Origin of the sequence: Pelosinus propionicus DSM 13327 (assembly GCF_900114615.1) — a bacterium.
Classification (GTDB): domain Bacteria; phylum Bacillota; class Negativicutes; order DSM-13327; family DSM-13327; genus Pelosinus; species Pelosinus propionicus.
The window spans coordinates 57,672-115,342 of sequence record NZ_FOTS01000003.1 but is presented as its reverse complement, the minus strand read 5'-3'; the positions used below and the strand labels follow the sequence as shown (position 1 = coordinate 115,342).

At 34.9% G+C, this 57,671-nt stretch carries 60 protein-coding genes, 1 pseudogene and 2 riboswitches (2 of these 63 cut by a window edge); of the genes and pseudogenes, 19 read left to right on the top strand and 42 right to left on the bottom strand.

Translation table 11 applies throughout. The annotated features are described in order from the left end of the window. The 5 genes from mutL to BMZ99_RS02390 all read left to right on the top strand — a co-directional run. Nucleotides 1-1,276, top strand: partial view of a DNA mismatch repair endonuclease MutL gene (mutL, locus tag BMZ99_RS02410; protein WP_090932584.1) — the 3' portion only. The gene continues 545 nt to the left of window position 1, outside the view; 1,276 of the gene's 1,821 nt are visible here — the last part of the coding sequence; its start codon lies beyond the left edge, outside the window; its stop codon occupies nucleotides 1,274-1,276. Between the two features lie 83 nt (nucleotides 1,277-1,359). Then, nucleotides 1,360-2,145 carry a class I SAM-dependent methyltransferase gene (locus BMZ99_RS02405; RefSeq protein ID WP_090932583.1) on the top strand — a complete coding sequence of 262 codons (786 nt, stop codon included), beginning with the start codon at nucleotides 1,360-1,362 and terminating at the stop codon, nucleotides 2,143-2,145. Between the two features lie 3 nt (nucleotides 2,146-2,148). Further along, the gene (gene miaA, locus BMZ99_RS02400; RefSeq protein ID WP_090932582.1) at nucleotides 2,149-3,102 is read left to right on the top strand and encodes a tRNA (adenosine(37)-N6)-dimethylallyltransferase MiaA; all 954 of its coding nucleotides are present in this window, start codon (nucleotides 2,149-2,151) and stop codon (nucleotides 3,100-3,102) included. 25 nt (nucleotides 3,103-3,127) lie between these two features. Further along, on the top strand, nucleotides 3,128-3,394 hold the full coding sequence (hfq, locus tag BMZ99_RS02395; protein WP_090932580.1) for an RNA chaperone Hfq: 267 nt from the start codon (nucleotides 3,128-3,130) through the stop codon (nucleotides 3,392-3,394). Between the two features lie 96 nt (nucleotides 3,395-3,490). After that, a complete protein-coding gene (locus tag BMZ99_RS02390) occupies nucleotides 3,491-4,087 on the top strand; it encodes an AAA family ATPase (RefSeq protein WP_090932578.1) in 597 nt (198 codons plus the stop codon). Between the two features lie 10 nt (nucleotides 4,088-4,097). On the opposite strand, the gene BMZ99_RS02385 is transcribed toward BMZ99_RS02390, so the two are convergent. Then, entirely contained in the window at nucleotides 4,098-5,627 is a 1,530-nt protein-coding gene (locus BMZ99_RS02385; protein ID WP_090932576.1) for a recombinase family protein, read from the bottom strand. 853 nt (nucleotides 5,628-6,480) lie between these two features. Between BMZ99_RS02385 and BMZ99_RS26175 the strand changes: the two genes are divergently transcribed. The 11 genes from BMZ99_RS26175 (at nucleotide 6,481) to BMZ99_RS02335 (ending at nucleotide 17,018) form a co-directional block, all read left to right on the top strand. Continuing rightward, nucleotides 6,481-6,654, top strand: coding sequence for a hypothetical protein (locus tag BMZ99_RS26175; RefSeq protein WP_175490456.1), 174 nt, complete (start codon nucleotides 6,481-6,483; stop codon nucleotides 6,652-6,654). A 534-nt stretch (nucleotides 6,655-7,188) separates the two neighbouring features. Further along, nucleotides 7,189-7,518 carry a hypothetical protein gene (locus BMZ99_RS02380; protein ID WP_139214733.1) on the top strand — a complete coding sequence of 110 codons (330 nt, stop codon included), beginning with the start codon at nucleotides 7,189-7,191 and terminating at the stop codon, nucleotides 7,516-7,518. A gap of 529 nt (nucleotides 7,519-8,047) precedes the next feature. Then, a complete protein-coding gene (locus tag BMZ99_RS02375; RefSeq protein ID WP_090932572.1) occupies nucleotides 8,048-8,437 on the top strand; it encodes an AAA family ATPase in 390 nt (129 codons plus the stop codon). Then, a complete protein-coding gene (locus BMZ99_RS02370) occupies nucleotides 8,434-9,039 on the top strand; it encodes a GTPase domain-containing protein (RefSeq protein ID WP_090932569.1) in 606 nt (201 codons plus the stop codon). The genes BMZ99_RS02375 and BMZ99_RS02370 overlap by 4 nt, the downstream gene beginning before the upstream one ends. Then, nucleotides 9,020-9,601, top strand: coding sequence for a hypothetical protein (locus tag BMZ99_RS02365; RefSeq protein ID WP_090932568.1), 582 nt, complete (start codon nucleotides 9,020-9,022; stop codon nucleotides 9,599-9,601). The genes BMZ99_RS02370 and BMZ99_RS02365 overlap by 20 nt, the downstream gene beginning before the upstream one ends. Next, on the top strand, nucleotides 9,601-9,819 hold the full coding sequence (locus BMZ99_RS02360) for a hypothetical protein (RefSeq protein WP_090932566.1): 219 nt from the start codon (nucleotides 9,601-9,603) through the stop codon (nucleotides 9,817-9,819). Before BMZ99_RS02365 ends, BMZ99_RS02360 begins: the two co-directional genes overlap by 1 nt. Nucleotides 9,820-9,955: 136 nt before the next feature. Then, nucleotides 9,956-11,065, top strand: a complete 1,110-nt coding sequence (locus tag BMZ99_RS02355) for a tetratricopeptide repeat protein (RefSeq protein WP_090932564.1) — start codon at nucleotides 9,956-9,958, stop codon at nucleotides 11,063-11,065. 84 nt (nucleotides 11,066-11,149) lie between these two features. Next, a riboswitch (cyclic di-GMP riboswitch) is annotated at nucleotides 11,150-11,235 on the top strand. Between the two features lie 248 nt (nucleotides 11,236-11,483). Continuing rightward, nucleotides 11,484-12,257 carry a PRC-barrel domain-containing protein gene (locus BMZ99_RS02350; protein WP_090932562.1) on the top strand — a complete coding sequence of 258 codons (774 nt, stop codon included), beginning with the start codon at nucleotides 11,484-11,486 and terminating at the stop codon, nucleotides 12,255-12,257. A 124-nt stretch (nucleotides 12,258-12,381) separates the two neighbouring features. Next, on the top strand, nucleotides 12,382-13,758 hold the full coding sequence (locus tag BMZ99_RS02345; RefSeq protein WP_175490454.1) for a VanW family protein: 1,377 nt from the start codon (nucleotides 12,382-12,384) through the stop codon (nucleotides 13,756-13,758). Between the two features lie 216 nt (nucleotides 13,759-13,974). Then, a complete protein-coding gene (hflX, locus tag BMZ99_RS02340) occupies nucleotides 13,975-15,774 on the top strand; it encodes a GTPase HflX (RefSeq protein ID WP_090932560.1) in 1,800 nt (599 codons plus the stop codon). After that, nucleotides 15,771-17,018 carry a methionine gamma-lyase family protein gene (locus BMZ99_RS02335; protein WP_090932558.1) on the top strand — a complete coding sequence of 416 codons (1,248 nt, stop codon included), beginning with the start codon at nucleotides 15,771-15,773 and terminating at the stop codon, nucleotides 17,016-17,018. The genes hflX and BMZ99_RS02335 overlap by 4 nt, the downstream gene beginning before the upstream one ends. A 76-nt stretch (nucleotides 17,019-17,094) precedes the next feature. On the opposite strand, the gene lexA is transcribed toward BMZ99_RS02335, so the two are convergent. Continuing rightward, a complete protein-coding gene (lexA, locus tag BMZ99_RS02330; RefSeq protein WP_090932700.1) occupies nucleotides 17,095-17,715 on the bottom strand; it encodes a transcriptional repressor LexA in 621 nt (206 codons plus the stop codon). Nucleotides 17,716-17,906: 191 nt separating this feature from the next. On the opposite strand from lexA, the gene BMZ99_RS02325 reads away from it, so the two are divergent. Further along, complete coding sequence (locus BMZ99_RS02325; protein ID WP_090932557.1) at nucleotides 17,907-18,215, top strand: LysM peptidoglycan-binding domain-containing protein; 309 nt, start codon at nucleotides 17,907-17,909, stop codon at nucleotides 18,213-18,215. Nucleotides 18,216-18,304: 89 nt separating this feature from the next. Here BMZ99_RS02325 and BMZ99_RS26170 read toward each other — a convergent pair whose 3' ends face one another. The 3 genes from BMZ99_RS26170 to BMZ99_RS02315 all read right to left on the bottom strand — a co-directional run bounded on the left by BMZ99_RS26170 (nucleotide 18,305) and on the right by BMZ99_RS02315 (nucleotide 19,290). After that, entirely contained in the window at nucleotides 18,305-18,478 is a 174-nt protein-coding gene (locus BMZ99_RS26170; protein ID WP_175490453.1) for a hypothetical protein, read from the bottom strand. A 156-nt stretch (nucleotides 18,479-18,634) separates the two neighbouring features. Continuing rightward, nucleotides 18,635-19,015, bottom strand: coding sequence for a PIN domain-containing protein (locus BMZ99_RS02320; RefSeq protein ID WP_090932556.1), 381 nt, complete (start codon nucleotides 19,013-19,015; stop codon nucleotides 18,635-18,637). A gap of 35 nt (nucleotides 19,016-19,050) precedes the next feature. Next, the gene (locus tag BMZ99_RS02315) at nucleotides 19,051-19,290 is read right to left on the bottom strand and encodes an AbrB/MazE/SpoVT family DNA-binding domain-containing protein (RefSeq protein WP_090932554.1); all 240 of its coding nucleotides are present in this window, start codon (nucleotides 19,288-19,290) and stop codon (nucleotides 19,051-19,053) included. 192 nt (nucleotides 19,291-19,482) lie between these two features. On the opposite strand from BMZ99_RS02315, the gene BMZ99_RS02310 reads away from it, so the two are divergent. Both BMZ99_RS02310 and BMZ99_RS02305 read left to right on the top strand, forming a co-directional pair. Then, on the top strand, nucleotides 19,483-20,454 hold the full coding sequence (locus BMZ99_RS02310; RefSeq protein WP_090932552.1) for a site-specific integrase: 972 nt from the start codon (nucleotides 19,483-19,485) through the stop codon (nucleotides 20,452-20,454). 113 nt (nucleotides 20,455-20,567) lie between these two features. After that, a complete protein-coding gene (locus BMZ99_RS02305; protein WP_090932550.1) occupies nucleotides 20,568-20,981 on the top strand; it encodes a DUF6173 family protein in 414 nt (137 codons plus the stop codon). 12 nt (nucleotides 20,982-20,993) lie between these two features. Here the strand turns inward: BMZ99_RS02305 and BMZ99_RS02300 are convergent, their stop codons facing one another. The 37 genes and pseudogenes from BMZ99_RS02300 to BMZ99_RS02130 form a co-directional block, all read right to left on the bottom strand. Continuing rightward, nucleotides 20,994-21,818, bottom strand: a complete 825-nt coding sequence (locus BMZ99_RS02300) for an Asp23/Gls24 family envelope stress response protein (protein WP_090932548.1) — start codon at nucleotides 21,816-21,818, stop codon at nucleotides 20,994-20,996. Nucleotides 21,819-22,021: 203 nt separating this feature from the next. After that, entirely contained in the window at nucleotides 22,022-22,858 is an 837-nt protein-coding gene (locus BMZ99_RS02295; protein ID WP_090932545.1) for a PHP domain-containing protein, read from the bottom strand. Further along, a complete protein-coding gene (locus BMZ99_RS02290) occupies nucleotides 22,855-24,357 on the bottom strand; it encodes a leucyl aminopeptidase (protein ID WP_090932543.1) in 1,503 nt (500 codons plus the stop codon). The genes BMZ99_RS02295 and BMZ99_RS02290 overlap by 4 nt, the downstream gene beginning before the upstream one ends. Before the next feature lie 111 nt (nucleotides 24,358-24,468). Further along, complete coding sequence (locus BMZ99_RS02285; protein WP_007934279.1) at nucleotides 24,469-24,729, bottom strand: stage V sporulation protein S; 261 nt, start codon at nucleotides 24,727-24,729, stop codon at nucleotides 24,469-24,471. 108 nt (nucleotides 24,730-24,837) lie between these two features. Further along, on the bottom strand, nucleotides 24,838-25,623 hold the full coding sequence (locus tag BMZ99_RS02280) for a TIGR00282 family metallophosphoesterase (protein ID WP_090932541.1): 786 nt from the start codon (nucleotides 25,621-25,623) through the stop codon (nucleotides 24,838-24,840). A gap of 40 nt (nucleotides 25,624-25,663) precedes the next feature. Further along, entirely contained in the window at nucleotides 25,664-26,200 is a 537-nt protein-coding gene (locus BMZ99_RS02275; RefSeq protein WP_245754770.1) for a hypothetical protein, read from the bottom strand. A 121-nt stretch (nucleotides 26,201-26,321) separates the two neighbouring features. Beyond that, entirely contained in the window at nucleotides 26,322-27,884 is a 1,563-nt protein-coding gene (gene rny / locus BMZ99_RS02270) for a ribonuclease Y (RefSeq protein WP_090932537.1), read from the bottom strand. A 277-nt stretch (nucleotides 27,885-28,161) separates the two neighbouring features. After that, entirely contained in the window at nucleotides 28,162-28,617 is a 456-nt protein-coding gene (locus BMZ99_RS02265) for a regulatory protein RecX (protein ID WP_245754769.1), read from the bottom strand. Beyond that, the gene (gene recA / locus BMZ99_RS02260) at nucleotides 28,610-29,662 is read right to left on the bottom strand and encodes a recombinase RecA (protein ID WP_090932532.1); all 1,053 of its coding nucleotides are present in this window, start codon (nucleotides 29,660-29,662) and stop codon (nucleotides 28,610-28,612) included. Before recA ends, BMZ99_RS02265 begins: the two co-directional genes overlap by 8 nt. Nucleotides 29,663-29,881: 219 nt before the next feature. Continuing rightward, nucleotides 29,882-31,462: a DEAD/DEAH box helicase gene (locus BMZ99_RS02255; protein ID WP_090932530.1), complete on the bottom strand. Its 1,581-nt coding sequence runs from the start codon at nucleotides 31,460-31,462 to the stop codon at nucleotides 29,882-29,884. Between the two features lie 36 nt (nucleotides 31,463-31,498). After that, nucleotides 31,499-32,740 carry a competence/damage-inducible protein A gene (locus BMZ99_RS02250; RefSeq protein WP_090932528.1) on the bottom strand — a complete coding sequence of 414 codons (1,242 nt, stop codon included), beginning with the start codon at nucleotides 32,738-32,740 and terminating at the stop codon, nucleotides 31,499-31,501. Between the two features lie 85 nt (nucleotides 32,741-32,825). Continuing rightward, nucleotides 32,826-34,160 (bottom strand): 30S ribosomal protein S12 methylthiotransferase RimO, encoded by a 1,335-nt coding sequence (gene rimO / locus BMZ99_RS02245; RefSeq protein ID WP_090932526.1) that lies wholly within the window; start codon nucleotides 34,158-34,160, stop codon nucleotides 32,826-32,828. 30 nt (nucleotides 34,161-34,190) lie between these two features. Next, a complete protein-coding gene (locus tag BMZ99_RS02240) occupies nucleotides 34,191-35,228 on the bottom strand; it encodes an extracellular solute-binding protein (protein WP_090932523.1) in 1,038 nt (345 codons plus the stop codon). Between the two features lie 227 nt (nucleotides 35,229-35,455). Beyond that, the gene (locus BMZ99_RS02235; RefSeq protein WP_090932521.1) at nucleotides 35,456-37,369 is read right to left on the bottom strand and encodes a YgiQ family radical SAM protein; all 1,914 of its coding nucleotides are present in this window, start codon (nucleotides 37,367-37,369) and stop codon (nucleotides 35,456-35,458) included. 192 nt (nucleotides 37,370-37,561) lie between these two features. After that, nucleotides 37,562-38,296 carry a helix-turn-helix domain-containing protein gene (locus BMZ99_RS02230; RefSeq protein ID WP_090932519.1) on the bottom strand — a complete coding sequence of 245 codons (735 nt, stop codon included), beginning with the start codon at nucleotides 38,294-38,296 and terminating at the stop codon, nucleotides 37,562-37,564. A 335-nt stretch (nucleotides 38,297-38,631) separates the two neighbouring features. After that, nucleotides 38,632-38,856, bottom strand: a complete 225-nt coding sequence (locus BMZ99_RS02225; RefSeq protein WP_090932517.1) for a YlzJ-like family protein — start codon at nucleotides 38,854-38,856, stop codon at nucleotides 38,632-38,634. Continuing rightward, on the bottom strand, nucleotides 38,853-39,626 hold the full coding sequence (locus BMZ99_RS02220) for a ClpP family protease (protein ID WP_090932515.1): 774 nt from the start codon (nucleotides 39,624-39,626) through the stop codon (nucleotides 38,853-38,855). Before BMZ99_RS02220 ends, BMZ99_RS02225 begins: the two co-directional genes overlap by 4 nt. A gap of 139 nt (nucleotides 39,627-39,765) precedes the next feature. Next, nucleotides 39,766-41,430 carry a ribonuclease J gene (locus BMZ99_RS02215; RefSeq protein WP_090932513.1) on the bottom strand — a complete coding sequence of 555 codons (1,665 nt, stop codon included), beginning with the start codon at nucleotides 41,428-41,430 and terminating at the stop codon, nucleotides 39,766-39,768. Nucleotides 41,431-41,662: 232 nt separating this feature from the next. Then, on the bottom strand, nucleotides 41,663-42,544 hold the full coding sequence (dapA, locus tag BMZ99_RS02210) for a 4-hydroxy-tetrahydrodipicolinate synthase (RefSeq protein ID WP_217645035.1): 882 nt from the start codon (nucleotides 42,542-42,544) through the stop codon (nucleotides 41,663-41,665). 19 nt (nucleotides 42,545-42,563) lie between these two features. After that, entirely contained in the window at nucleotides 42,564-43,784 is a 1,221-nt protein-coding gene (gene dapG, locus BMZ99_RS02205) for an aspartate kinase (RefSeq protein WP_090932509.1), read from the bottom strand. A 10-nt stretch (nucleotides 43,785-43,794) separates the two neighbouring features. Next, the gene (locus BMZ99_RS02200; protein WP_090932506.1) at nucleotides 43,795-44,826 is read right to left on the bottom strand and encodes an aspartate-semialdehyde dehydrogenase; all 1,032 of its coding nucleotides are present in this window, start codon (nucleotides 44,824-44,826) and stop codon (nucleotides 43,795-43,797) included. A 181-nt stretch (nucleotides 44,827-45,007) separates the two neighbouring features. Further along, a complete protein-coding gene (gene dapB, locus BMZ99_RS02195) occupies nucleotides 45,008-45,802 on the bottom strand; it encodes a 4-hydroxy-tetrahydrodipicolinate reductase (RefSeq protein WP_090932504.1) in 795 nt (264 codons plus the stop codon). Between the two features lie 160 nt (nucleotides 45,803-45,962). Beyond that, nucleotides 45,963-46,139, bottom strand: a riboswitch (Lysine riboswitch). 105 nt (nucleotides 46,140-46,244) lie between these two features. Further along, the gene (locus BMZ99_RS02190; protein ID WP_090932502.1) at nucleotides 46,245-46,853 is read right to left on the bottom strand and encodes a general stress protein; all 609 of its coding nucleotides are present in this window, start codon (nucleotides 46,851-46,853) and stop codon (nucleotides 46,245-46,247) included. Nucleotides 46,854-46,918: 65 nt separating this feature from the next. Continuing rightward, nucleotides 46,919-47,200 (bottom strand): YlmC/YmxH family sporulation protein, encoded by a 282-nt coding sequence (locus tag BMZ99_RS02185; protein WP_090932500.1) that lies wholly within the window; start codon nucleotides 47,198-47,200, stop codon nucleotides 46,919-46,921. A 4-nt stretch (nucleotides 47,201-47,204) separates the two neighbouring features. Continuing rightward, nucleotides 47,205-47,525, bottom strand: coding sequence for a hypothetical protein (locus BMZ99_RS02180; protein ID WP_090932498.1), 321 nt, complete (start codon nucleotides 47,523-47,525; stop codon nucleotides 47,205-47,207). A 109-nt stretch (nucleotides 47,526-47,634) separates the two neighbouring features. Continuing rightward, nucleotides 47,635-48,087: a dCTP deaminase/dUTPase family protein gene (locus BMZ99_RS02175; protein WP_090932496.1), complete on the bottom strand. Its 453-nt coding sequence runs from the start codon at nucleotides 48,085-48,087 to the stop codon at nucleotides 47,635-47,637. Then, nucleotides 48,068-48,559 carry a M16 family metallopeptidase gene (locus BMZ99_RS27305; protein ID WP_281246731.1) on the bottom strand — a complete coding sequence of 164 codons (492 nt, stop codon included), beginning with the start codon at nucleotides 48,557-48,559 and terminating at the stop codon, nucleotides 48,068-48,070. The genes BMZ99_RS02175 and BMZ99_RS27305 overlap by 20 nt, the downstream gene beginning before the upstream one ends. Continuing rightward, nucleotides 48,498-48,812 (bottom strand): insulinase family protein, encoded by a 315-nt coding sequence (locus BMZ99_RS27300; RefSeq protein ID WP_281246733.1) that lies wholly within the window; start codon nucleotides 48,810-48,812, stop codon nucleotides 48,498-48,500. Before BMZ99_RS27300 ends, BMZ99_RS27305 begins: the two co-directional genes overlap by 62 nt. A gap of 90 nt (nucleotides 48,813-48,902) precedes the next feature. After that, a pseudogene (locus BMZ99_RS27295) lies at nucleotides 48,903-49,162 on the bottom strand (M16 family metallopeptidase); the annotation flags it as partial. Nucleotides 49,163-49,528: 366 nt separating this feature from the next. Further along, on the bottom strand, nucleotides 49,529-50,395 hold the full coding sequence (locus BMZ99_RS02165) for an N-acetylmuramoyl-L-alanine amidase family protein (protein ID WP_090932494.1): 867 nt from the start codon (nucleotides 50,393-50,395) through the stop codon (nucleotides 49,529-49,531). Between the two features lie 21 nt (nucleotides 50,396-50,416). Further along, a complete protein-coding gene (locus tag BMZ99_RS02160; protein WP_090932492.1) occupies nucleotides 50,417-51,652 on the bottom strand; it encodes a glycosyl hydrolase family 18 protein in 1,236 nt (411 codons plus the stop codon). Between the two features lie 113 nt (nucleotides 51,653-51,765). After that, complete coding sequence (locus tag BMZ99_RS02155) at nucleotides 51,766-52,482, bottom strand: polysaccharide deacetylase family protein (RefSeq protein ID WP_090932490.1); 717 nt, start codon at nucleotides 52,480-52,482, stop codon at nucleotides 51,766-51,768. 115 nt (nucleotides 52,483-52,597) lie between these two features. Next, the gene (locus tag BMZ99_RS02150) at nucleotides 52,598-54,691 is read right to left on the bottom strand and encodes a polyribonucleotide nucleotidyltransferase (RefSeq protein WP_090932488.1); all 2,094 of its coding nucleotides are present in this window, start codon (nucleotides 54,689-54,691) and stop codon (nucleotides 52,598-52,600) included. A gap of 156 nt (nucleotides 54,692-54,847) precedes the next feature. Continuing rightward, a complete protein-coding gene (gene rpsO / locus BMZ99_RS02145) occupies nucleotides 54,848-55,114 on the bottom strand; it encodes a 30S ribosomal protein S15 (RefSeq protein ID WP_007934234.1) in 267 nt (88 codons plus the stop codon). A 170-nt stretch (nucleotides 55,115-55,284) separates the two neighbouring features. Further along, nucleotides 55,285-56,208 carry a bifunctional riboflavin kinase/FAD synthetase gene (locus BMZ99_RS02140; RefSeq protein ID WP_090932486.1) on the bottom strand — a complete coding sequence of 308 codons (924 nt, stop codon included), beginning with the start codon at nucleotides 56,206-56,208 and terminating at the stop codon, nucleotides 55,285-55,287. Between the two features lie 85 nt (nucleotides 56,209-56,293). Then, nucleotides 56,294-57,172, bottom strand: coding sequence for a tRNA pseudouridine(55) synthase TruB (gene truB / locus BMZ99_RS02135; protein WP_090932484.1), 879 nt, complete (start codon nucleotides 57,170-57,172; stop codon nucleotides 56,294-56,296). Beyond that, nucleotides 57,169-57,671, bottom strand: partial view of a DHH family phosphoesterase gene (locus BMZ99_RS02130; RefSeq protein WP_090932482.1) — the 3' portion only. The gene runs 457 nt beyond the window's last position; 503 of the gene's 960 nt are visible here — the last part of the coding sequence; its start codon lies beyond the right edge, outside the window; it ends in the stop codon at nucleotides 57,169-57,171. The genes truB and BMZ99_RS02130 overlap by 4 nt, the downstream gene beginning before the upstream one ends.

Here is a 57,671-nt window from a genome sequence, read left to right as displayed (position 1 = left end):
CAATCCTAACATTGCCTTTAAGTTGATTAATAATAATCGATTGGTTCTTTCTACTCCTGGTAATAATCAGTTACAGGACACATTAACTAATATATATGGACAAAAAATTGCTCCTGATTTGCTGCCGGTTCATTATGAAAATACAATTGATAACATAAAAATATCTGGTTATTTATCCAAACCGACCTTGCTAAAAAGTAGTCGTCAGTGGCAAACTGTTATTGTCAATGCGAGAGTGATCAATAGTCGTTCAATAGCGAAAGCTCTGGATAATGCGTATCATTCTTTATTACCTAAGAGCGGATATCCTTTGGCAGTTTTAGATCTTAGCGTTCCCACAGATACGATTGATGTCAATGTTCATCCGCAGAAAAGTGAAGTTAAATTCAGTGATGAACAAAAAATTTTTAGAGCTGTATATAAGGCTGTCATAGAGGTTTTGTCGGCACCACATGCTCCTGATCAACTCGCAGCTACGGTTGAATTTAAACCTACTCCCAACTCGTATTCTCAATCTGTTTTGAATCCATATACGAATAATGACTATAAAAAAGCTTCTTATCATGCTGCTTCTATTCCTGTAGTAAGTTCTTGGCAAGAGACTCCGCTTCCCCTAAATGTAGTGCGAGATACATTAGAGAAGGAAGAAATGATGTCATTCGATGCACCATCTCCTAATCTGATATCAACAATTACAGAGGATTCTCAGTTTACGTTATATCCTCTAGGACAAGTCGATGACTGCTTTATTATCAGTAAAGGTCCTGATGGTTTGTACATTATTGATCAACATGCAGCTCATGAACGTATCCTTTATGATAAAATGAGTCAACATACAGAGCGTATTCCTTCGCAGCAATTACTAGTACCTTTATTTTTGGATTTTGATACTACTGAAATCAATATTATTTCAGAATATCATGATACTTTCTATAAATTAGGATTCACGTTAGAATTAGCCGGACCGAATACCATGCGTTTATCTGAATTACCTAGTGATATTCCATTGGCAGAAACCGAGGCGTCGATTAGGCAGATATTAGAATATATTCAAAACATGCATGATCCGAATCCCCAGGAATTACGTCATCACTGCCTGCAAATAGCATCCTGCCGTGCTGCGATTAAGGCTGGAGAAACACTGAATATGCGGCAAATGCAGGCTTTAATTGGAGAATTATGTAATACCAATTTACCCTATACTTGTCCTCATGGGCGGCCTGCAATGATACGTTTTACTCCAAAAGACTTATATAAAATGTTTAAACGTACATAAATTCTAAGCAACTTGACTATACATTAAAGATACTTTGTTATAAATTAAGATCAAAATATTTGTATTAGATAATAGGTGATGTAATGGACTTACTAGTAACAACAATACAATCTCCTCCCTGCGAAATAGAAGAATTAGCACAAGAAATAGCAAAAAAATTACAAGCTCCTTTAATCTCTCGGGATCGTCATTCAATTACCGCACTAAGAAACAACTATCAAGTTGAAAATATAGTTGTCATTACGAAAAACGGCCCGATTGTCCATACAATAGGCGGTGAGTATTTTTTTCATTTAAATATGGCTGAATTGCGAATAGAAAATCTGAAAAATGGTAAAAATGACCATATGATAACTGCTATGTCATTATCTGCAGGTATGTCCGTGTTAGATTGCACATTAGGATTAGCTACGGATGCAGTTGTTGCCAGTTTTACAGTTGGTCAGACAGGGAAGGTCATTGGTATTGAAGCTTCACCTCTTCTTGCCGTTGTCGCAAGTTACGGTTTACAACATTTTACCCATGAAAAAGAAGATGTTAATCAGGCATTACGTCGTATTCAAGTGAAAAGTAAACATTGTCATGACATTCTTATTAATTTGCCTGATAATAGCTTTGATGTTGTATTCTTTGATCCTATGTTCCGTCAGCCAATTTATAGTAGTTCAAACTTAAAACCTTTGCGTTATTTGGCTGATAATAGTCCCATAGCAGAAAGTACTTTTGCACAAGCCTGCCGAGTAGCAAGAAAAAGGGTAGTTATTAAAGAATCGTCCAACAATAATGAGTTTGATCGTTTAGGCATTAGTACTATTTACGGTGGAAAATATAGTAGCATTCAATATGGTGTTATTAAGGTGGAGAACTAAATTATGGAAAAGCTGATTGCTGTCATAGGACCAACTGCTGTAGGTAAAACAAAAGTGAGCATTGAGCTTGCAAAAAAGTTGAATACTGAGATTATCTCTGGTGATTCGATGTTGGTTTATAAAGATATGAATATTGGAACTGCTAAGCCTTCTAGTGACGAACGATCTAATATAACTCATCATTTAATCGACATTTTGGAACCCCAGGCAGATTTTAGTGTAGTTGATTTTACAGCGCTTGCTAGCCAACATATTACGAATATAAATCAAAAAGGAGTAATACCTATTTTAGCAGGTGGTACTGGGTTATATGTAAAAGCCTTATTGGAAGGCTATCAATTTAATCCCACGCCTAGTGATGAGAAATTACGTATACAATTAGATGATTTAGCGAAAAAACATGGTAATCAATATCTTCATGATCGATTAGCAGCAGTATCACCCGATACAGCTGCACGTTTGCATCCTAATGATTTACGTCGTATCATTCGTGCTTTAGAGATCTATTATCTTAGTGGTGAAACCGTATCCCAAAATAAGCTAATGGAGCAGCATATACTTTTATATGATGCTGTTGTTATTGGGCTTACAATGGAGCGAAAGTTATTATATGAAAGGATTAATCAACGAGTCGATTTGATGATGTCTCAAGGCTTGGTATATGAAGTAGAAAAATTGTTGAACAGTGGTATACCAGCTAACTGCCAGGCGATGCAAGGTATTGGTTATAAAGAAATCGTTAAGTACTTGCAAAAAGAAATCGATTTAGCTACGGCGATTAGCAGCATTAAACAAGCTACAAGGAATTTTGCCAAACGTCAATTAACTTGGTATCGGAAAATGCCATATATTATCTGGTTTGATGTAAAAAATTTCGATACAACAAATGAGATGATGGAAACAATTTACAAAGAAATTGCAGGAAAACGTAACCTTAGAATCGAATCATTAAGATAAAAATAAAAATCGGAGGGGTTTAACTATGCTAAATAAAGCTATTAACTTACAAGATAGTTTTCTAAACCAAATCCGCAAAGAAAACAATCTGCCTGTAATTATTTATCTTATTAACGGTTTCCAATTGAGAGGTGTCGTTAAGGGGTTTGATAATTTTACTGTAATTATAGAAAATGATGGTAAACAGCAGTTGGTATATAAACATGCCATATCAACGATTACGCCTCTGAGACCTCTATCATCAACATCTCATGAAAAAAAAGAAGATAATAAATCTGATAAATTATTATAAAAAATTCTAGGCATTTGCCTAGAATTTTTTTATCACCGTTTCTTGCATTCTGAGTATAATGTATATCATCTATAACCATAGGGTGGGGTGATTTAAATGACCTATGTTTATCCACAAGATGTTTTTACAGCTGTTGGAAATGGTGAAATATCACCAACTCAGGCGTTTAAGTCTTTGCGCAAATTAGATAATATAACTACTTGTCATACTAAAATCGATAATCGGCAAAAGCGAATAGAAGAAATTTTATATGAATTAGACCATTTAATCGGATTATCAGAAGTGAAAAACTTGGTAAGAGAGATTTATGCATTTATTGAAATTCAGCGTCGCCGTGTACAAGAAAAATTAAATACCGAACCATTAGTGCTGCATATGATCTTTAAAGGAAATCCAGGTACAGGGAAAACCACTGTGGCGAGGCTACTTGGGCAAATCTTTCGTGAGATTGGAATCTTACAACGTGGTCATCTTATTGAGGTTGAGAGAGCTGATTTGGTTGGAGAATATATAGGGCATACAGCCCAGAAGACTCGTGAACAATTAAAGAAAGCATATGGTGGCATCTTATTTATTGACGAAGCATACTCTTTGGCTCGGGGCGGTGAAAAAGATTTTGGGAAAGAATCCATTGATGTATTGGTAGTAACCAGTATACAAGGACCTAAAAAAATACATACATACATAGTATAAAACTGAAGATTTATAAAAATTTTAAATCAATCGTTAATTCAGGCTTGCTATTTTTGGCATAGGTAGTGTCAATTCGTTCAACAATTACCTTTTCGAGCACTGTGCGCACTGCTCCCTTTCGCTCGTCATTTGAGTAGTATTGAGAATCTTTAAAATGATTTTTAAGTTTCTTTATAGTATTTACTGGACTAATTTGAAGTGTAAGAAGATTCAACTCATCATTTAAACGTTTTTTTGTAACCTCGATATTAATAAGTTGCTTGTTGATATCATCTAAATGTTTTTCAGCATCGCTGCCACTAATGATTTGTCGTCGAAACCATCGCATAACAGTGTCCTTTTGGGTTTTTATTTTTTTCTCAGTTTCTTTTAGCTTTATTAAAGTGTTTTTAACTTTAGCTGCTGCGCTAGGATTGCCAATATCTTGTGCATATTGATCTATTAGTTCAAGGTTTTCTGCTAATTCATTTAACTTATCCCATACCAATTCATCTAGTATGACAGCAGGAATACGCCTAACTGTGCATTTTTCATTTTCTAAATACATATAGGATGTGCTAACTTGCGTTAAGCAAACGTAATAGCTGATAGGGCTATCACCATTGCCAGAATGTTTGATGGTCATTTTTCTGTTGCAGAGTTTACAGTAGACTAAACCATTTAAAAGATAGTCAAATTTTAAGTTTCTTTTAGATAAATCCTTATTTAGTTGCAATTGTTTTTGCGCAAAGTGCCAAGTGATTTCATCAACAATAGCAGGTACTTGGATGGGAATCCACTCGGATTCAGGGCGAGTCTCAATTTTACGAGTATTAAAACCTGTTTTAGTGGATTTGTGCTTCATGCTGTAAATAATACCTCGATAAGCTGTATTCGTGAGTATTCGATGGATGCTTGAAACTATCCAGTGATTACCACGAGGAGCAGGAATCCCTTCACGATTCAATTCTTTGCTAATGAGGGCGGTACCTAATTTATCTTTGATGCATAAATTAAAGATTTGACGCACAATAACAGCTTGATCTTCATTTATAATATACATACTATTAGCTTTATCATACTCATATCCAAAACAGTGACCGTTATTTACTAGCTTACCTTGGCGAGCCTTTCCCTTCTTACCACGAGTTGTACGTTCTTTAATTTTCTCTTTTTCATAGGCGGATATGGCACCACGCATAGAATAAAATAATTTTCCTTCGGGCGATGATTCAAAGGTGACCGAGACGAAGAACAATTTCCCCCCAGACTTTTCTATTTCATCTGTAATGATAAGCTGGTGCGCTAGATTTCTGGCTAATCGATCGGGGTCGTATATAACAACTATGTCAAATTCTTTTCTTTCTAATCCATCCCGCAGTTGAGTGAGGGCAGGGCGATCAATATATTCACCACTATAGCCATCATCAATAAACTCTACGAAATTTGTTGCTCCCAATTCACTTGCTTTCTTACGGTTTTCTGTTAACTGAGTTTCAAGAGAATATCCCTTTTCTGCTTGATCAGCTGTAGATACACGTATGTAAAGTGCTGCAATCATATATATGAACCTCCTAAAACATGTATTTCATAATATCATCTATTATTATTGGAATAGTGTTATGTGTTTTTGTCTATTAGTTTAACTTGAAAAAAAATGATTGTAAATTAACTTTATTGTTGCGCAGTATAGTATCTTATGCATAGCATAAAATAAAGAGAATTTATTGAGTAATAAGTTTTTTAAAACTATTCCAATATTAAAGATATGCAAAGATAAACATCAAAATTACTTAATAACTAAGAATTGCAAAGGGCAAACGCTAGCAGTATTTTTTATAATTTAATTAATATAACAGAATTCGAGTTTTAAATCTAAAAGTTCCCTAATGATTTTAGTTACAGCCAATAAATCATTGTCTAGTTATATTGACACAAGCATAGAAAACGATTTTTTTACAGAAAGTATCACATGAGGTTGATACGCATCAGTTACTCCTAATTGATAGGTTCTAAAACTAGTAGTGGTGCTATTACTAATGAGAAAAGTGTAAATAAATGCTAAATATATAGCCTACCTATTATTGAATTGTATCTTCTTGAATTGGACGTTTTATAAAATAACCAATTCAAGAAGGTACAATTCAGTTTATAGAGAGTAAAAATATGTTTGTTTATGTTTTTAAAATTCTAGTTTTCATTGTGAGCAAGAATTGTTTGCTCAACTACGTTTTAAAAGAACTACGCTAGACGTGTCTTTACTTTGTTTTTAGTGTAAAGAAACATTTGTTAATGCTCTATCTTCTTTAAGTAAGGTTCTGCTACCTAAGGATATAAAGTAAAAAAACTGTAAAACGGACAATCTTATCCAGCATAAACTGTAATGAGCACAATTTGAATCGGAGGCGAAGATTTTGGAAGGTACCAAAAATACTAATCGAACTAAAATATCGCCAGAAAAACTAAAAGAAATAAAAGTACATTGGAAAATGCTAAATCAGCCCGGAAAAGAAGCGGTAAATAACTACAACCGGCACTTAGCAAGGGCTCAACTCAGGATTTACTACGAAGTATTTGGACGTCAGTAGCTGGTGCTCCAGCTAAAAAAGTAGACAGGTTTTGATATGTTGAAAATACCAGTTATTATGAAATATAGATACTCTGGCAGGCTTTGTAATTCATATGTTGTTGATAGCGAAGTCTCCTCTGTAGGTTTATTGGTTAAAAAGTTTTAATAAACATTGTTGTAATGAGATGGTACTGCTATTGTGAAAAAGTACTTTGACACCAGCTAAACAAGTATATATATGGTGAAAAAAATAAATGGCTACCCATGAAAGGAAGCTGATACTATCGAGTATTACTAATATGAGTGCCGGTATTTTTATTTTATTAAAGGGGATGTATAAAGAATAAATACATGAAAAATACGAGAACTACCGTAAAAGTAAGTTTCATGATGATAGTGCAAGTAAATATGTAAAAGGTAAGGTACACGTTGTAGTGGACGTTTATTTTAATAATTGGCACTCATTTCGCTCAATTTACATAGTATATATTAAATACTGTGGAAAGAGGTGAGATAATGAGTAGCTTTGAGTCCCAGCGTGATTGCAAATGTCATGTTGAAATACACCATCAGTGTCCAAAGTGTCATAATGAGTGGGAGAAAGATTGGCATAAATGCCCTCAATGCGATCATGATATCCATGATGAATGCAAATGTCCAAAGTGCCATCATGATTGTAAGAAAGATTGGCATAAATGTCCTAAATGCGGTCATGATGCGCATGATCAATGTGAGTGTCCTAAATGTCATAATAAATGCCACAAAGATTGTCATAAGTGCCCATGGTGTAGTTATGACTTTGATCAGGAATGTAAGTGTAATAAATGTAATCATGATTGGTATTAATATCATCGTTGCCAAGCGCCCCGTAGGGCGCTTTTAACAATGTAAAAAAATGAACCACGTTTTGGTGGAAACGTGGTTGCAGAGGAAATGGTTTGGCGGATTAGCTTGAAGAATTTAACAGCTTGGAGAACAATCGTTATCACAGCAGAAAAATAATAAAATAATAATTATGATAATAATACAGCCGGAACCGCCGAAGCCATTACGACCGCCTCCAAAACCTAGACCCATAAGTACTCCTCCTTTATCGTCGGTTAATACATTATATGATAGTTGAATAAAAGGGTGAGTATCATGAAGGATAAATACTTATTAATTTATAAAAGAACCTTTGGGATACCTTTAGCAAACTTTTGGATAATAATAAAAAAAGACTGTTCTTGTTTCTGTATGAGTATTTGATAAGTATTCAACACGATATAGTAAAAATACAATAAGAAAATTAATAAAAGTACATCAAAGAATATAAGCTCAAAACTATATATTTAAAACGTCATTTTTTTATACATATATGATGGAATTTATCTATATTTATAGGTCTTTAATAATTCGTTTTCGTAAAATCAATGGAAGATCATAAAGAGGAATTAATCTTAATTCTAGCTGGTTATCAAAAGGAAATGGAATTCTTCTTACAAACCAATCCGGGTTTACGATCGCGATTTCCATTACATATTGATTTTCCAGACTATAATCAAGAAGAGCTTTTACATATAGCAGAACAACTATGTGTCAAGCGACAATATACCTTATCGGCAGACGCTAAAACATTGTTATTAAAGTTATTACTACAGCACAGCAGTAATAACGACAACTTTGGTAATGCTAGGACTGTTCGCAATATGATTGAAAAAGCAATTCGTCATCAGGCTGTTAGATTAATGTCAAAAACGAGTATAACTCGGCAAGAGCTAATATTAATTGAACCTATTGATTTGAAGGAGGTAAAAGTGTGAGAGAACTTACTGTGGTTGGTAGACCCAATTCAGGTAAAACTATGTTTACTCTCAATTTTGCTTCTTATATTGGCATAAAAACAGTAGACGTGACCTTTCGTACATATGATGATTTAATCACATGTCGACATTTTTCTATTGAAGATGCAAAGAAAGAGCTCTGTGGCAGTGCAATACATAAAACAAAAACTTTGCAATCACTATTGCTTAAAATTACTCTTGGAAAAACAACAGTAAATTTCAAACTTACAGATACTTGTGGGATAGGTGAAAAAATACATCAGGAAGAGAAAATTCGTCGTGGTATGGCTCAAACAATCAGTTTAATGCGCTGTGCAGATTTTATATTTCATGTTGTTGATTTATCTTATATCACTAACGAATATGTAAATAATCCTAGTACTGTAGATCGTGAAATATACAATTATGGTTTATTTCGCAATTCATATGCAATTTTAGCAAATAAGATTGATGTACCTTTTGCTAAAGAGAATCTCGTACAGTTGACTTCGACTTTTCCAAAAGCTACGATTATTCCGATATCAGCATTGCTAAGTCAGGGTTTAAAAGAGGTGAAGTCCTGTGTTGCACGTAATGTGTGAATTTATTAGTATAATGTTTTCTGTAATATTTTCTGGCATTGCAATTAAAATAGCTGATGATTATTTGGATCAAGATATGGATAAGTCTGAAAAAAATCTCGCAAGAAATTTAGGAAGCGGTAGTATGTTATATGCGATGGTATCAATTGCTTTGGCAGCAAGTTTAAATACTTCAATCAGTATTTCCCTGTTTTTAGCTAGTTATATAATTGGTATGTTCCATGATTTAAGAAGTTATTTTCCCAGTCGGCTTAATGGGTTTCAAGAGTCTAGTATAATATTTATCGCGGGTGCTTTTCTTTTAGGATGGAAGATGATGTTATTTTCATTTTTTTTTGTTATTTCAATACAATTAATAGATGATTATATCGATGATTATAAAGATGAGTTAGTTGGGCAACGTAATTGGGCTCATCGTATCGGCAAGGTAGAATGCTTTTTATTATTTGTTTTAACTTTATTAATTTCTTGGCTAATTAACGAAGAAGTATTTCCTGCAGTATTTGTAGGTGCTGTTGTTTTATATACTACAATATTGTATTATCAGAAAGGGAGATTATAATGTTATGGACTGGAATAATTGTGATTATGGCATTGTTAAGTGGGTACATATGGGGAAAGCGTGATGGGATAATATCTGTTAGTCAACAAAACCTATTAAGTACTCCTTTATTATTAAGACAAGAATCTTTTGAAAAAGGTTATTGTATATTATGTCATAAGCCTAGAAAGAAACGTATTATTTATAAGATAAAGGGACAGCAAGGTGGCCGTATTTGAATTTCCTAGTATTTATTAATAGCAAAAAGAGGAATTTATTAGATGAGTATATAATATAAGCAGATATCCTAATATTCTACAAAATATTCATAATTAGAATGTTAAATTCAAATAATTTTATTTATGGTGGGGTTTGATGCAATATATCGTAATTACGTCATTATCCATTATCTTTTCTGCATGTCTTTTATACTTCTTAATGAATAAGCTACTGAATGTTCAGCTAAATCTAAAACCTCTTATTTTATGTGTATGTTGTGCACTTCTAGTCAATATCGTTATACCACGTATTATTATTGGATTTGTTGGTGTAGTAGGAACTGTAGGCACGTTAGCGTTCGTCGCAATTGGCTTCGCATATAGCATTGCACAATATAATGAAAAATTTAAAATGTATTCTAAAGAGAGTAGAGGAGAGTCTGAGACTAAAAGTATAATAAATGAAGTTGAACCCAAAGATTATAGAGAGTTGTGTGAAAAAATAAAAATTGTAGAAATTACAACTGTACCAATATCCATTGTAGCTTCTACAAGTAGTGCGGAAAATGAGATTGACATTGAGTTTGATTTAAAAGAGCAGATAATGATACCAGAAGAAAATGATACTAATCAAGTATTACTGTTAGAAAATAAGGTGTCATCGGATAGAGCAGCTACTGACGTATCAATATTAGACCCGTTAGCTTCTGACTTTGAATCAGAGAAACAAATTGTCAAACCAGTGTACAAGAAGGGAGAAATAGAAAGGCTTTATGAGCTGAATGATGAAGATCGGAAGTTTGCATTAGGGGAGAAAAATAAGATGGTACAAGTAGAAGATGAATTACAGTTATCCATTACTGCGGTTGATTCGTCTTGCAAGGATTTAGATAGCTTAATCGATTCTGCATTTACATATAAAGAACAGCGTAATTTTATTCAAGCGCTTATTGTTTTTCGCCAAGCTTTGGGCTTATACTCGAATAGTGAAGTGGCACCATTCTTGGTAATGGAAATTGGCACTATTCTAAAAAACAGTGGACAATACAATGAGGCAATTAATATTTTTTGCGAAGCCAGAAAGCTGCCAGGAGTACAAAAAAACACTATGTTTGATTTGGAATTTATTAAAACAATTGCCTATTTACGTATTGTAAAAAATATTTTACTTCAGCATCGCTTAGGGGATATTTCTTTTAATAATATTCCGGGATCTGTACTAAAAGAAATTGATTCTGAATTTCGTGAATGGCGAAACCTGACATAATATTACCATATATTTTAAGTAGCACGATTAGAAAAAATACAAAAATAATGATAAACTTCTTTTGATATTTGACATATTTTAAAAATGAATATTTAGCAAACTCATCCAAAGGTGGGGACGCAAAGCTATGGGTCTAAGGGGGATAATCCTATGATTGCCAGGTTGCCGATTCAATTGAGAATTGTAATTAGCACAGTGCATTATGGGTAGGTGCTATTTTTTATATGATTTTATAACTTAAATTAGTAAATTTATATTTAAAGAAGAGATACTATATTGGAAGAATTAAAGTAATTAATAAAAATATAGAGGTAACAAAGCTCTTTGCGAAGTGGAGTGATAAAAGGTTAAGAAATCGACTAACCGCTTCGATGAATGATAAGAGGATATTAAATGATAAATAAGGAGAGCGCTATTTATGAAGAAAAGTGTTGAAATTATTGGATTGCCAGTTATTAGCATCGTGGAAGGTACTGAGCTTGGGACGGTTAAAAGCCTTCTTATTAATCCTGCAGATGGTTCTGTAACGATATTAATTGATGATTCTAAATGGTATTGGGGGGCTAAATTTTTACCTTTAGCAGCTGCTACTGGATTAGGCGAATACGCAATAACTATAGAAAATAGCGATGCAATATTAACGTTAGCAGATGCACCAGAAGTTGAGAAGCTCATTGTGGCTGATCTAAAAATTATTGGAACTAAAGTACTGACTAAAAACGGTCGAATTCAAGGGAAGGTGACGGAATTTTTTGTTGATAATTCAGGGAAAATTGTGTCTTGTGAAATCGAAGACCTTAATGGAGGTACTACGAGCATTGAGGCTAAGCAAATTTTAACTTTTGGTAAAGACGTGCTTTTTGTTTCAGATGATCATGAAACGGTAGTAGAAAGATCAACAACAGCTACTATTGCAATATCTTCCGAAAGTACTTCTGTTAATTTAGAAGCGAAACCATCTGCTACTCAAGTTAAAGAAGCAGATGAGGTAAAGAGCGTTGCTAATGATGATTCTGCTAGAAAATTTGACGAAAAAAATCGTAAATACTTACTTGGTAAAAAAGCTAGTCGCCGTATTGAAACAGACAATGGTTTGTTAATCGTAGAGGAAGGTGGTGAAATTACTGAGGAAGTGTTGCAAAAAGCAAAACTAACGGGTAGTTTTGTAGAATTGACAATGAATATTCAATAAAATTAAAATAGATATCTCTCCAATTATAGTGGTTTTTATTATCAAATTATGAACAAATCCCCTCTATTGGCGGGGATTTGTTCTCTTGTTAGCTAATTGAATAATTGGAATGGAGTTACTAACTATGAGTATTACAATAAATCAACGTATTAAAAATATAATACTGTTCCTTAGTATTATTATACTATTTAGTTTAACTGGATTCATTGCCACCACTACAGCGTTTGATGTCAGTGATAGTATCTATGAAGGAGTTTTTATAGGTGATATTCCTGTGGGAGGACTGTCAATTGATGAAGCAAAAAGTAAAGTAATTATAAATATCAAAAATCAAACAGCTAATTCACCCAATTTTTTAACATATAAGGCGCAAAAATGGTCGATTAATGCAAATGATATTGATCTAGAAATCAAAGCAGATGATCTTGTGCAGCAAGCTTATAATATAGGTCGCCTCGGCAATATAGTTAAACGTTTACAAGAAAAATTCATAGCAGTAAATTATGGATATACAATTCCATTATCTTTAAATTATAATCATGATAAGTTAGAAGCAATTCTTAATAGAATTGCAGATACTATCAATAGCAGCCCAGAAGATGCTTCATTAATATATCAAAATTCAAATGTCAATATTCAGCCTGAAAAGAATGGTCATAAAGTTGATTTAGAAAAGACCTGGCTTGATTTGAATGTTATTATACATACTCGTATTCCTTTTAGTCTTGAATTAACGGTCTATGAAATAGCTCCTAAAATTTCATCGAAGGATTTAGCTGAAGTGGATAGTTTACTTTCCATATACACAACAGAGTTTGATCCTTATAATGAAAATCGTTCTAAAAATATTAGCCTTGCTGCTAAGAATGTGAATCACATTTTAGTTCGTCCAGATGAAGTTTTTTCTTTCAATAAAAATGTAGGAGAGCGCCTATCTGAAAATGGTTACAAGGAAGCTCCTGTTCTTGTTGATGGTAAGCTAGTTTTAGATTGGGGTGGAGGTGTATGTCAAGTAAGTAGTACTTTATATAACGCGGCGTTATTAGCGAATATGAGTATTGAAGAACGAACATCGCATTTTCGCCCGCCAGCCTATGTTCCTTTAGGGCAAGATGCCGCTGTTGCAGATAACCTTTTGGATTTTAAATTTAAAAATACAACAGGTTCTAATATTTATATTACGACAGAGATTCTAGAAAAGGAGATTATCGTCCAATTTTTTGGGAAAAATAATCCTACTCTTTCAGATATACGGATTATCGGTACAAATAAAAAAGTATTAGAACCTAATACGATTATTAAGCAAGATCCTGCTCTTGAATTAGGAAGCCAAGTAGTAGAGTACGCAGGAGAAAAAGGTTTTCAGATTACAACCTATAGGCTTGTGTTTGCTAATGGACAGGAAGTTAAACGAGAGCATTTGGCTTATGATGAATTTAAGGCGGAAGATAAAATAGTGCGTATTGGTACTAAAATGTTATCAAATCAGTTAACCAAGTAATGAATAAAAGTAATACCTTCTGCAAATAGAAGGTATTACTTTTTTATTTGTGCATAACAACAAAAGGAGCTATTCATAATAAGAAAGTTAGGAGAGATACCTTTTCCTATTTGTCTGTGGTAATATGTAGTATAATCAATAGTGTCCTCAAAAAAGTGAATTACTGGACTTATTCATCTAGTAAAATGGAATAGGTCCGAAGGAGTGTGAAATAAATTGGCGACTATATATGGAGAGGTCAATGGTATACGAAAAAGTACTATTAATAGACTTGAAGAATTATATGAATTTACTATTCCCTTTGGGCAAGTCATAACAAGTGAATTAGCTCAAAAATTAATCGATCTGACAGATGACCTGAATCGAGAACTGGTTGTATATATTACCAGAAAAGGACAAGTTACTTGTGTAGCAGTTGGCGATGTATATACCGTAACATTGCCAGAAATTGATGGGCGGCGTTCTGTCAATCGATTAAGTGGTATTCGATGTATTCATACTCATCCTAGCGGGGAGACGGAACTTAGTGGGGTAGACGTAGCTTCATTAAAGGAAATGCGCTTTGATCTAATGGCTACACTGGGACGCAAAGAGGGGAAGATACAAGCAAGTTTTGGTATTATTACCAATATTGAAAATGATCAATTTAATACTCAAATGATTGGCCCTTTGTCCATGGAAGACTTCATAGAGCTGGACATTACATATTTAACTGCGCAAATTGAGCGTCAACTCGATTTAAATAATAAAACGAGTGCTATTGCAGAAACTGAAAGGGCTCTATTGGTTGGTCTAGAGAGGCAAGGAAAGTGGCAAATTACTGATTCATTAAAGGAATTGGCACAATTAGCAGAGACGGCTGGTGCAGAAGTTTTAGGTATGACTTGGCAAAAGAGGGATCGCCCAGATTCAGCATTATTTATTGGACGTGGAAAAGTGGAGGAGCTTAGCTTGCTGAGTCAGGAAAAGAATGCAAATCTCATTGTTTTTGATGATGAGTTATCACCTGCGCAGCAGCGCAATCTTGAGAAAGCTTTGGGGGTTAAAGTTTTAGACCGTACGGCGCTAATTTTAGATATTTTTGCGCAGCGTGCTCGATCTCATGAAGGGAAATTGCAGGTTGAATTAGCCCAGCTTCGCTATAATTTACCCAGATTAGGTGGACAAGGATTAGTATTATCTCGTTTAGGCGGTGGTATTGGTACTAGAGGTCCTGGCGAAACCAAACTTGAAGTAGATAGACGTCGAATTAGAGACCGCGTAAATGATATCACAAGACAAATTGAATATATAAAAAAACAGCGTAATTTGCATCGTAAACGTAGAGAAATTACTCGCATTCCTACGATCGCTTTAGTTGGCTATACAAATGCAGGGAAATCGACTTTGCTTAACCTGCTTACGGCATCGGAAGTATTGGCCGAGGATAAATTATTTGCAACGCTTGATCCAACAACTAGGAACATTACGTTAACAAATGGCCAGCAAGCCTTAATTACTGATACAGTTGGCTTTATACAAAAGTTGCCACACCAATTAATTGCTGCATTTCGTGCTACCTTAGAGGAGGTTGTACAAGCTGATATTCTCCTGCATGTTGTTGATGTTAGTCATCCTCAATATCAAGAACAAAGTCATGCTGTTTTTCAGGTTTTACACGAATTGAATGTAGATATAAAACAATTAATTACAATTTTTAATAAGGCAGATAAAATAGGAGATCCGAATAGCGTAAGTGCTCTTTTAAAAACAGAAAATAGTGTCATGATTTCTGCTTTGCGTGGTCATGGTGTTGAAGGACTGTTATTATTAATTGAAGACGCTATAAAGCAGAAAACCATTGAGATGCATTTGCTGATACCATATGACGAAAGTAATGTGATATCTAAGCTATATGACATATCAAATGTTCATTCTACGGAGTATCGCGAAGATGGTATCTATGTAATTATTTCACTGTCTCCGGACCAAACTAATTATTTTAATCGATATACTATAGGAGTAGAGCAAGAATGACTAAATTTAGTGAAGAAATACTAGAAATACGTAAACAAGCATTACAGCAGGCAACTTCTTCATTTACTCGAGTAGATGAAATATCCGAAAAAAACACTACTAGAGTTCTAGAAATATTTCGTAAACACAGAGTATCTGATTATCACTTTCGTACCACCTCAGGTTATGCCTATAATGACGCTGGACGAGAAAAGATAGAAGAGGTTTGGGCTGACATTTGTGGAGCAGAAAAAGCATTGGTGCGTACTCAATTTGTATCTGGAACCCATGCATTAGCTACTGTGCTTTTTGGTTTACTACGTCCTGGACAGGAACTATTATCCCTTACAGGAGCGCCTTACGACACCATGCAAACTGTTATTGGGCATACTTGTTCCTCGCCTGGTTCTTTAAAAGAATTTGGTATCGGTTATTCAGAACTTCCTATGATTGATAGCGGAGTAGATATAAAAAATATTGCTAGAGCTATGAAACCTAATACTAAAATGGTTTTGATTCAAAGGTCTCGAGGGTATAGTATGCGAGCACCTTTAACGATTGATGACATAAAGGAATTATGCGCTAACGTAAAGAAGATTGATCCTGAATGTATATGTTTTGTTGACAATTGTTATGGTGAGTTTGTTGATGTCTTAGAACCAACTGCTGTTGGTGCTGATATTATGGCAGGTTCATTGATTAAGAATCCTGGAGGTGGTATTGCTCCAACAGGTGGATATATAGTCGGAAAAAAAGAATTGGTTGAACAAACTGCTTATCGAATGACTGCGCCAGGTATTGGAAGTGAGTTAGGTGCGTCACTTGTTGATAATCGCCTTCTATTTCAAGGAATGTTTATGGCGCCACATACTACAGCCCAAGCTGTTAAGGGGGCTATATTTGCTTCTGTATTTTTTTCTTTATTAGGTTATAAGACATTACCTCTTCCTATTGAAGAACGTAGTGATATTATTCAAGCGATCCAACTTGACTCACCAGAAAAATTAATAGCATTTTGTCAGGGGATTCAAAAATATTCTCCGGTAGATGCTCATGTACGGCCGGAGCCTAGTGCAATGCCAGGGTACCAGGATGCGATTATTATGGCTGCAGGTACCTTTGTGCAAGGTGCATCGATTGAATTAAGTGCTGATGGTCCTTTGCGTCCGCCGTACATCGTTTACTTACAAGGTGGATTAACCTTAGAACATGCTATAGTTGGAACGATGGGAGCTGCTGCTGAAATATTAAAAATTAATAATTGAATAAGAATAAGTCAAAGGCAGCTACCTATATTAATAAGTAGTTGCCTTTGACTATTCTTTATCGGAACCTATATTGTTACATACTGCGGAATATACCAACTACTTTACCTAGTATTGATACATTGCGAGAATAAATGGGAGACATACTGTCATTTTCGGGCTGTAATCGTATAAACTCTTTCTCTTTAAAAAAGCGTTTTACAGTAGCTTCTTCATTATCAAGTAAAGCAACTACAATATCATTATTATTAGCGGTCTTCTGTTTATTAACTAAAACATAGTCTCCATCTAAAATACCTGCATTGATCATGCTATTTCCTTGGACTGTAAGCATAAAGATATTTTCGTTATTACCAATTAAATTTTTGGGAAGCGCATATGTTTCTTCGATGTTTTCAATAGCTAAAATAGGTTGCCCTGCGGTAACACGACCAACTAATGGTACTGAAACAAATGTTTCCTGCTTCCATGGTGTTTCTCCCAAGATTTCAATCGTTCGAGGTTTAGTAGGATCACGGCGTATAAAACCCATTTCTTCGATTTTTGCTAAATGACTATGTACAGTGGAACTAGAACTTAAACCAACAGCTTTACCAATCTCTCTTACTGAGGGGGGATAACCCTTTGCGCGTAATGTGTTTTTAATATAGGTTAAAATCTGGCTTTGCCTAGATGTTAATAAATCTTCTTTATTCACAACTTCATCTCCTAAATCAAAATAAACATTGGTTATAATGAGTATAATTTCAATATTATTATCATTATAACAATAATTAATTAAAATCGCAAACGTTTGTTCGTTTTTATTAATCATTACTCTTGACCGAACATATGTACTGTGTTAAAATGAGATTACAAAAAACAAACATACGTTCGGAGGATTGTATAGTGCATAAAATAGATACCGTTTGGCTTATAATATTGTTAATTGCGTCTATATTTTTATATGATACTAGTTTTGAGTTTTCTAACAAATATTTGTCATGTGCCACATATCAAATTATTGATGTTAATAAAGGAGATTCATTGTGGACTATTTCTGCAAGATATGTTACAGATAAAGATGATATTCGTAGTTTGATTGCAGCGATTAAGCAAGTGAATCGATTAGACAATAATACACAAATATATCCCGGGCAACTTTTGAAAATACCTGTTGCATCAGATAACATTAGATTAGCAAGAGAAACGAACTAAGTGTAGTCAGAACTTAGTTCGTTTCTCTTGCTAAAATTATTATACACAAGTTATGTTAAATTGCTAATTTGTTTTAATGATAAGAACCGTTATCTATTTATCGTAATGGGAACTATAATTTCTGAGTTCGCTCCGTGGACTCCGCATTCTGGACAAAGCCACGATTGTATTCGTAGTTTCTTCGTTTCACTTTCAAAATGATATTCTACAGTGATATACTTTGCAATTTTTTCTACATGCTCACACCATATTTGTTTATACATAAATAAATGCCCTCCTGAAATTCAGAATTATAAGATTATTCATTGATGTATTTTATTATTCTTCCTCAGGTATTATGCAAAACTTATTTAAGATTATAAAAAGGTTTTTAACTTTCTAAATCAAGAGTAATAACCATCGTTACATATATGTTACTACTACTCCGGTATATTAAAAATAATTAACCCTGGGAAAATTCTATATGCATTGACATCAAAGGTAATAAGAGGAAAGCCATTTTCTAAAGCGGTAGCAGCAACAATTGCATGTTCGGTAGTTGTTTCAGGATATTGTATTTTTAGGTTTCCTGCTTTTTGGGCAATGGAAGAAGATAAAGGGAAAATTCTCGTAGTAGTGAGAAGCTTGGTAATTACTGCAGGGTCGAGTTGAGGAATTGTATGAAGCTCCATTTCTGTAATTGCGGAGATGGCAGGCAAAGGAGCATTACTTTGCGCCACTGTGCGTAAAAAATCAATAGTGGCTTTACACCCATTTAGATGAGATTTCAAAATAGATACATCCATGAGAATTTGATTCATATTAAATAACCTCCATATCTTTTAAGAATTCAAGCTCATTGAGCTTCAGTGATCTTCTCCCTCTTTTTCATGACAGAAAATGTTTCTTCCAGAACTCGTAGTAAACTGTTTGTATCTTTATCAAAATTAACGCTTTTTCCACCTTTTAACACAATAGCTCCTTCATCGGTCTTTTCTGCGAGCAATACGTCATCTTCTTGAATTGATAATAGTTTTCTAATTTGCGACGGAATGGTTATTTGTCCTTTGGAGTTAACTTTACAAGAATAATTCACTGTATATCACTTCTTTCTTATTTGTAGTAAAATTAGGATTTTATAATTTTACTACAAATAAGAAGAAATCTCAAGCAAATTGCTAAAAAGAAATTGACGACTCCTCTTTATTGGGATAAAATAAAATAAAAACTCAATATACGATAATTTAAGATTATCGTATATTGATAAATACGAAAAAGGAGATTAAATGTGAAAAATAGTATAATGGATACTAAAAAGGAAATTTCAGTTGAATTATATAATTCATACATAGAACAAGGAAAAAGATTAATTATTAATTCTAAAGCGGAAAATACTAGAAAAGCATATTTTTCCGATTGGAAGGAATTTTCTGATTGGTGTAAGAAGAATAAAGTATCTTCATTGCCAGCGGAATCGGAGACAGTCGTGGCGTATTTGTCGTACTTATTTGCAGGAAATAAGAGGCCTAGCACTATAGCTCGTAAAAAGAGCACAATTAGCCAAGCGCATGCAACAGCAGGTTATGATTCTCCGACGTCGGCTAAAATTGTAATGGATACAATGAAAGGCATTAAGCGTGAATTAGGTATTATGCGTAATAAAAAAAATCCTATTTTAGCTGAAGACATACAGCATTTTTGTGAGAAAAAAGATGACATAAGAGATCTTCGCGATTGTGCGTTATTATTAATCGGATTTTCTGGAGCATTTCGTCGGTCTGAGTTAATTTCCTTAAATATTGAGGATGTTCGCTTTACAAGAGAAGGAATTAGGGTTCTTCTTCGTAAATCGAAAACAGATCAGGAAGGTGCAGGGATGGAAAAAGGGATTGCCTATGGTTCCAATCCAGATACTTGTCCAGTTCGAATTTTACAAGATTGGATCGAAGCGGCTCAAATTAAAGAGGGAGCGCTTTTTCGCCAAATCAATAAATATGGTCAAGTCTCGAAAAAGAGATTAGCATCTTCCCATTCTGTAGCCAGGATTGTAAAGGAGTATGTTCAGAAAATTGGACTACCAGCAGGGGAATATTCCGGGCATAGTCTGCGTGCTGGTTTTGCTACCGAAGCATCTGCTAATGGAGCATCTTTAGATGATATCATGAGGCAAACAGGTCATCGGAGTGTTGAGATGGTACGAGAATATATTAGAAAGCAGAATCTTTTTAAAAATAATGCTTCAGCAAAGTTAGGGCTATAAGTATAAATATAAAAAATAAGAGTGCTTTTCAAGCACTCTTATTTTTTATATTTATTTATAGCATGTTGATCTTATGTGATCCATATAATGTGATTAAGGGGGGGAACAATAAAATGAATTCTTCAGAAAGTAATATTAGTGAAAATGTAATATTAGACGGAGAAAACTTAGAACTTGCCAGTGATTTTTTTAGACAACTAAGTCACTATATGGATGAGTTTGATAAAGGACTTAATCAGGAACATGAAGTTGGCATTAAGTTAGTAAACTTTGGTCAAACTGTACAATTTACAGTACATAATATTGGTTATTTTAATCCAAAACTGATTTGTTTTTATGGTGAAACTCCAGAGGGATCTGCCATTCAATTAGTTCAACATGTCAATCAAATTAGTTTCCTGCTCACTGCCGTACAACGTAAAAATCCAGAAGAGCCAAAGAATCCAATCGGTTTTTGTCCAGAATTATTCCGCAATCAAGAAAGTTATCCAGCTTACTTTTTTCCAAAAATAAAAAATAAAAAGTGAGAAGAAAATAAGTTATTCTAAACTAAGTCGTTTGACAGAAATGTTTACTTCTTTTACTAATAGTCCAGTCATATGTTCTACCATACTTTTAATACGTTTTTGAGCTTCGTGTGCAATGATCTTGAGGGAATTACCGTAACGAACAGTTATATCAAGTTGAATCGAAATTCCAGTTTCTTTGTCGTGAGAATTTTTGATATTGATTTGACCTGTGGTGGGAATTTCCGGATCAATTGTGGCCACATACCCGACAATTGTGGCTATTGCGGCATCTGAGATAAGTAGCTTTCCGTAATAGCTAAAGGTTGGGCGTACAATTGATTTTTCACCAATTTTATGCCTTCGTTTCTTAGGCTTTTTAAAAAAGATTTCTAATGGATCAATCAAATAACCTGAAAAATGTGGTTTTAGCTCAATTGTTGGTACAGGAATTATATGCTTGCCTTCTTTTAATCTACTTTCTCTAGCTTTTGCAATTTCTGCGGCTGTAGCGATATCTTCGATCATAATAATTTGTTGTATTTCTGGTAGTTCTAATACATGAACAATTTTTTCTACCATATTTACTGAAGTGCCTAATACTAAAATACGGGTTGGCTTTACCTTCTGAATAGCTTCTCTCACTTCTTGAGCATGGTCGGCTTCCATGAAAATTGCTCGTTTTACGGCCATTATTTTACTAGCTTCTTTTTTCGCAGAATGACCAGCAATAATTTTACTATCCTTAATTAGTAAACCATCATCAATAATTGTATCAATATGATGTTCATGTGCTACAATTAATGCTCGGTGACTTTTTCCAGTCCCGCTTGGCCCCACTAATGCGATGATATCCATCGGGTAGCCTCCTACTTTTTATATTATATTTTTTATATATTGATACAAGGGTTCATAAATAAAAATAAACATCTTTCGAGATGTTGTCAAGAAAAAAATAATTGCAATGTTATTTTGAAGAAATATCGTAAGAAGCAAGGATGAAGTCAATATGGATATTCCTAGTCACCCGATTCAGTGGCTAGGAATATTTTTATAATTCGTTAGTATGAACGATTGTTTAATTTATATTTATTTATTTCCTTAGCTAATATTGCGGGGATTGTGAATAAACCTAGTTCTTCAGGGAATCGATTAGGAACAGCATGAAAATCTGACCCACCTGTTACTAATAACTGAAACTGTTTTGCCATATCTAAATATTTCTGTGTTTGCATTTGATCATGGGTAGGATGATAAACTTCTAGGCCCAAAAGACCATGATGAATTAAATCTGGAATAATAGTATCATTACCAACTAAACCAGGGTGGGCCAATATTGGGATGCCACCAGCATTTTTTATTAAAGTAATAACTTGTAATGGCGTTAGCATATAGTGGGGTACATACGCAGCTCCGTCTTTATTTAGTAAGGTGGTAAAGACTTCAGATACTGTAGAAAAATACCCCTTTTCTACTAATGCTCTAGCAATATGTGGTCTGCCGATAGAGGTAGCGTGTTGTGCTAATTCGATTACACGTAAGTAATCAATTGTATAACCCAATTGTTTGAGTCTTTTAATAATTTTTTTTGTGCGTTCATGGCGATGGGTTACTAAAATATCTAATTGTTTGCGTAGCTCTTCATTATAGATATCAATATGGTATCCTAGAATATGAACTTCATTTTTGGGCAAATCTGTAGTGAATTCAATGCCGGGGATTAGACAAATGGAATCAATCCTATTGTTGTCTTCATATAGCTCTAGTAAACCATTTACAGTATCGTGATCCGTAATGGCAATATAAGATAGTTTTGCATCAATAGCGTGTTTTAAAATTTCTTCAGGGGTAAATCGTCCATCAGAAGCTGTAGTATGAATATGTAGATCTGCTGTCATATTTGGCTCATATTCTGTGCTAATTGAATTAAAGTTCTTGTTCCAACCCCAGTACCACCTTTAAGAATATATCCGTCATCTTTCTCAACATTTGCAGTGCCAGCAATATCGATATGTACCCATGATGCATTCTCAACAAATTCTTCAATAAATGAACCTGCGGTAATAGCTCCAGCCATGCGGCCACCAGAATTTTTTAGATCAGCAATATTGCTTTGTATATCCTTTTTATATTCACTGAAATTAGGAAGTTCCCACATCTTTTCTCCTGTTTCAGCCGCTGCTTGCAGAACTTGTCGACAAAGTGTAGCATCATTTGTCATGATACCGGAGGCCACATTTCCTAAAGCAACCACGCAAGCACCAGTTAATGTCGCTATATCAATAATGTGAGTAGCTCCTAACTTATTCGCATAGGTAATAGCATCAGCAAGAATTAACCTTCCTTCAGCATCTGTAGTAATAATTTCTATGGTTTTGCCGCTCATAGAATAAATTACGTCTCCAGGTTTATAAGCCTTACCTGAAGGCATATTTTCGACACAAGGAATAACACCTATTATATTGACTTTCGGTTTTAATTGCCCAATAGCAGCCATTGCGCCTAAGACTGCAGCTCCTCCAGCCATATCATCTTTCATTTCACTCATGTTTAAACTGGGTTTTATGGAGATTCCGCCACTATCAAAAGTGACGCCTTTTCCTACAAATGCTGTAAGATACTTATTAGCCGGATCTCCTATATATTTTAGGATAATCATTTTAGGAGGCTGGATACTACCTTGAGAGACTGAAAGTAAGGCATGCATTTTTTCACAGATCATATCTTCCTTCTCTAATATTAATAATTCCAAGTTATATTTTTTTGATATTTCTTGCGCGTGTGCTGCCATTTTAGATGGTGTCATATATTGAGATGGATGATTTACTAAATCACGAGCAAAGTTTACGCTCGGACCTATTATAGATCCAATATGGATCCCTTTTTGTATCGCTGTAATATTATTTGAATTGCTTTCAATCAAAAACAAAGAGTTAAGGGGCATAGGAGTCATATTCTTTGTTTTATAATGGTCGAATTGATAGGCGCCTAGTAATGCTCCTTCAACGATAGCTTGTGTAACCATCTGGAAATCATTTGTACGTGTAAGTAGATCAGAAGGGCGAAATGCAATTGATGAAGAATGAATCTTTTTTGCTGCACGTATAGCAATTGCTGCTGCTGAGCGAATTTTATCAGTTGTTAACTCTTCTTTATTCCCAATGCCCACGAGTATGATATGTTTAGCCTCTATTGCTCCTAAAGTATAAATAATAGTAGTTTCTCCAAAATCACTACAATTAGGTTGAGCCAGTATAATTGAACTGATGTAGTTTGATAATGCCTGGTCAAGTATATCGACAATTGGAGTTGTATCTTTGATATTTTTGTATACGTTAATTATTAAAGTATCACATGATATTTTAATAATTGACTTATCTATTGTAGCTATTTTCATTGTCAGACTCCTTATTTCATATTTAAGTATAAGTGTGTATCACATATATTATATTATTATTATACCCAAAAAAATAGCTAAAACCTGCTCTAAAGAACAGGTTTTAATCATTTATCTTGGTTGGACTATTAGTTTCATCGCGGTTCGTTCTTCACCATCAATTAGAATATCTGTAAAGGCAGGGATGCAAATAAGATCAACACCATGTGGTGCTACAAATCCTCTTGCAATTGCTACTGCTTTTACTGCCTGGTTAAGTGCTCCTGCACCGATGGCTTGCATTTCAGCACCACCACGTTCTCTTAGCACTCCGGCCAATGCACCTGCTACAGAATTCGGGTTAGATTTTGCTGATACTTTCAAGACTTCCATGTTTTTTAGTACCCTCCTTTAAGTTAGAAAAGCAAATGATAAAGTCCTTATTATATCAGTATTCGTTGCTAACCCAAAAAATTCCTTTTTTATCTAAAATAAATAAATTTAAAATTTAAAATTTTCTTGTATTCGGATAATTTTACTGATCTTATTAGTGGAATTATCTATTTTAATAACTATGCCACAGAAGATTGTCTCGTTACCAGATGCTACAGTAAATTTAGTTGGCAATCCTGTTATAAATTTTTTAATAACAGGTTCTTTATCGACACCTAAAATTGAGTTCCAGCTTCCCACCATACCAATATCTGAAATAAAAGCGGTTCCTTCTGGTAAAATGCGCTCATCTGCAGTTTGAATATGTGTGTGTGTTCCTACTATGCAAGAAACTTTGCCATCTAAATAATATCCTAAAGCTAATTTTTCAGAAGTAGCCTCAGCATGAAAATCAATAATAATAATTTCGCATTGATCTTTCACTTCGGATAAAATTTGATCAGCGGTACGAAATGGACAGTCGACAGGAGGCATAAACACTCTACCTAAAAGATTAATGACAGCAATATTGCAATTGTGTATAGAGATAATATTATAGCCTTTGCCAGGTGCACCTGGTGGATAATTTGCAGGACGAAGTAATCGCTTTTCAGTATCGATAAAATCAAAAACTTCCTTTTTATCCCAAATATGATTCCCGGTTGTAATGCAATCAATACCAAGATCCAATAATTCTGCTAAGACATTTGCTGTAATTCCTACACCTCCAGCTGAATTCTCACCATTAGCAATAATTAAATCAAGGTTATATTTCTCTTTTACTAAAGGAATATAATGAGCTGCTGTACGCCTGCCTGGTTGCCCACAAATATCACCGATTATCATTACATTCAATTGTTTACCCTCCATATGAGAAATAGATTATATTGTTATATTATTTGTTAAAGACCAAAACTCTACCATCTTCACGAATACCGATTAATCTATTTTCTGTATGATGCTTTTTAATATTTATTAGCATATCTTCAATAACTTCTTCTTGAATTAGTAGGTCTTCTTCTAATAAAGAGTCATTGAAATCCGTGATGAGGTGGTTTTTAAACTTACCTCTCAATAATGCAATTAGCAGAGTAATTTCACCTTTAGAGATAGTATGTACATCTCTATAGATGCTTAGCATAGCAACTTGATCATAGGTATCTAATTGTACATCAAAAGTACTTAAGGATACATCTTCTAATGTGGTATAAGCAACTAGACTATTTAATAATAAGTTCTTAACATTGCCGAATTCAATGTTTGATGGCAAAGTAGATAACAAAAATGTCAATTTCAAAGAATTACTTTGCGGGTCAAAACCAATTCTTCCGATTTCAGGATAACGAACAAGAATAGAAATCAATAAATTGACACCATCAGAAACTTGGTCATCGTATTGCTTGTATTTGGGCATAAAAAAATCACCGTCCAATAGTATAATAAAATTTAAATATGATCTATGTTATTCTCTAAGCAGCATAAGAACTCCTTTTTAAAATATATGGAAGAATATAAAAACGACCTTAACAAGGTCGTTTTTATATTCTTTCTATTTACTTTGCGTAATCAACAGCACGTGTTTCACGAATTACAGTTACTTTAATTTGTCCTGGATATTCAAGATCATTTTCAATTTTTTTGACAATATCTCTTGATAATCTAACAGATGCTAGATCATCAATTTTATCTGGTTTAACCATAATACGAATTTCACGACCAGCTTGAATCGCAAAGGATTTTTCTACGCCTTCGAAAGATTCTGCTATTTCTTCTAAGCGGGTTAAACGTTTTAGATAACTTTCAAGACTTTCACGGCGAGCACCAGGCCTAGCAGCAGAAATAGCATCGGCAGCAGCAACCAAGACTGCCTGTACTGTAATCGGTTCTTCATCACCATGATGAGCACCAATTGCATTCACCACTTCAGGTGATTCACGATATTTTTTTGCTAAAGTCATGCCTAATTCTACATGAGATCCTTCCATCTCATGATTGACTGCTTTACCAAGATCGTGTAAAAGACCAGCACGTTTTGCCAGCATTACATCTACACCTAATTCAGCGGCCATGACACCTGCTAAGTGAGCGACTTCGATAGAATGTTTAAGTACATTTTGCCCATAGCTAGTGCGATACTTTAAGCGGCCTAGAAGCTTAATTATTTCTGGATGAAGTCCATGAACACCAGTCTCAAAGGTTGCCTGCTCACCAGCTTCTTTAATTCGCTGCTCAACTTCTTTCTGTGCCTTCTCAACCATTTCTTCAATACGCGCAGGATGAATTCTTCCGTCAGCAATTAATTTTTCCAGTGCAATTCTAGCGACTTCTCTACGTATCGGATCAAAGCCAGACAAGATAACGGCCTCGGGAGTATCATCAATAATAAGATCAATGCCAGTAAGAGTTTCTAAAGTCCTAATATTACGTCCTTCGCGTCCGATAATGCGACCCTTCATTTCATCATTAGGTAATGCTACAACTGAAACAGTAGTTTCAGCAACATGATCTGCGGCACATCGCTGAATTGCTAAAGAGATGATGTTACGCGCCTTTTTATCAGCCTCTTCTTTTGCTTGCTGTTCTAATTCTTTAATCATCATTGCTGTTTCAAGTTTAATTTCTTCTCGAGCATTCGCTAATAATAAATTACGAGCTTCTTCAGAGGTTAACCCCGAAAGTCTTTCTAACTCAGCTAATTGTTTGGCATATAAAGTATTAATTATTTCTTGACTTTTATCTAATTCAGCTTCTTTATGGCTGATAATCTCCTCTTTTTTCTCAAGAGAGTCAACTTTCCTGTCAAGATTTTCTTCTTTTTGCATTAGGCGTCTTTCTAAACGTTGGAGCTCAGAACGACGTTCTTTAGTTTCTCGTTCTAATTCATTCCTAAGTTTATGAATATCTTCTTTGGCTTCCACCAATGCTTCTTTTTTCTTAGCCTCACTTGAACGCTCTGCCTCAACAATTATTTTCTTCGCAGCTTCTTCAGCTGAGATTATTTTTGCTTCAGCAGTTTTTTTGCGTATCCAATAGCCTATGCCAAAGCTGAAGAACGCAACAAGTGCAGTAGTTAAAATAAATTCAAATATAATCCTTACACCTCCTTTTATTTCCATTTTTTAAGGGTAAAGCTGAAATCGTAAATCAGCTTTTAAAGCATTTCGCAATTACTCCCCTAAAGTAACTGATTTTATTGGATAAGTATAACAATTGTCTACACAATTGATTAATTCAATTGTAAATGTTTTTCAAAGTAGTGTCAAGTTATCCCTTATGTCTCGTAGTTGAGTTTAAAGGAAAAGAAAATAACTTTGGGAATAGTTTATATCACACGATAAATTGTAATAAACATAAAATGACTTGGCTAATGCCAAATCATTTTATGTTTACAACTTATTTATCACTGTAGTAAAAAGTTTGTAAGGCTTTATGAATGTTAGTCGCTGAAAAACCTCTAGAGGATAAATAGCGATATATCTTTTCTTTACTAGTCGTATCCAAGCTTTTAAAACGAGCCGTAATTATTTTAAGGGCAGATTTCCATTCTTCAACATCGTCAAAATCCTTTGCTATTTCAAGTAAAACTCTATCTTGTAAACCACGCAACTTTAATTTGTAAAAAATTTGCTTGGTACTATATTTATGTGTTTCTACATATTTATAAAATAAATGATTTGCAAGTTTTATGTCATCTATGTAACCATATTCTTTTAAACGTCTAAGAGCTTTTTCGATGGCGTCACAACTATAACCTTTGCATTCTAATTTTTGCTGTAGTTCTTTTTCGCTGTGGGAACGTCTAGTTACTAAGTGTAATGAGTATTGCCAGATATCATTATGACTATTCAAGAGATGAATCATCCAATGAGTCAACCACAGCCGCTTGAACTTTCCCCACCAAGAGCAATTCTCGAATTTTATTGTCAATTTCATTTGCGATGTCAGGATTTTGTTTAAAGAATTCCTTAACATTTTCTCGTCCCTGTCCAAGACGAGTATCTTTATAGGAATACCATGCTCCACTTTTATTGATAACTTCAAAGGAAGTTCCAATATCGACTAAACATCCTTCGTGGGAGATTCCTTCACCATACATAATATCAAATTCAGCTTGCTTAAACGGTGGAGCAACTTTATTTTTAACAACTTTTATTTTAGTACGGTTACCAATAATATCATTACCTTGCTTCAGACTCTCGGCTCTTCTTACCTCTAACCTTATTGTAGAATAGAACTTTAGAGCGCGTCCACCAGTAGTGGTTTCTGGATTACCAAACATAACGCCTACTTTTTCACGAATTTGATTAATAAATACAACTATTGTACGTGATTTGCTAATGATACCAGTCAATTTGCGTAATGCTTGTGACATCAGTCTCGCATGTAAACCCACATGAGAATCACCCATTTCGCCATCTATTTCTGCTTTGGGTACTAAAGCGGCAACCGAATCAATTATGATCATGTCAATCGCATTACTTCTTACCAGAGCTTCACAGATTTCTAAAGCTTGTTCACCATTATCTGGTTGCGAGATGAGCAAATTATCAATATCAACACCAAGATTTTTAGCATATCCAGGGTCTAAGGCATGCTCTGCATCGATAAATGCCGCTAAGCCACCTGACTTTTGGGTTTCGGCTATCATATGCAATGCAACGGTTGTTTTACCAGATGATTCAGGACCGTATACTTCTATCATTCTACCTCTAGGCACGCCACCAATGCCAAGGGCAATATCAAGTGGTAAGGCACCTGTTGGAATAACTTCGACATTCATTCTGGTAGCAGCTTCACCCAATTTCATAATAGAGCCTTTACCAAAATCTTTCTCAATTTTGCGTACAGCACTTTCTAATGCTTGTAGTTTATCTGATGTTGTTGATTTCTCCATGTGTTTATCATCCCCCTTATAAATATTATTGTACAAACATTTGTTCGCAATGTCAATAGTCATCAATTATCATGATTCTCCTTATAAATAAGAGATTTATGGTAATTTAATTGTCTGCAGATCAATAAAAGCAGCTGAATATTTAAAGAAATGCATAATAAAAAGGACTACTTAGTCCCTTTTATTATGCATTTAAAGCTATTTTGAAATGAAGATTACTTATCTGCTTTTAGCAGGTTCAACATTAATCTTATATCCTTTAATCGAGCTTTTATGTAGTACAGCAATTACACGTTCTGCAACATCCATTGGAACTTCTACAAAAGTAAATTTTTCATAAATGTTGATTACACCAATTGTACTCCCGGAAATGTCAGCCCCCTCTGCTATTGTGCGTACAATATCTTCAGGGCGGATTTTCTGTGCTCTACCAGCATTAATAAATAAACGTACCATTCCTGCTTCAGCGCCAGTATTAGCAAAGTCAGGTTTTTCTTCTTCAACTGTAAACTTTTCTTTAAATCCTTCTTGTGCAAGTTTTAAAGCAGCAGCTGCGATTTCTATTGGATCATAATCAGCGGCTAAATCCACAATAATATCCTGATAGACTTCAAATTTTCCTTGTTCGATTGTTTGCACTAAGCGATTTTTAATAATTTCGCGTTGACGATCTAAAATATCAGCAGCGGAAGGTAATTGCTTACGTATAATGCGTGATTTAGTCAATTTTTCAATAAGCTTAAGTTGGCGATATTCGCGAGGGTTAATAAATGTAATTGCTACACCTTTTTTACCAGCACGTCCTGTACGTCCAATACGGTGCACGTACGCTTCGTTATCTTGAGGGATATCATAATTGAAAACATGGGTGATATCGTCAATATCTATACCGCGAGCAGCAACATCTGTGGCGATTAGTAATTCAAGTTTTCCATCTCGGAATTTTTTCATAACTCTATCACGCTGTGCTTGACTTAGATCACCATGTAATCCATCAGCCATATAACCGCGTCCTTGTAGTGACACAACCAAATCATCTACACCTCTTTTAGTACGGCAGAAGATAATTGATTTACCTGTTGTCTCCACATCTAAAACACGGCATAATGCTTCTAGTTTTTCTCGCGTTTCATAATAAATCTGGTCAATAAGAGGTACTGTAAGCTGTTCTCTATTGATAGATATTGTTTTTGGATTATTCATATATTTTCTTGCCAAAGTAGCAATCGGACCAGGCATAGTAGCAGAAAATAAGAGTGTTTGTCTTCCTTCAACAGGGACTTCTTGCATAATGGTTTCAATATCTTCCACAAAGCCCATATCAAGCATTTCATCAGCTTCATCAAGGATAAGTGTTTTTACAGCATCAAGTTTTATTGTCTTGCGGCGAATGTGATCTAAAAGTCTGCCAGGAGTACCAATTACAACATGTACGCCCATACGAAGAGCTTTAATTTGTCGGTCAATCGGTTGTCCACCATAAATAGGTAAAGTCTTTATTCTCTTAAACTTACCTATTTTGGCTAACTCTTCAGATACTTGAATCGCAAGTTCACGGGTTGGAGTAAGTACCAGTACTTGTATTTGACGGCTTTCAGCAATTTTTTCTATGGCAGGTATTCCAAATGCAGCAGTTTTGCCAGTACCCGTTTGTGCCTGTCCAATAACGTCGTTCCCTTCAAGCACCAAAGGAATGGTTTGGTTTTGAATTGGTGAGGGTTCTTCAAAACCCATTTCGGCAATTGCTGAAAGTAGTTTTTTGCTTAATGGAATAGTACCAAATAATTGAGTATCGTTCAATGTATAGCCCCCTAGTTTAATTTAGTTTAATTTATATTATAACGATAATGTATACTGCCTTAGCATATGTAAAGCGGCTTGCGATATACGATATTTAATGTCAGTACGCTGACCATTAAATACATGATGTTGGTATTGTATACCAGCAGGACCATCAATTGCAATAAATACCGTACCAACAGGTTTTGTTGGAGTAGCGCCAGTTGGGCCAGCTATGCCAGTAATTCCTAATCCAATACTAGCAGCAAATTTCTTACGAATACCAGTAGCCATAAGGCATGCTGTCTCTTGGCTTACTGCACCAAGTTCAGTAATGATTTGCGGTGTTACATCAACAAAGTCAGTCTTTATTCGGTTGGTGTAACAAACTATAGAACCTATAAGGTAATCTGAGCTACCAGAAATGTCGGTAATGCGACTAGTAATCAGTCCACCTGTACATGATTCGGCTAATGCAACAGTTAACTGTTTCTTAGTTAAAATTCTCCCAATATTTGCTTCGAGAGTATCATTATCTTGACCCCAAATGTAATCGGCAATATTATGCCTAAGTTTATTTTCTAAGTTATCAATTAAGGCTTGCGCCTCATTTTTACTTGTGGCTTTAGCAGTAAGACGAACAATGATTTCGCCTTGTCGTGCCAACAATGCAATTGTTGGATTGGACTGGGATAAAATAAATTCTTTGATTTTTTCTTCTAGTGAGGATTCACCTATCCCATATGTATGTAATATTCTAGATACAATTGCTCCTTGCGAATTAAAATGACTTTTAAGATATGGAACTACTGCATGTTCAAACATAGCTTTTAATTCGTGAGGCGGTCCAGGTAAATGAATAATTATTTTTTTATCATGCTCTACAATAACACCGGGGGCTGTACCATTTTCATTTGCTAAGACTTGAGCCCCTTCAGGAATCATCGCTTGCCGTAAGTTGCTGTCAGTCATAGAAAGGTTACGCCTTGCAAGAAGGTTTGTCATGTGAGTTACACTTTCTTCATGCAAAAATAGAGGCCGATTTAATAGTTTTGCAGTTACTTCTTTGGTAATATCACCTTGAGTTGGTCCTAAGCCACCAGAAGTTATAATGATATCTGATCGTTCTAACGCAGTATTGAAAACTTGTGTCATGCGTACTCTATTATCACCAACTGTAGAATGATATAAAACATCAAATCCTAATTCATTAAGTTGTTCTGATAAAAAAGGTGCATTGGTATTCAGAATTTCACCCAAGAGTAGTTCAGTCCCAGTAGTCACTATTTCGACGATCATATAAACTCACTCCCTAGACATTGAATAATGTATAGTCATTATTTTAAACAAATATTTCTAAATTATTATTCTTTCAATAATACCTCTATAATTTTTCTGCAACGACATCATAGGTAAATCCTTGGACAATCCTTGCTTTAATAACATCCCCAGGTTTAGAGCCCAATGCTTTTTCAACATAGATTTGTCCATCTACATCAGGTGCTTCACGATAAGAGCGCCCAGAAATAACAATTTCTGACTCGTTGGTATTAATTTGCTCAATTAATACATCTAAAACGGAGCCTTCTAATTCCTGATTAAGTTGTTCAGATATTTGGCATTGCAATGCCATAAGACTATGATAGCGCTCTTGCTTAATCTCATCAGAGATCTGATGAGGAAGATTTGCTGCTATAGTATCATCTTCTTGTGAATAGGTGAAGACTCCAACTCGGTCAAATTTCTGCTCTGTTATAAACTGTTTTAAATCTTCAAAATGTTCTTCTGTTTCACCAGGGAATCCCACAATGAAAGAAGTGCGAATTGCAATACCAGGAATTCTGTCTCGTAAAGTAGCCAAAAGATTCTCTATATCCTTACGGTCATCTTGCCGTAGCATCGCTTTTAAAATATCATCATGTGCATGTTGTAAAGGCAAATCAATGTAATTACAAATTTTTGATTCAGTAGCGATTAGCTCAATTAGTTCATTAGAAAAATATTTAGGGTAGCAATATAACAATCGCACCCAAATAAGCTCATCAATTTGGACTAACTCTTTTAATAGAGTAGTTAATTTTGGAGAACCATATAAATCACGTCCATAGCTAGTTGTATCTTGTGCAATTAAATTGATTTCTTTGACACCATTGGCTACAAGATTTTTCACCTCAGCTATAATTGATTCCATTGTTCTGCTGCGAAAAGTGCCTCTTACTTTAGGTATAACACAATAAGAGCAACAGTTATTACATCCTTCAGCAATCTTAACATAAGCGCTATAAAATGGTGTTGTACTTATGCGTGGCATTGTTTCATCATAAAGCGTATCTGTTTCTCCAACTAATAGTACACGTTTATGATCAACAAGAGTATCGTTGATCGCTTCAATAATACGATGCCAAGCCCCTGTACCAACAATAGCATCAACCTCTGGTAATTCATCTAATAGCTCTTGTTGGTAGCGTTGTCCAAGACACCCGGCTACAATTAAACATTTGCAATTCCCATGTTTTTTGTAATCGGCCATTTGGAGAATCGTGGATATCGATTCTTCTTTTGCCGAATCAATAAAACTACAAGTATTGATAATAAGAATGTCAGCTTCATGGGGATTATCGGTAATTTTAATATTATTGGTGGCTAATAGTCCTAGCATAACTTCTGTGTCTACCAGATTTTTAGCACATCCCAGGCTTATAAACCCGGCTTTTAACATGAGTGTTCCTCCTAGATATAGATAAGATTTTTATTTTGGAGCAAGCCGCACTGTTGTTACCCATTTATCAAGTAACTGATTTTTTTGTTCAATAGAAAAAGTTTCTTTCTTATCCAAAAGCTTGATATTTTTCGTATCATAATATTTATAAATGAGCGTTTCTGGATTTGTGGGAATCAAATAAAAACTGCTTGTATACAATATGCTGTGGGCAGCATCTTGCAGCAACCAATCCATAAATTGCTTAGCTTCTGTTTCATTTTTTGCGCCCGTAACTAATGCAGATCCAGTTAATACAAAAGAGGTACCATCTTCCGGATATAATAATGTTATAGGAAATTTGTCATTCATATAGCGTATTGTTTCACTCTGGGTCGCAATGGCAATATCTACCTCTCCCATTCCAGCCATGCGTACAGGGGTAGCTAAAAATTTAGCATATTGAACAATTTGGGGATGAAGCTTTTTCAGATAAGAAAATGCTTCGGACTCTCCATTCGTAGATACTAAAGTATAAAATAAATTAGCAGAGGCTTCTGCTGCTAAGAAATCAGTTATACCAATACGATATTTACTATCTTGAGTAAGATCATTCCATTTACTCGGTACCTTAGGAAGAGTTTTTAAAAAATCGCGATTCGCTGCAAAAACCATAGGATCATACCAGATACCTGTCCAATAATTGTTTTCTTCTTTAAATCGTTCTGGTATGATATCTGTTTGCTCAGAAGCATATGGCTTTAATACATTCATTTTTTTTATTTGCTCTAAAAGTGCACTGTTTGCAATAATAATGTCGGCATTAGGCGCAGCCATTTCTGTTCTAATCTTTGTTAGTAAATTTGCTTCTGAAAGAGGTACAAGGTTCACACGTACCTTTTGCGTTCTTTCATATTCCTGAGCTAATATTAATAGTTGTTCTATTGGCAACGTAGTATAAACATTAATGCTTTTAATGTTTTTCTCAGGGTTTTGTTTATCAGCATAGCCTTGGAGGGATGTACTTCCAGTGATGATAGTAACTAGTACAAAGAAGGAGATTAATAAAATTGGCAGATAACGACGCATATTCTACCTCCAGTACAAATTAGACCAATAATACTATACCTCTTATTGGTTCGGTATGCAAGTCAAATTTCTATAAAGTATAGACAAAACACAATTGTAATGCTGTTTTAAGTCATTTAGGTTTCTTATGTCTTAGTATTATCTGAAAATAATGGACTTATGTGAGCCGGGATGAACGAAAGAAAAGTAGAAGCAGCTATAGCAAATTATAGTTGCTTCTACTCACATTAGGAGCGACTCCTAGAATATTTTTTAGTATTCTTCTTAAGCTGTGTAGTGGATTTTTTTTGTATGTTTCTGCTTTTAATATTATTAGTTTTAGTATGTTGCTTACAATTTGCATTATGCGGTGGACGAATGAGGCACTTAGGTCCATATCCAATAAGGTCCTGACGATTCGCCTTTATTAGTGCTTCGTATACTAAATTATAATTTTTAGGATCACGGTATTGCATTAACCCTCGTTGCATTTTCTTTTCGTGTATATCTTTAGCTACATATACTTTTTCATTTGTAAATGGGTTGATACCAGTATGATAAATACAAGTGGATAAACTGCCTGGAGTTGGAATAAAATCTTGTACTTGTTCTGGTCGATAATTCAGATCTCGGATGAACTCTGCTAATTCTATGGCTTCTTTAATCCCAGATCCAGGATGACTAGACATAAAGTACGGAACTAGGTATTGTTCTTTTCCTATTCTTTCATTTGCCCGCTTATAGGCTTGCATAAAGTTTAAGTAAACGCCTTTTCCTGATTTTCCCATTAGATTAGTAACTTTAGGTGAAATGTGTTCGGGTGCTACTTTTAGTTGACCGCTAATGTGATGCTCACATAATTCACGTAAAAATTCTTCGTTGTGCGGATCTGCCATTAAATAATCGTAACGCAGTCCAGATCGAATAAAAACTTTTTTTACACCTGGTAAAGCTCGTAACGACCGCAATAATGTTAAGTAATCAGTATGATTTGTCATTAATTCCTTGCATGGTGTTGGAGCTAAACACTGCTTTGCTTTACAAGTACCGCGCTCAGATTGTTTTTGACAGGATTGTATACGAAAATTAGCAGTTGGACCACCGATATCGTGAATATAACCTTTAAAATCAGGCATAGCAATGATTAACTTAGCTTCATTTAAGATAGATTCGTGACTCCTGCTTTGAATAATACGCCCTTGATGTGAAACAATTGCACAAAATGAACATCCTCCAAAGCAGCCACGATGGCTGACTAAACTAAATTTTACTTCTTGAATTGCTGGCACTCCACCAGATTTTTCATAAATTGGATGATAAGTCCGTTGATAAGGAAGATCATAAATTTCATCCATTTCTTCTGTGGTTAGTGGAAAAGCTGGTGCATTTTGTACGACGAAGTATTCACCGTGCTTCTGTACAATCGTTTTACCGCGGATAGCATCCTGTTCTTGGTATTGAAGTTTAAATGCTTGACTAAAAGCTTGTTTACTAGTATTAACATCATCATATCCAGGAGCTTCAATATAGTTCCATAAATGTTCAATGGAATCAGCTTTATAACAAGTACCTTGTATGTTACGAATATCGGAGATTTTGAATCCTTGCTGTAATTGTTCAGCAATTTCTTTTAATTGTTTTTCCCCCATGCCATATATTAAAATATCAGCTCTGCTATCAATTAAAATAGAGCGTCGGATACTATTTGACCAGTAATCATAATGAGCAAATCTTCTAAGACTTGCTTCAATTCCTCCAATAATAATCGGTATGTCTTTCCAGGCTTCGCGAATTCGATTGCAATAAACAATTGTAGCCCTATCAGGACGACAGCCTGCTTTTCCACCAGGAGAATAATTATCTGTACTACGAAACTTTTTTGCAGCAGTAAATTTATTCAACATAGAATCCAAATTTCCAGCGGATACTAATACGCCTAAACGTGGTTTTCCCATTTTTTTAAAATCTAATGTTGAACGCCAGTCTGGTTGAGATATCATACCTACTCGATAGCCATATTTTTCTAATAAACGGCAAAGAATAGCAGGTCCGAAACTGGGATGATCTACATATGCATCACCGCTAACAAACAAAAAATCGAGTCTATCCCATCCTCGTTGGATCATATCTTCTTTAGAAATTGGTAAAAAGTCATTTTTCATAATTATATTTCCCCTATGCAATCGTAGCACACTCCATTGAAAAAATAAGAGTGTATAATTGTAGACTATTCTTGTATTATTTCGAAAACAGAAAAATTAATGCATTATCTAAAATAAGAAAAGACTTGGCTCATGCCAAGCTTTTTAAATTAAACAACAACGCTAGTCTTTTCTTCGATATTTGTAAAACATTTATCTTTTGGCAGTAAATGTTTTGACAAGTACCTCACCTTTTGTTCCCAACTTACCTAACGATTGTCCATTATATATTATATCAATTCCACCAGCATTACCAGCTTTTATTGTAATATTTTGCTCCGCTTCCCAGGTAAGTGTTTCACCAGCTTGTGGAGTTCCTTCATAAATTATTTTATTATCAGCAGTGACTAATGTCCAGCATTGATCGGTATATTTTGCATTAAGAACTACTGGTTTTCCTGGAATTGGAGTAGAAGGAATTGATACTTGCTCTTTTATTTCTTGACTTGGCATTACTGGAGAAGGTTGTTGGACTTGCTTGTCTATCTTAGAATCTGGAATTGATTTTGAACTTTGAAACCACCATACACCACCAGCTATACATATTACTGCTATACCAATGGCTAACCATTTACTAGAATGAGTCGTATTCAAATTCTTCATGGGTTTTTCTTTTTGAGGTGCATCCATTTTAATTTCATCAGCTACTATTGCAGGATTTTGAGATTGGCGATATAATTCAATAATTTGTTGACTATCCAACCCTAAAAAATTTGCATAATTACGGATAAATCCTTTTAAATATACCTCACCAGGTATAATACCATAATTACCTTCTTCAATAGCTGTTATATATACAGTCCTTATACTGGTGGCATTTTCAATCTCTTTAACGGAGAGTCCTTTTTTTTCTCGCTCACTACGCAAAATTTCACCAATTGTTTGCACTCAAGATACCTCCTCCAACTTCTCTATTTGGTAATAAAGTTTGTTTTAAATTAGCTTATAGACTCACAATATTTAGGATAGTAATATCAGTTCCAAATTTCCCCACATTAACAATAGATATATTTTACCATTTATATGAGTATTTTTCAAAGTTTCTTTTTATTTTGCGTATATAGTCATAAATAAAAAGCGTTTTAAATACTAAATAGTAGAATTTTGTATTTTAATACCGATAAAAGATAACTTTTTGGCATTGCATATAGAGCAGAAAAGACCGCCAAGGTTAAAACTTCTTGCAACGGTCTAATAATACTATGTTATATATAGTAACTTTATTATATTGGCTTGTATGTTAAAATATTTCCTGGCTGTATATCTGGAAGTAGGTAATCTTGGGGGTTTGTTGTTAATAAGCGACTAATCTTACATTGAGTAGGACCCATTTTCTCGACTAGTAACTTTATGTTATTACATTGAATTTCTTCATAAAGAGGCGAACTATCTAGTAGGTTATTTGTACTAAAAACGTATTCTTCTGGTAATATACTCCAGAAAATCATTGTTTCAACCCCTTAGTTTCTTTTTGTATTTTAATTAATTGGTTTAGTTTGGTTTGTGCGTGGGATAATCCACCTATTTCATTGATGATTCCATAAGATACAGCATCTCTGCCTATGACAGATGTACCAATATCACGAGAAAGCTCTCCGGTTTTAAATAACAGCTCCTTCCACTTTCTTTCAGAAACACTAGAATGATCTACAACAAACTTATTAACCCGATCTTGCATTTTTTCTAGATAATCAAATGAACTAGGAGCACCGATAACCAATCCTGTAAGCCGTATGGGATGGATTGTCATGGTAGCACTTTCTACAATATAAGAATAAGTTGCAGATACGGCAATTGGTACGCCAATACTATGCCCGCCACCAAGTACTATAGAAACAGAAGGCTTAGACATACTAGCGATCATTTCTGCAATTGCTAATCCTGCTTCGACATCACCACCAACTGTATTTAAAAGCAATAGTAAACCTTCAATATCAGGATTTTGTTCAATGGCTACTAGCTGAGGCATAATATGTTCATATTTAGTAGTTTTGTTTTGTGGTGGCAATATCATGTGTCCCTCCACCTGGCCTATAATTGTCATCACATGTATGTTGGTTTTAGCCGTAGGAACTTCAGTTGTACCTAACTCTTGAATATTATCTACGGTATCAGCTTTTCGAGCTGTCACCGTTTTCTTTGTATGTTCAATTGGTGGTTTAGGGGGCTCCGGATTTATTCCAGGTGGCTCTATAGTAGGATTATCATTTTCTAACATTGTATTACCTCCAATATAGTACTTTTTATTCTTTATAGTATTAGCTATGTATAAACTTTCATACAGCTTTATATAAAAAAATGGTTTATGCTATTAGAAAATCAGCATAAACCATTTTAAAAAACAAAAGTTTGTGTTTTTAAACTTCCATAATAATTGGTAGTATCATGGGCCGGCGACGTGTTTTTTCATACAAATATTTACCTAAAGTATCACGAACACTTGATTTAATCATAGCCCATTCGGTGACATTGTTCAATTCACATTTATCAAGCGTTTGCCTTACTTTGTTCTTAGCTTCATCCATTAATTGTTCTGATTCTCTTACATAAACAAAACCACGAGAAACAATATCGGGACCAGCGACAACACAACCACCTTGCTTGTCCATCGTAATAACAACAATTAAAATCCCTTCTTGAGAAAGCTGTCTACGATCTCGTAGCACAATATTCCCTACATCGCCGACGCCTAATCCGTCAATTAAGACAATGCCAGAAGCCACTTTTCCTGTAATACTACCTTTGTCAGGAGTAAATTCAAGTACCTGTCCATTCTCAGCAATAAAAATATGATCTTTAGCCATGCCAAGCTCTTGAGCCAATTTTGAATGTTTAACCAAATGACGATATTCACCATGGACTGGAATAAAAAATTTAGGACGAATTAAGTTGTGCATCATTTTTAATTCTTCCTGGCTAGCGTGTCCTGACACGTGAATACCAGAGGTTCTCTCATAAAGTACTTCTGCACCCTGACGTAATAAATAGTCAATAGTACGAGATACTAACTTTTCATTACCTGGAATTGGCGTGGCAGAAATAATAATAGTATCACCAGGAATAATGTCAACTTTACGATGGTCAGACATTGCCATCCTAGTTAATGCTGACATAGGTTCACCTTGACTACCGGTTGTGATAATAACCACGCCTGATGCTGGATAATTGTTAATTTGATCAATATCAATAAGCACACCGTCTGGAATATTTAGATAGCCTAATTCAGATGAAATCGTAACTACATTAATCATGCTACGCCCTAAAACTGCTACCTTGCGCTTATATTTACAGGCAGTGTCAATAGCTTGTTGCACACGATGTACATTAGAAGAAAAACTAGCAATAATGATTCGTCCGCTAGCATTATAGAACATCTCATCAAATGTAACACCAACGGATTTTTCACTCATAGTATATCCTGGATGTTCGGCATTCGTACTGTCGGCGAGCATTACGAGCACTCCTTGATCACCTAATTCTGCCAATTTATGAAAATCGGTAACTTTACCATCAACTGGTGTTTGGTCAAACTTAAAATCACCAGTATGTACAATTGTACCAGCAGGGGTTTTAATGGAGAGGGCCACTGCATCTGCAATGCTGTGACTAATACGAATAAAACCAACCTTAAAAGATCCAACTTCAATTTCGTCACTTGCTTTGACAGAAATCAAGCTAGTTAACGGAACATTGTTTTCTTTTAACCTGCCTTCAAGTATTCCCAATGTAAGCCTTGTACCGTATACGGGCACATTAAGCTGTTTCAAAACATATGGTAATGCACCGATATGATCTTCATGACCATGAGTAAGTATTATCCCCCGTACTAAATCACGATTTTCTAGTAGATACGATATATCTGGAATCACTAAATCAATTCCGAGCATATCATCCTCTGGAAACATTAAACCAGCATCAATAACAATAATATCGTCTCCATAACGAACTACTGTCATATTCTTGCCAATTTCCCCTAATCCGCCTAAAGGGATAATTTGAATTTTTTGTTGTGTTTTTACCAAAAAAAATCACACCTCCACTTATTTTGTAAAGCAAGAAAAACAAACCATTATTTCTAGAAAATTGCCGTTCATTAGAAATGAGCTAAAAACCGGCCCGTTCATTTACTTATTGTAATTATAGCTTATTTTAAAGTGCATTTGCAATATATGATGCTTCTTTTAAAGGGATTATATGTAAGATTCTCTTGATAAAGATAGAACCTCATCCAAATTATGAATGAGGCTCTTATCCTTATATGCGATTCATTTTATGCAAATAGTTTTTTATTTGTTCTAATTCATTAATTGTCGGTGGTATTAAAGGTAGCCTAAATGTACCACCTTGCTGCCCAATTAGATTTACAGCTGTTTTTACTGGTATAGGATTGGTTGTGATAAACATCATTCTAAAAAATGGTATTAACTCAGATTGTATATTTTGTGCTCGAGCAATATCACTATTAAGAAAAGCTGCTATCATTTCTTGCATGCGATTTCCTACAATATGAGCTGCTACACTAATAACGCCAACACCACCGACAGATAAGATTGGCAATGTAAGACTATCATCACCACTGTATATCATAAAATCATTAGGAGTTGTTCGAGCAATTTCAGCAACTTGTTCCAGGTTTCCGCTAGCTTCTTTAATAGCAACAATATTTTTAAATTCTGCTAAACGAGCAATTGTTCCAGGTAAAATATTAGAACTAGTGCGCCCAGGTACATTGTATATGATTAATGGTAAATTAGTACCATTAGCAATGGATTTGAAATGTTGATAAAATCCTTCTTGCGGTGGTTTATTGTAGTAGGGGGCCACGAGCATAGCACCATGTACGCCTAATTTCTCTGCTTCTTGCGTTAGTTTTATAGAAGCCATAGTATCGTTTGAACCAGTACCAGCGATAACGGTAGCTTTATCGCCAACAGCATCAAGTACTGTGGCAAATAGTTTGAGCTTTTCTTCTTTATCTAAAGTTGCTGATTCCCCAGTACTACCAGCAACAACTAAACCATCTGAACCATTTGCAACTAAATATTTTGCAAGATTACCCGCTGCATCATAATTGACACTAAAATCATCATTAAACGGGGTCACCATGGCTGTTAAAATCCGTCCAAAAGTCTTCATAGTAATCTTTTTCTCCTTATTAACATGATAAATTAAACTTTTCATGTAATGCTGTAACGGCTGATTGTACAAATGATTTCTTTATTAAAACGGAGATTGATGTATGAGAGTCTACTGTCTGTAATATTGGGATGTCATTTATAGACAGGGCTTCGATAAAACTGGCCATTACTCCTGGGACGCCATTAATTCCTCCACCCACAACTGAAACTTTAGCACAGTCAAGAGTGGTGTGCACATCGCAACCAAATTCTTGAAGTTGGGCAGTTGCTTTATCCGCAAGGTCTTCTGCTATAGTAAACATAATTTGCCCAGGATGAACATTAATCAAATCTACGCTGATTCCATTGTCCGCCATCGATTTAAAGATATTAAAACTTGCAATATTATTTAAAGAATCATGTAAATTAATTTTAATCTGGGCAATATTAGATATAAAAGTTACACCGGTTGCGACACGATCAGCAACGTATGTGTCTGTTGTATCTTCTTTAGTAATACTAGTTATAAGTGTACCAGGTTCATTAGAAAACGTTGACTTTACAACTAGAGGAATATTTTTTTGCATAGCAATTTCTACAGCGCGAGGATGGATAACTTTAGCTCCTTGATGGGCTAATTGACATACTTCTCCATAAGTAATACAGTCGAGGATTTTAGCTGTACTAACGATTCTAGGATCGGCAGTCATAATACCGTCTACATCTGTATAGATCTCTATCATTTCAGCATCGAGAGCAGATCCCAAAGCGGCTGCAGTAGTATCACTACCTCCACGGCCTAATGTAGTAAATTCATCATCAATAGTAATACCTTGAAAACCACATACTACAGGAATCTTACCCATTTTTATTAAGTTACATAAGCGAGATGGGTCTACTTTTAAAATACGAGCATTATTAAAATTGTTATCAGTTATGATGCCAGCTTGACCGCCTGTAAGCATAATAGCATCAAGTCCAGCGGCTTGTAGTGTGCCAGTCATAATAACAGCGGAGATCATCTCGCCGCAGTATAAGATCTGATCAAGTTCACGACTTGCTATGTCCCTATATGCTTTTCGTGCTAATTCGATAAAAGTGTCAGTTGCATAGCATTCTCCTTTGCGCCCCATAGCAGAGACGACTATGACAGGCTTCAAATTGTTATTAACTGCAATTTTTATTTTTTCTACTACTAATTCTCTAGCCTCAGAAGTTGCAACAGATGTTCCACCAAATTTTTGAACTATTATTCCCATTATTTACACCTCAAATTAAGTTATGCTCAATCATATGCTCAGCAATTTGTAAAGCATTCAAAGCAGCACCTTTACGTATCTGATCGCCCACAACCCATAAATTAAGCGCATTTTGAACGGAATTATCTTTTCTAATACGTCCAACAAAAACTTCATTTTGATTTGAAGTGAATAATGGCATTGGATACAACATTTCTGCAGGATTATCTTGCAAAATAACTCCAGGGAATGCTGCCAACAGTTCTTTTGCCTTGTCAACAGAGACTTCCTCTACAAATTCTATATTTATAGATTCTGAATGGCTACGATAAATAGGCACTCTAACAGTAGTTGCTGTAATTCCTATTGTATAATCATTGAAGATTTTATGTGTTTCATGTACCATTTTCATTTCTTCTTTTGTGTAATTGTCTTCTACAAACACATCAATATGTGGAATCACATTAAAGGCGATCTGGTAATGCTTTGGCAAGCTAGCACTTGGTAAAATATTAGCCTCTACAGGGCGATTTTCAACAATGGCTTGAACTTGGCTATCTAATTCATCAATCGCTTCCTTACCGGCACCTGAAACTGCTTGATATGTGGATACCACTATTCGCTTAATTTTTGCCTGATTATATAGTGGCTTTAAAGCCATGGCCATTATAATGGTAGAACAATTAGGATTAGCAATGATTCCTTTATGCTGTTGTATAGCTTCTGGATTTACTTCTGGCACGACTAATGGAACTGAAGGGTCCATTCTAAAAGCACTGGAATTATCAATGACTACTGCACCATATTTTACAGCTGCAGGTGCAAATTTTGTACTGGCAGACCCACCAGCGAATAGAGCGATGTCTATATTTTTAAAAGAGTCGTCAGTAGCTTCTTCTACAGTAAAGTCTTTTCCCATAAAACTAATAATTTTACCAGCTGACCGTTTAGATGCAAGTAATTTTAAATTGTCATATGGAAAGTTACGTTCTTCAATTAAGTTCAAAAATTCCTGACCAACTGCTCCAGTAGCTCCGAGTATTGCTATATTATATTTTCTCATATATATCGCTCCCTTTTGTTTTCTCATAAGATTCTATATGCTTTATTATATTCATATTTTTTACTATAATTCTTGCTTAGAATGCTTAATTTAGTGCAAAAGATGCTATTAAGCTAGTAATGATAATATTATTCTTTAGCAGATCTCATTTTAATAACCTGCATTTAAGAGCATCAAAAGATTAATTTAGAATTTCTTCAAGCCCTAAAACAAGACCATTTGCATTAAGTACGTGTTTGCAAGCTAGTAAAACTCCGGGCATAAACGATTCTCGTGATATAGAATCATGACGAATTGTTAAGGTTTGACCAAGTCCACCAAAGATAACTTCTTGGTGTGCTACATAGCCAGGAAGACGAACACTATGCATTCTAATCCCTGAGAAGTCGCCACCGCGGGCACCAGCGAGCTTTTCAATCTCATCTGGATGTCCTTGGTGTAGAAAACCGCGCTTTTTAGCTATTAGTTCTGCAGTCTGCAAGGCAGTCCCAGATGGTGCGTCAAGTTTTTGATCATGATGTAATTCAATAATTTCCACATGCGGAAAAAATTTGGCGGCATCTTGAGACAATTTCATCATCAAAATAGCACCAATTGAAAAATTTGGAGAAATTAATGCATTTACTTTAGTATCTATGCATAATAGTCTAATCTCTTTTAGGTTTTCTTCAGATAAGCCAGTAGTTCCCACGACAGGACAGACTCCATTATTAATGGCAATATGAATATTATTCAGCACTACTTCCGGTCGCGTGAAATCAACCATTACTTGCGGTTTTGTTTCATTAATAACAGTTTGTAAATCATTACCTATGACAACTCCCGTTTTTCCTACACCGATTAAATCACCAATATCAGCAAAATCTGATTTAGTATCCACAGCACCTACGATACTTAATTGAGTATCGTTATGTATGGCTTTGAGCACTTCACGACCCATTTTACCGTAAGCTCCGCAAACTATAACTCTAATCATCTGTGCACCTCCTAATAGTAGCAATGTATTCATTCAAACTGTTGAATGTTAATAATGAAACAAAAATAATAGCCGATGAGTAAATCTCATCGGCTGTCAATAGTAGGTAAGACAGTATAAGGATGGTGAGAAAACAAAATAAAGTGTTTTCCCACGCCTTAGATAAGATAGCACTCCACTAGAAGGTAATTCTAGTGACAGTCTTACATCTATTAAATGAAAGACCAGCACAAAAGATTTGGCGTCTTTTGCACTTCGGCAAACAACCCTTTTCTTTCAGATCATAAAGACCAATCTCCCTGAAAGTACTCTTGTTGTTTGCACCTCTATTCCATCCTGCGCAGGATGAAGTCTATTGAATTACATACATTGTATACTAGTGTCCATTAAGGTGTCAATATTTGAATAGAGAAAAAATGAAATTTTATTTTATTCAATTATTTTACTTACTATGATTCTGCACATCTTTAGCACCATTTTGCCGTAGGATTTCTGCTGCAGAATTGACCTTAGTTGTGTCTGTCCGGATAATTGCTAGGATGCTTCCACCAGCAACTTCTTGCTCATAACGGTGGCTCGCTTCAGCAGGAATGCCCCAATCAATCAATCCCCCTGCAATGCCACCTGCGATTGCTCCACCTACAGCAGCGGTAATTGGACCTACTGCAATGATCGGGCCAATTCCTGGAAGCATTAAGGCCCCTGCTCCCATAAGCAAGCCACCAATTCCACCTAAAGTACCCCCTGTTAAAGTACCATCAGTAATGTCATCATCATAGGTTTTGTCTTGATCTTGATGGTTTTGTTTTTTAGAGACAATATTAATTTCTTCAGTAGTAAAACCTTGTTTGCGTAATGTATTCACAGCATTTTCAGCTCTAGCTCTTGATTCAAATACACCAATAACAGTTTGATTAGCGTGTTGTGTATTTGCGGTATTGTTATTAGCTGGCGGTGCCATAGCAGTAGTACTCGCATTTTCTGGACTATAACTGCTTAGTGAATTTTCATTTTCTACATTTGATGCTTGATCATTCGTTTGATTTTTCATGAGTAAAACCTCCTAACATTAAATGCATATCATGCAATTTAACGTTAGTGTCTCCATGATAATCATTAATATGTATTTTCATGACGTTCTCGATTAAAATTAGTATAAGCATTGTTTATATCGACAATAATTACTTCATCGCCAATTCGTTTTATAGTTTGCCAAGGAATGGTAGAAGACTTTATATCATTAAAAAAATTAAATAGTCCGTGTCTCTTTGGAAGTACAATTGTGAGTATTTTTCCAGACTTATGGTCAAATGTTAACTCACATTCTTCAATAATTCCTAAACGAGCCCCATCACTTAAATTTATAACTTCCTTTCCAGATAAATTGCTTAAACGCATTTTATCACCCCTTATTGTTTTTGCAAAAAAATCTTATAAAAAAAGGTTGAATAATGGATAATAGAATGGCTATACAAGCTATTGGATCTATCCATATTTGAAAAAGTTGTATCTTATTAGGGACATCTAATTTTAAAAAAGAAATTAACATCACTAATGATAAGTATATACCGCCAGCAATTGCAATTAACTCTTGAATTGCTAATGATAATGGCGAATTTTTTACTTCACCAGCATCATATGATTGACGGAAGTATTTTACCCTTTCCAGTAATGATAAGATTAGTAATAAAGAGAAGACAATCAAAATACTCCAGGAACACATGGTAAACCTCCAGATATCTTCTACTTTAATAGTATGAAGTTAAAGTCAATAATATGTTAAAAAGTTCTATGAAGAGTTATGTATACTCTCTATAGAACTTTTTAACATATTATTTTCCTGTACTACCAAAACCACCTGATCTAGTGATAAAAATATTTTTTTCATCATGATCTGCCAATAAATATTTATAAAAAATTCCTTGGGCTATTCTAGTTCCTTTAGCTATAGGAATGCTCTGAGAGCTATGATTAAAAATGGCAATAAAAATATGTCCTTCATTGTCGCTATTATTGAAATAGTCAGCATCAATAATACCTTGCCCATTTACTAAACTTAATTTGTTTTTAATTGATAAGCCTGAGCGAATATGTATGCCAAGATATTCATCAGATTGCATATATGCTTTGATTCCTGTTGGTACTAGCGTAGCATTAGAAGATGTTAATATTACATCTTCAGCAGCAGCTATATCATATCCTGCACTATATTGGGTTTTTCTAGTAGGTAGTAATATGTCGTTATTTTCATAACTAGAAATTAATTTAAAACCTCTTAATTGCATTATGTATCTCCTCATTTATTGGTCCTAATACTGTAGAAGCAAATTTATCCGGAATCAATAATGTGTGTAGGATGTCATGTAATTTTTCTAAAGTTACTTTATCAATTTTAGAAACTACTTCATCAATAGTAATATAATTTCCAAATGAAAGTTCCATTGTACCAATTCTAAACATACGGTTACTAGAGCTTTCAAGGCTTAACAATAAACTTCCCTTTAACTGTTCTTTGGTTTTTGCAAATTCATAGGCACTAATACCTGTAGCTCTTAAGGTATTGATATTTTTGGTTATCAGTTCCATTACTTGAGAAGCATTGCTAGGTCTTGTACCAGCATAAATAGTAAATAACCCAGCATTGCTATAATTTGTTTGATAAGAATATATTGAATAGGTCAGTCTGTGTTCTTCTCTAATTGATTGAAATAGACGTGAGCTTATACCACCACCTATTATGGTATTTAATATATTCACCGTAAATATCCGGTGATGCTTGAGGTACACTGCTAGTTCCAAGACAAATATGTACTTGCTCAATATTTTTCGATTGTATAATTTGGGCAGGAACTAGATTTGGTGGACCTGAACTTAAAACTGCTTTTTTCCCACACATATTGCCAAAATAGTACTCTACTAATGCTTCTAGTCTTTTATGATTTAAATTTCCGAATCCAGCAATAACAATATTATCAGGAGTATAAAAATTTTGATAGTATTCCACAATCATATTCTTATTAAAATTTTCAACAGTTGGAGCAGTTCCAATAATATTATGCCCTAAAGGATGCTCAGCCCAAACATTATTATAATGTAGATCATGAACCAATTCATCAGGCGTATCTTCATACATGCAAATTTCTAATACTATTTCTTTCTCATGCTTTATATCTTCTTCGGCAAAAATGGAAGACCGCAGCATATTGCTGAGGATAGCAAGAGCTAATTCTAGATGTTTATATAATAGCAAGTATGTTCTTTGGTAGTAAAAGCATTAATTTGCCCTCCTACCCCATCAACTGTCTCTGCGATATCCTTAGCAGAGCGCTTTTCAGTACCTTTAAAGACCATATGTTCAATGAAGTGAGAGATGCCATGATTGTATTTTTGTTCAAAACGTGATCCCGTACCTATCTATATTCCTAGAGTAACGGATTTGATGTAAGGATTAGCTTCTGATACTACTCGAATACCATTTGGCAATAATGATTTACAATACATATAATACTCCTTTAACTTAATATATACTTAACTTTCGGCTATAATCTACGAATTCCTGCATGATTATTAGGTTTTGTGAGAGAAGAGACTAAGATTCAGGTAAAGTTTAAACCTTACCTGAATCTTAATCGTAATTACGGTAAAATGCCGTTACTATCATATTGAATACTAAGATGCATTCCTAAGAAAATAGTTTATTGGTAAGAATCAAAGAATTGTTCATTCTTAGTTGTTATTGAAATAATTTACAATCCCCGTGAAAATTCCTTGTGCCAATTTATTACGATAAGAATCACTGTTTAGTTGAGCTGCTTCTTCTTGATTGGATACGAATCCCATTTCAACTAAAGTACTTGGCATAGAAGTATTGCGTAGAACGTGGAAATTGGCAGCAGATGTTCCTTTATCAATTGCTCCAGTTTGCACGACCACAGCATTTTCCACAGCAGATGCCAATGCAGATGATTTTCCTGTAGGATAGAATGTCATGGCACCTTTAATATTAGGATCAGAATTAGAATTGGAATGGATGCTGACAAATACATCTGCTTGGTTAGAGTTAGCCAGAGAAACTCGAGCCTCCAGCTCTTTACTCAAAGAGCTGCCTTCAGGTGCAACTGTTCGATCCGTTTCACGAGTCATTATTACTTTCGCGCCAGCTTGTACTAATTTATCGCGTAATTTTAAGGCTACGGCTAAATTGTTATCAGCTTCTTTTGTATTATTGGCGACTGCTCCAGGATTACTTCCGCCATGTCCAGGATCGACAACAATAATTTTATTTTTTAAAGTCGTACCACTTGTTGGTGGTAAGGGCTTTACGGTAACAGGATTATTTTTCGATGGACTGGATGTACTACTACTGCCACCAAAGATATTGAATACTGGTCCTAGAATCTTATTAAACACTAAATCGAATATTTGTTGGAAAAATCCACTACCTGTTTGCGCGTTGCTTGTCTCTAAGGTATTAGCTGCTAGAGTATTTACCACAGAATCAAAGGAGGCAGCATGTGTTATTGGAATCGGTACTATTATGCTAATTAAAAGTAAGCATAAAATACAATATGTTAATAATTTATTTTTATGCACTTTAATACCTCCTAAAGTAAGTTATTTTTTCAAAAATACATTTTTCAATACGTTCCAAGCATTAGGATCTTCTTCACCTAATTTCCACATCGCAGCACCGGCAATGTCATACTTGGTAACCAAATTGATTTTATATTTAAGACTTTCGCTATTTTCAAACCAAACTTGATGCTTGATTCCATTTGAATCTGTATAATTAAAATGAGGAGATTTAGAAGAAGTATCCCATATTGCAGGGCTATCAAAGTCTTGCATTAGTTTTGTGATAGCCTTGTGTTCTAGGCTTTCTACACCTTTACTAGACCAATCATAACCGTAAGCTGCTAGTCCAATATACAGTTTATTTTTAGGGATAAATTTCAATGCATATTTTAGATTCTTTTCGACCCAATTGATATCAGCGATTGGTCCAGCATCGCTCCAAGTACCATGATTATCATAGGTCATAAGAATGATCTTATCTGCATACTTGGCTAATTGTGCATAATCATATGCAATTGATACATCGTTTGATTCATCTTGTTTAGGGAATACATCAATCGATATAACATATCCTTGGGGTTTAAGACGCGCTGAAAGCTCTTGCATAAAAGCAGATAGGTTATCTCGGTCTTGGGCGTCAACCATTTCGAAGTCCACATTTATACCGTCCAGCTTATATTTTTTTATATAAGATTCTAAACTATTAATAGCTTTTTCTCGTAATGACGGAGTAGCTAAAATTTTATGAATGGATGATTGATTGTCTTGTTGTTTAGCATTATTTACTAATAACAAGACAGATACATTATTTTTGTGAGCAAAATCAATTACAGATTCATGGTCATTACCACCACGATCTGTAAGTGTACCATCTTCTTCTAACGTAGCCCAAAAGGGAGCAATCGTTTTAATTATATCGGTATTTTTATACAGGGAATTAAAAGAAGAGGTATCAGTTGCCCACCACTCAGCATAAAAGCCGATTAGTTCTTTGGTAGAGCTAGTATTTATTCCCGAAGGGAGTTTAATCTTTTTTTGGATATCTTGTGGAAGAGCCAGTATATCTCCAAAAAAATTTCCCATTATACCAAGCAACATGTCCATTAATCCATTGCCGGATGGTGCTTCATTAGGAGTGGTAGAGTTGGCAGTAATCGCCGATTGCAACATATCAGTAAAAGAAGATGCATATGCTGATGATGTTATAGGAAGTAGAAATGTGAGAGACATCATAAAAATGAGAAGCCATGAGATAGATTGGTTATATTTTTTCATGTATCAACCTCCAAGAAGTACTACAATATAAAATTTTCATAGTTATGTAAACATGATAACACAAATAAAAGTAGGTAGCAATAACAAAAACAGGCAATTGTATGCCTGTTTTATTATTTAATGATATCAGATACTGTTGATATCGTATAACCTTTTCCTTGAATTTGCTGAATTAAGTCTGGTAAAGCTTTGCTTGTAACTTCTGTAGGATGGATAAGAATAATTGCTCCATTGTGTAGTTTTTTCATAACCCTATTAATGATGATTTCCGTTGGAGGACGTTGCCAGTCAATTGTGTCAATACTCCACATAATAGTTGTATAGCCAAGTTCGTTGGCTGCTGATAATACAGTGTCATTATATTCACCATAAGGTGGCGCATATAGTGATGTTTTTATAGTGGTAAGCTCTTTCACGAGCTCTTCAGTTCGCACTATTTGTTCTTTGTTCTTTTCTTTGCTGATAGTATTAGGGTGTGGATGACTGTAAGTGTGATTGCCTAATTCATGACCTTGATTTGCTAGTTCTGTAACTAAAGCAGGGAATCGTTTTCCCCAACTACCACCAATAAAAAATGTTATTTTTATGTTATTTTCATTAAGGGTGCTTAGCATAGTAGGCAGATATTCTTCACCCCAAAAGACGTTGCACGCAAAAGCAACCTTCGGTGTAGTTGAGTTGCCATGAAAGATAGGAGCTGGTTTATTTACAGGCTGTGTATTATTAAAAATAGGTTGTAATAATCCTGATAAAATGATAATGGCAAAAAAAACTCCAGCAGAAAACAACACATACCATTGCTGAATACGAATAACGAAACACCATTTCAAAGGGAATCACCTCAAACTTCATACTATTCTTTGTTTAATCTATTAATCAAGAAGTGATTTTATGAAACAAAAAAACATAAACCAAGTGGTTTATGTTTAAAAAGTTTGATTTATATTATTCTTTTTTTTCAGATTCTACAGGTAAAAGTTCCTTACGTGAAAGGTTAATACGCCCTTGACGATCCACTTCTGTAACTTTAACTAGAATTTCATCTCCAACTTTTACAATATCTTCTACCTTTTCCACGCGTTCACGAGCTAATTGAGAGATGTGGACAAGTCCTTCTTTACCAGGGAGAATCTCGACGAAAGCACCAAAGTTCATTAAACGCGTAACTTTGCCGGTATAAGAGCTGCCTACTTCTACTTCTCTAACCAGTGTTTCAATGATTTTTACAGCTTTTTGACCTGCTTCCATATCTACAGCAGCAATAAATACTTTACCGTCATCTTCAATGTCAATTTTAACGCCAGTTTCTTCGATAATTTTTTTAATTGTTTTACCACCAGGTCCGATTACATCTCTAATCTTATCTGGATGGATTTCCATTGTAATAATGCGAGGAGCAAAAGGTGATAACTCAGCTCTTGGTTCCTGAATTACTTCTACAATTTTACTCATGATATGCATTCTGCCTCGATGAGCTTGAGAAAGTGCTGCAGTTAAAATTTCTTCTGTAATACCAGCAATTTTAATATCCATTTGAATGGCTGTAATGCCAGATGTTGTACCAGCAACCTTAAAATCCATATCGCCTAAAGCATCTTCTAAGCCTTGAATATCAGTTAGTATAGAAAAATCTTCTCCATCTTTAACTAAACCCATAGCAACTCCAGATACTGGACGTTTGATCGGTACACCTGCATCAAGAAGAGACAAGGTACTGCCGCAGACACTAGCCATAGAACTAGAACCATTCGATTCTAAAATTTCCGAAACCAAGCGAATTGTATAAGGAAATTCAATTTCCGAAGGAATAACGGGAACTAATGCACGCTCCGCTAAAGCACCATGACCAATTTCTCTTCGCCCTGGTCCTCTTGATGGTCTTGTTTCACCTACACTAAATGATGGGAAATTATAATGATGCATATAACGTTTCGATTCTTCGACACCTAAGCCATCAAGTATCTGCTCATCTCCCATTGCACCAAGTGTTGTGATAGTTAATGCTTGGGTTTGTCCACGAGTAAATAAAGCAGAACCATGTGTACGTGCTAACAAACCAATGTCACAACTAATAGGTCGTACTTCTTCTAATTGACGACCATCTGGGCGTATTTTGTCAACTGTTATCATTCTACGAACTGCTTCTTTAATAATTTTTTGCATCATATTTTGGATATCTTTACCATTATCAGGATAGATAGCCTCAAAATGTTCTGCAACTTGTTTCTTAGCCTGTTTTATATTTTCTTCTCGGGTTAATTTATCAGAATTTCTAACTGCCGTTGTAAGCTTTTCTGTTGCATAATCACGTATGGCACTATTGATCTCAGCAGGTATTTCATATAGTTTAATTTCACGTTTAGGTTTACCAATCTCAATAATCATTTTTTCTTGAATAGCAATTAGATTACGAATTATGTCATGCCCAAAGCTAATTGCTTGTAAAATAGTATCTTCACTTAATTCATTAGCATTAGCTTCTACCATGAGCACAGCATCTTTTGTACCTGCAACAACTAAATTAAGTTCACTTAATTTTTGCTGCTCAACAGTTGGATTTGTAATGAATTCATTATTAATCAAACCAACTCTAACACCACCAATTGGCCCATTAAACGGAATGTCTGAAATTGATAACGCACATGATGCACCGATCATCGCTGGTATTTCTGGTGAATTATCCTGATCGACTGATAAAACAGTAGCTACGATTTGTACATCATTGCGAAAACCGCTAGCAAATAATGGTCGAATAGGTCTATCAATCAAACGGCTTGCAAGAATAGAGGATTCACTAGGACGTCCTTCGCGCTTAATAAACCCACCCGGAATCTTACCTACCGAATATAATTTTTCTTCATAATCAACTGTCAATGGGAAGAAATCAATACCTTCCCTTGGTTCTGCTGATGCTGTAGCAGTAACTAATACTGCAGTATCTCCATATCTGACGAACACAGATCCACCAGCTTGTTTAGCCATTTTGCCTGATTCTATAATCAGGGGTCTATCTCCAAGTTGCATTTCGATTTTATACATATATAGCATTCCTCCTCTGTAAGCCTTACTCTTTCTACCAAAGATTAACACTTCGACATTTTTTTTAGTATTTCCTTTATTATTAACAGTTAATCTATAAAAAAATACTTTTTGCAATAAAAAGAAAAGACTTGGCTTGTGCCAAGTCCCCGCTTGTTACTTTCTAAGATTTAATTTCTCAAGAATAGAACGATAACGCTCGATATCGTTGTTGCGTACATAATTCAATAATCCTCTACGCTGACCAACCATTTTTAAAAGACCGCGTCTAGAATGATGGTCTTTTTTATGCTCTTTTAAATGATTTGTTAAATAGTTGATACGTTCAGTTAAAATAGCTATTTGCACTTCTGGTGATCCAGTATCAGCTTCATGCGTACGGTATTTTTCAATTAAAGATTGTTTTAATTCTGGTGTTAACAAAATGGGCACCTCCTTTTTATAAATGATCCCCATTAGCCAAGACAATCGTTGGAGAATCGAATATCCTCGCTATGGTTACTTACGTTTAATGAAGACTTTCATCAATCATCAACGAAATATAGTTTATCATAAATGAGTACAATTGTAAATAATAAGTATTATTTTACCTGCTATATTTGATAATATTGTTGAGCGACCACGATGTCTTTTGCTATTTGTGACTTAAGTTCATCGGAATTGGAGAAGGTTTGTTCACTTCGAATATGATTTAAAAATCTCACGGAAACTGTTTCACCATATAAATCTCCAGAAAAATTTAAGATATGAACTTCAAGACGGCGTCCTACATCGTGAAAGGTAGGATTGGTGCCAACATTAGCGATACCATTATATTGCTTATCTTGGATAATAAGTTCAACAGCATATACCCCATTCTGAGGGATAGCAAGACCTGAGGCAATTCCTAGATTAATTGTAGGGTAGCCTAATAAACGACCTCGTTTAGCACCGTGGATGACCCTCCCCTTTAATGTTACTGGTCTCCCTAAAAGAGTTGCTGCTTGGTTCACTTGACCTGCTGCAATCATTTGACGGATTAATGTACTGCTAACCATAACATCCTCTACGTATACTGTAGGATTAATTTCTGCTGTGAATCCATATTGTGCCCCTGCTATTTGTAAAAGTTCAGGAGTGCCACAACGCTTATATCCAAAAAAATAGTTCGGACCGATTAGAATATGTTTTGGATTTAATTGATCTAATAATAAATGAATAAATTGAGATGCTGATAATTTCAGAAACTCTGCAGTAAAAGGTATGTTTAGTAAAATATCTACACCCAGTTTTTCAATTAGTTCAACTTTGTCATCTTGCGTAATGATTTGTAAAGGACACCTTTCAGGAGCAATAATGGATAAGGGGTGATTGCTAAAAGTAAAGACTACGCTTGTTCCACCTAGCTGCTTGGCCAATTCTACAGAGCGAGAAATTACTTTTTGATGACCAATATGTACGCCGTCAAATGTTCCTAAGGCAACTGTAATGCTAGGATACTGATCTTTTAAAGTTGTCAGTTGATTTAATACTTTCATATATTCCACCACACAATAACAATAATATCAGAAAATCTATCTATGGAACTCGACTAGAAAGCTCTTTAGATAGATTTCATTTTGATTATTCTAATTTGATTACTTTTATTGGCGTAATCATTGCAGTATTCGTATCTATTTGTCCTATTCCAATAAATGAATTTCCTTGATCGTATATTCGTAATAGTGTTTGATTAGAAAAAGTTAGAATAGAATGTGCAACACTTTTACCAACTTGAAATGCCCGTGCCGATTCTGAGGTCAGTATCGCTTTGGGAATATATCCAAGGGCGTAGTCTAGTGGAAGAAGAGCAAGGGAGGAATTGCCTTCAATTTCTTGTAATGTAAAAGAATTTTCTAAAGAAAAATCTCCTACACGAGTACGCACTAAAAAAGACATAACAACAGGACAATTTATTTTTTTTCCTATATCAGAACATAAAGAGCGAATGTACGTTCCTTTAGAGCAAGTTACATCAAATAGGATGCGTGTGTCATCTATATGTAGTAAAGTTATATTTTGAATTGTAATAGTACGTGGCTGGCGCTCCACGGTTATACCAGCTCGTGCTAATTCGTACAATTTTTTCCCTTGTATTTTTATAGCTGAGTACATAGGAGGAATTTGTTCAATCGTACCAATAAATGACGATAATACCTTTTCAATTTCTGATTTAACAGGCATAATACAAATCGTGTTACTAAGAATAGTACCAGTATCATCACCAGTATCCGTTTCATAGCCAATAGTGAGCTCAACACGATAGCTTTTATCAGTATCTGTCATATATTCAAGTAATCGAGTAGCTGATCCTAATGCAACGGGCAAAACACCAGACGCTGCAGGATCTAGAGTACCAGCATGACCTACACGCTTTAGATGATAGGTTCTACGAATAAACGAAACAACATCATGTGAGGTCATACCAGGTGGCTTTAGAACGTTTATCAATCCACTCGTCATAACAAAGTCTCAGCTAATTGTAATTGTTTTATGGCAGAACTAAGAACTTTTTTTTGAACATCTTCAATTTTACCTATGATAGCACAACCAGCTGCACGTATATGTCCACCACCGCCAAAAGAAAATGCAAGTTTGCTTACATCTACTGTTTTTGAGCGGAAACTAATTCTAATCGTACCTTCATTCATAATTTTAAACATGATAGCAATTTCAACACCTTCAATAATACGTGGATAATTGATAAAGCCTTCTGTACTATCTAAAGTATCAAGAGTATCTGGTGACACAGTTATTGTTGCAATTTTACCATGATGATGAAGTTCAAGCGTTTCTAATACTTTTGCTAAAGTTAAAATACTTTCGAGTGGCTTAGTTTCCATATATTCTGATATAGAATTTGGATTAGCTCCGAATTCCATCAAATCAGCAGCATAGCGCAAGGTTTGCACTGAAGTATTCGCATAACGGAAAAAACCACAGTCAGTAGCGATAGCAGTGT

Coding starts and splice junctions, on each gene's coding strand:
- BMZ99_RS02405 (WP_090932583.1), top strand. CDS start 1,360: ATGGACTTACTAGTAACAACAATACAATCTCCTCCCTGCGAAATAGAA.
- miaA (WP_090932582.1), top strand. CDS start 2,149: ATGGAAAAGCTGATTGCTGTCATAGGACCAACTGCTGTAGGTAAAACA.
- hfq (WP_090932580.1), top strand. CDS start 3,128: ATGCTAAATAAAGCTATTAACTTACAAGATAGTTTTCTAAACCAAATC.
- BMZ99_RS02390 (WP_090932578.1), top strand. CDS start 3,491: ATGACCTATGTTTATCCACAAGATGTTTTTACAGCTGTTGGAAATGGT.
- BMZ99_RS02385 (WP_090932576.1), bottom strand. CDS start 5,627: ATGATTGCAGCACTTTACATACGTGTATCTACAGCTGATCAAGCAGAA.
- BMZ99_RS02380 (WP_139214733.1), top strand. CDS start 7,189: ATGTTGAAATACACCATCAGTGTCCAAAGTGTCATAATGAGTGGGAGA.
- BMZ99_RS02375 (WP_090932572.1), top strand. CDS start 8,048: ATGGAAGATCATAAAGAGGAATTAATCTTAATTCTAGCTGGTTATCAA.
- BMZ99_RS02360 (WP_090932566.1), top strand. CDS start 9,601: ATGTTATGGACTGGAATAATTGTGATTATGGCATTGTTAAGTGGGTAC.
- BMZ99_RS02355 (WP_090932564.1), top strand. CDS start 9,956: ATGCAATATATCGTAATTACGTCATTATCCATTATCTTTTCTGCATGT.
- BMZ99_RS02350 (WP_090932562.1), top strand. CDS start 11,484: ATGAAGAAAAGTGTTGAAATTATTGGATTGCCAGTTATTAGCATCGTG.
- BMZ99_RS02345 (WP_175490454.1), top strand. CDS start 12,382: ATGAGTATTACAATAAATCAACGTATTAAAAATATAATACTGTTCCTT.
- BMZ99_RS02335 (WP_090932558.1), top strand. CDS start 15,771: ATGACTAAATTTAGTGAAGAAATACTAGAAATACGTAAACAAGCATTA.
- BMZ99_RS26170 (WP_175490453.1), bottom strand. CDS start 18,478: ATGTATAAACAAATATGGTGTGAGCATGTAGAAAAAATTGCAAAGTAT.
- BMZ99_RS02320 (WP_090932556.1), bottom strand. CDS start 19,015: ATGAATCAAATTCTCATGGATGTATCTATTTTGAAATCTCATCTAAAT.
- BMZ99_RS02305 (WP_090932550.1), top strand. CDS start 20,568: ATGAATTCTTCAGAAAGTAATATTAGTGAAAATGTAATATTAGACGGA.
- BMZ99_RS02300 (WP_090932548.1), bottom strand. CDS start 21,818: ATGGATATCATCGCATTAGTGGGGCCAAGCGGGACTGGAAAAAGTCAC.
- BMZ99_RS02295 (WP_090932545.1), bottom strand. CDS start 22,858: ATGACAGCAGATCTACATATTCATACTACAGCTTCTGATGGACGATTT.
- BMZ99_RS02290 (WP_090932543.1), bottom strand. CDS start 24,357: ATGAAAATAGCTACAATAGATAAGTCAATTATTAAAATATCATGTGAT.
- BMZ99_RS02285 (WP_007934279.1), bottom strand. CDS start 24,729: ATGGAAGTCTTGAAAGTATCAGCAAAATCTAACCCGAATTCTGTAGCA.
- rny (WP_090932537.1), bottom strand. CDS start 27,884: ATGGAAATAAAAGGAGGTGTAAGGATTATATTTGAATTTATTTTAACT.
- recA (WP_090932532.1), bottom strand. CDS start 29,662: ATGGAGAAATCAACAACATCAGATAAACTACAAGCATTAGAAAGTGCT.
- BMZ99_RS02250 (WP_090932528.1), bottom strand. CDS start 32,740: ATGATCGTCGAAATAGTGACTACTGGGACTGAACTACTCTTGGGTGAA.
- rimO (WP_090932526.1), bottom strand. CDS start 34,160: ATGTTAAAAGCCGGGTTTATAAGCCTGGGATGTGCTAAAAATCTGGTA.
- BMZ99_RS02240 (WP_090932523.1), bottom strand. CDS start 35,228: ATGCGTCGTTATCTGCCAATTTTATTAATCTCCTTCTTTGTACTAGTT.
- BMZ99_RS02235 (WP_090932521.1), bottom strand. CDS start 37,369: ATGAAAAATGACTTTTTACCAATTTCTAAAGAAGATATGATCCAACGA.
- BMZ99_RS02225 (WP_090932517.1), bottom strand. CDS start 38,856: ATGATTTTCTGGAGTATATTACCAGAAGAATACGTTTTTAGTACAAAT.
- BMZ99_RS02220 (WP_090932515.1), bottom strand. CDS start 39,626: ATGTTAGAAAATGATAATCCTACTATAGAGCCACCTGGAATAAATCCG.
- dapA (WP_217645035.1), bottom strand. CDS start 42,544: ATGAAGACTTTTGGACGGATTTTAACAGCCATGGTGACCCCGTTTAAT.
- dapG (WP_090932509.1), bottom strand. CDS start 43,784: ATGGGAATAATAGTTCAAAAATTTGGTGGAACATCTGTTGCAACTTCT.
- BMZ99_RS02200 (WP_090932506.1), bottom strand. CDS start 44,826: ATGAGAAAATATAATATAGCAATACTCGGAGCTACTGGAGCAGTTGGT.
- dapB (WP_090932504.1), bottom strand. CDS start 45,802: ATGATTAGAGTTATAGTTTGCGGAGCTTACGGTAAAATGGGTCGTGAA.
- BMZ99_RS02190 (WP_090932502.1), bottom strand. CDS start 46,853: ATGAAAAATCAAACGAATGATCAAGCATCAAATGTAGAAAATGAAAAT.
- BMZ99_RS02185 (WP_090932500.1), bottom strand. CDS start 47,200: ATGCGTTTAAGCAATTTATCTGGAAAGGAAGTTATAAATTTAAGTGAT.
- BMZ99_RS02180 (WP_090932498.1), bottom strand. CDS start 47,525: ATGTGTTCCTGGAGTATTTTGATTGTCTTCTCTTTATTACTAATCTTA.
- BMZ99_RS02175 (WP_090932496.1), bottom strand. CDS start 48,087: ATGCAATTAAGAGGTTTTAAATTAATTTCTAGTTATGAAAATAACGAC.
- BMZ99_RS27300 (WP_281246733.1), bottom strand. CDS start 48,812: ATGATTGTGGAATACTATCAAAATTTTTATACTCCTGATAATATTGTT.
- BMZ99_RS02160 (WP_090932492.1), bottom strand. CDS start 51,652: ATGAAAAAATATAACCAATCTATCTCATGGCTTCTCATTTTTATGATG.
- BMZ99_RS02150 (WP_090932488.1), bottom strand. CDS start 54,691: ATGTATAAAATCGAAATGCAACTTGGAGATAGACCCCTGATTATAGAA.
- BMZ99_RS02140 (WP_090932486.1), bottom strand. CDS start 56,208: ATGAAAGTATTAAATCAACTGACAACTTTAAAAGATCAGTATCCTAGC.
- truB (WP_090932484.1), bottom strand. CDS start 57,172: ATGACGAGTGGATTGATAAACGTTCTAAAGCCACCTGGTATGACCTCA.